The sequence below is a fragment of the Brevundimonas sp. UBA5866 genome (assembly GCF_002432125.1).
Taxonomy (GTDB): domain Bacteria; phylum Pseudomonadota; class Alphaproteobacteria; order Caulobacterales; family Caulobacteraceae; genus Brevundimonas.
On sequence record NZ_DJFS01000027.1, the window covers coordinates 1 to 57,189 of the forward strand.

A 57,189-nucleotide genomic window follows, 5' to 3' on the forward strand; every position below is an offset into this window, starting at 1 on the left:
GCCGGGGCGGCGTCCTGCGCCAGAGCCGGCGAACCTGCCATAAGGACGGCAGCGCCGGCCATGGCCAGGAGGATATTCGTCTTCTTGCTATCGAGCATGTTTCGCCAGTTCCTGCTTTGGTCTGACTCGTGGAACCCAAGAGACGCCCGCGTCAGTCGAACGCCTCTCAAATGAAATCTTAACCACCGCCGGATTTCTCCCCCGCCGGTTGGCGCCGACCCCGTACTCGTACCAGACGGTACCGAGACAGTGATGGTGCAAAGTGACAATAGCCCTCTACCCCAGCCCTGCAAGTACGGAATGCGGTTAAAGTCCCTTTGGCGAACCCCTAACGGAGCGTCAAGGCCGTAAAATAGCTTTTACCTGATTGTTGAGAGAGCCCAGATCGTAAACGCAAAGATTTTGCGTGGTTTTCTGGAAGTGCGCACGAGCATATACCCAAGCTTGGATTCAGCGCGCGAAACGTCCAGTTCTCAAATATGACGATTTCGTGGCTCGCACGAATATGCCCTGCGGCATTTTGAACCGAGGAAAAATGATTTGGCGCTGTGCGGGAATAAAAAGGGGAGATGGTGCCCGGAGGCGGATTCGAACCACCGACACGCGGATTTTCAATCCGCTGCTCTACCAACTGAGCTATCCGGGCATCTCTGCTTCGCTGCGGGCGTCTGCGCCGCGGCGAGGTGGTCTCTATAGGGGGAGTGTTTCGGGCTGTCTAGAGGCTAATTCACTCAATTCCGCGATCTTTTTCATCAATCTCTTCTTCGGGCCCCGGAATGGTATAGCTGCCGCTGAACCAGCGGTTCAGGTCCACATCCGCACAGTGGCGCGAGCAAAAGGGTTTGTATTGCGCAACCGTCTCGTTGCGTCGGCAAATGGGACATAGAGCCATAGGCTTCACCCTTCTCTTATAATGTACTGACCTGGCGCACCGTCTGGACGCAGACGGGCGCGTGGCCCCAATTGACCGACAAGCGGTGTCAGAAAGTCTGAATCGGCCGGTCCGCACACCAAATCGTAAAAAGGTGTAGCTGTGTCCGCCAGCAAGGCCCTTCTCAAAGCCCTCAAAGCCGACAAAGGCTTCGCCTCCCCCGCCGCAAGACGTTCGTCCAGCGGACGGTAACGCCAGGGCAGCGACAGCTGGACCAGACCGAACCGGCTGACAGGCCCAAATGAAACCTGATCGAATCCGGCAAAGGCCGATTTGGCAGTGCCAAGCACGGCATCGCCAGAAAATCCCACGCCAGCCAGGTCGATGACCACCGTGCCGGCCCAGTGGCGCAGCCTGAGCTGTCGCGCCACTTCGTTCAGGCCATAGCGGTTGACCTGTTCCCTGCCCTTTCGGCTGTCCTTGCCGGGCAAGGGCGCATAGTCGATATCAGCGGCGATCAACGCACGTGTCCGCTGTACGGATAGATCCAGCCCGACCTCAGGGTTCACCACATGGGTCTGGAGAACGTCATCCTCGGCCTGAAGCGACATTTCGATCGCCTCGTGCCCGGTGACGGGCAATTCCTTACCCGCCATATGCTGGATGATCTGTCGGACGGAAGGACCGGCTATGACCAGCCCGACGTCGCCATCGGAATCACCCAGAGCCTTAAGAACCGGACCTTTTGATTCCCGGGGCTCTGCCGTCACTTCGACCAGAAGTCTCGAACCTTCGGTCAAATGCTGATTCTTGGGCAGGGGCATGAAGCCGAATGGCTCACCGCACCCCAGATCGACAAAGGCCGCCCTGATTCCCGGTTCGATACGGGCAATACGCCCGACGACACGTGACCCGAGCCGATGTTCGGGCCGGTCGCTATCGCGCTCTATATATAGAGAGTGGATCTTGTCATCCCAGACGACGATGCCACGGGTTTCACCGGGCATCTCGTCCAGAAAGAATCGCATGCCGGACAAGGCGACTTAACTCGCCGGTCGCCAGCCAGCGCCATGCAGAAGATTGCTGGCCTCGTACAGCGGCAGGCCCATCACGGCAGGATGGCTGCCGACGATGCGCTGGATAAAGGCCGCTGCACGACCCTGAATGCCATAACCGCCAGCCTTGCCGCGCCACTCGCCAGAGGCGACATAGGCGTCGATTTCAGCGTCAGACAGGGTTTTGAACGTGACGCGCGTATCCACCACGCGCCAGGATGTGCGGCCTTCGGATACAACAGCAATGCCGGTGAAGACGCGGTGATTGCGCCCCGACAGCAGTTTCAGGAAGCGCCGTGCCTCCGCCTCGTCCGCGGGTTTCTCCAGCAGGCGACGGCCCACAGCAACGACCGTATCCGCCGCCAGCACCACATCATCAGGGTGACGCTGCGCCACGACATCGGCCTTGGACGTCGCCAGACGCTGGGCCAGACGGCTCGGCATTTCTGCCTTGAGCGGTGTCTCGTCGATATCGGCAGGATCGATTTGATCGGGCACGATCCCGATCTGCGCCAGGAGCTCTACCCGGCGCGGGCTCGAAGAGGCCAGAACCAATTTGCGAGCCGGGGCGTCAGGACGCGACAAGGCGCGTCCTTACTTGAAGCGATAGGTGATACGACCCTTGGTCAGGTCATACGGGGTCATTTCAACCAGGACCTTGTCGCCAGCCAGCACGCGGATGCGGTTCTTGCGCATCTTGCCTGCCGTGTGGGCAATGATCTCGTGGTCGTTTTCCAGCGTCACGCGGAACGTGGCGTTCGGCAGCAGTTCGCTGACCACGCCGGGGAACTCAAGCAGTTCTTCCTTAGCCATGCGGCCTCTCTCGCCCGATGAAACAGCAATGGGCCCGCGCCGGGCGTTGACGCGAGCCTATGATTGGAGGGCGCTCTAATGCACCAAAACTGTGGCTTAGTCGAGTTCAGCCGCGTCGATATAGGGCGCAAACCAGAGTGAACAGGCGACGCGAGGTCTCTTTGTCCATCTCGACCTTGCCCTCAAGACGGGTCTGGAGCAGTTCGGCACCTTCGTTATGAAGGCCGCGTCGTCCCATATCGACCGACTCGATCTGACTGGGAGAGGAGCCTTTCAGCGCCTCGTAATAGCTTTCGCAGATCAGGCCGTAATCACGGATCACAGCCTTCAGCGGCGTCAGAGAGAGCGCGTGGACGTGATTGTAGTTCGGCCCCGATATGTCGAACACCAGACGATTGTCCTGCGAGGACAGCTTAAGCGCATATGGCGCGCCCTGCCCGCCCGCAGGTTTGAACACATTGGCCTCGACAAGATCGAAGATAGCAACACGACGCTCGTGTTCGATCTCGGCCGTAGCCGCAGGCAGAGTGCCGCTATCGATATCGATCTTCGTCAGATCCGCATTCATATTCAAAAGCCTCAGGCTTCATCAGCAGGTTTGTCGTCGTCCGCCGGATGTTCGGGCGCAGTACGGGTCGGCCACCGATCAGAAAGGTCTGTCAGCACAGCGTCAAGGCATTCCACGTCAATACGCAGATCACCACCGCCCGCAAACATCATGATAACCCGGCCTGAAGGCGCATCGGTTTCGACGAAATCAATCGCCAGCAACTCCAGCGCGCTTTCGGGCGCACGCGGCAGGCGGCGGCTTTTCACCGCCTGAACGTCACCGAACTGCATGGCGGAGGCCACACGCGTGCCTCCGCATTCCCAGCAGAAACGAGACAGAACCAGCGTCAAACGACGCGCCTTGCGTTCCCAGCGGATATCCACGGGCCGCATGACGGCATCCTGGAGCGCCGCCGAAATGATCTGCAGATCGTCAGCATCTTCGGCCAACAGGCGCAGCGGCGGAATGTCCGTGCCGGACGAACCGTCACCGTGGCTGTGGACCTCTTGGATACTGTCGATCTGCTCTGTCATCAGTCAGTGCTCTTGGCCGTCGCCTTTTATGCGCCGGACGTCTGCACCGCAGGCCCCCAGCTTGTCTTCCATTCGCTCGAAGCCACGGTCGAGGTGATAGACGCGGCCAACCGTGGTTTCACCCTCGGCAACCAGACCGGCGATCACAAGCGACATCGAGGCCCGAAGGTCTGTCGCCATGACCGGAGCGCCGCGCAGTTGCTCGACACCCCGCACACGGGCTTCGCCTGCGGACACGGTAATATCGGCCCCGAGACGCATCAGTTCCGGTGCGTGCATGAAACGGTTCTCGAAAATCGTCTCGTGAATCACGCTTTCGCCCTCGGCGAGGGTCATCAGCGTCATGAACTGGGCCTGCAGATCGGTGGCAAAGCCCGGATAGATCTCCGTGGTCGCATTCACCGCCTTCAGACGGACCGACGGATCGCGACGCACTACATAGTCGCCATTGGCTTCCTCGGAAATCTCCACGCCCGACTGACGCATCAAATCCGTCAGGGCCGTGATCAGGTCGGCGCGCCCCTTGGTCAGTCGCACTTCGCCGCCCGCCATAGCCGCCGCCACAGCATAAGAGCCCATTTCGATGCGGTCCGGAATCACCGACCAGTCCGTGCCCTTCAGCGAGGTCACGCCGGTGATCACCAGTTCGTCGGTATCCAGACCCTCGATCTTGGCACCCATCGAGATAAGGCAGCGGGCCAGGTCGCCGATCTCCGGCTCCTTGGCCGCGCGTTTGAGCACGGTCGTGCCATTGGCCATGACAGCCGCCAGCAGGGCATGCTCGGTCGCGCCGACCGAAACAAACGGGAACTCGATCTCTGCGCCTTGCAGGCCGTTCGGCACCGAGGCGGTGACATAGCCCTCGTCCAGCTCGATCTTCGCGCCCATGGCTTCCAGCGCCATCAGGTGCAGATCGACCGGACGCGCACCGATGGTGCAGCCTCCCGGCAGCGAGACCTTGGCCGCGCCGGTGCGGGCCAGCAGCGGCCCCAGCACGTTGAACGAAGCCCGCATCTGGCGGACCAGATCATAGGGGGCGAACGTCGACTTGATCTCGCGGGCGTCAAAGACGGTCTGCTGACCATCCGCGCCATCGCTCTCGGTGACTTCGATGCCGAACTCGCGCAGCAGAGCGCCCAGAAAGCGGGTGTCTGCCAGACGCGGCATATTGGTCAGGCGGATCGGCTCCGATGTCAGAATCGAAGCGGCCATCAGCTTGATGGCGGAATTCTTGGCGCCACTAACGGGAATCGAGCCGTTCAGGCGATTGCCGCCGTGGATGACAATGCTGTCCATGGAAACCTTCAGAACCAGTACCACTGCGGTCCGGTGGATCGGCTATCTAGCAAGGCCTTGCGGTCGCATGGAAGCCTGTTTTCAACTCACCTTTGGTGACACCGCAACCTCTAGTGACGATCCTTGTGATCAGGTCTGCCCGCCGCCCCCGGCATTTTGCGACGACGAAGGTTGGTACGCAGCGCCGCCGCGAGGCGAGCAGCCCGTTCTGCCTTGGCGTCCAAGGGCTTGGCAGGCGCAGGCTTGGCCTTGGCGGGTGCCGTGGCTTTGGTATCCGGCTCGGACGAACCGTTGTTATCGTGATCGGAGTTATCCATGAGCGCAGCAGACATCGTGCAAAGATTTTGATCAAGCTTGCATTTTTACTCTTGCGCACTCCGAGAGTCGTTGGCTAAAAGCCGCCTCCTCAGCGACACGCCGCCGTAGCTCAGTGGTAGAGCGCATCCTTGGTAAGGCTGAGGTCGGCAGTTCAATCCTGCCCGGCGGCACCATCCGGCCCTCTGTTTAGCGACAGAGGGCCGGTCCATTTTGGTGTAGTGTCACTGTAGAAAATGTACGTTCGGAATCCGTTCGTCGTCGCCGCCGTAGCTCAGTGGTANNTCCTGCCCGGCGGCACCATCCCCTCCCCGCTTCTGTTTCAACACAGAAGCGGGAGAGCGGGGATCATCCCTTAAATCGCCGATTGTGACGTTCGCGCCTGTTAAGGTTGCGGCGAATTCACGCTTTGGCCGCTTCCCAAACCCCTGCGAACCTCGTTAGCCTTCATCCGAGGGTTTTTAGTTTACGAGGGGGCTTCCACAGATGAAGCGCATTTGGCTCACCACCGTGGCGGCACTGGCCGTCAGCATGCCTGCATGGGCGCAGGAGGCTCCTGCCGCTACATCGCCCGCAGCCGCAACCAGTGAAAAACCGGCCAAATGGGACGTCCAGAACCCGCCCGGACCGTCCAAGAGCGTCAACATCGACGTCACCTCGGGCACGTGGATGTCGGTCGACGTCAGCCCTGACGGTCAGGAGATCGTCTTTGACCTGCTCGGCGACATCTATGTGATGCCGATCACCGGCGGCGAAGCCCGCCCGATTCTGTCGGGCGTCGCATGGGAGATGCAGCCGAAATATTCGCCCGATGGTCGCTATATCGCCTTCACCTCGGACCGCGGTGGTGGCGACAACATCTGGGTCGTGAACCGCGACGGCTCCAATCCGCGTCAGGTCACCGACGAATCGTTCCGCTTGGTCACCCAGCCGGAATGGACGCCGGACAGCCAGTTCATCGTGGGCCGCAAACACTTCACCTCGGGCCGCTCGCTGGGCGCGGGCGAAATGTGGATGTGGCACCGCAACGGTGGCGGCGGCCTGCAATTGACCGAGCGTCGCACGCAGGAAAAGGACACGGGCGAACCCGCCTTCTCGCCCGATGGCCGCTATCTGTATTTCAGCGATGACGCCACGCCGGGCGGCACCTTCGAATATTCCAAGGATCCGAACGGCCAGATCTACGTCATCCGCCGCCTCGACCGCGAAACCGGCGAGATCATGCCCTTCGTCACGGGGCCGGGTGGCTCGATCCGCCCCACCCCGTCGCCGGACGGCAAGACCCTCGCCTTCGTGCGCCGCGACCGATACCAGTCGGTCCTGTACCTGAAGGACCTCGAATCGGGCCGCGAGACGCCGCTGTACAACGCGCTCGACCGCGACATGCAGGAAACCTGGGCGATCCACGGCGTCTATCCGACCTTCAGCTGGACGCCGGACAACAGGCACCTGATCGTCTGGGCGGGCGGCAAGATCCAGAAGATCGACGCCAAGTCGGGTCAGGCCACCGAAATCCCGTTCCGCGTGCGTGACACCCGCACCGTTCAGGATGCCGTCCGCTTCAACGTCGAGGTCGCGCCTGACCATTTCGACGTGAAGATGATCCGCAACGCCGAAACCTCGCCCGATGGCAGCAAGGTGGTGTTCGAGGCTCTGGGCCACATCTATGTCCGCGACATCCGCCCTGACGGCAGCGTCAGCCAGCCGCGCCGCCTGACCCGCCAGAGCGACCATTTCGAACTGTTCCCGTCGTGGTCGCGCGATGGCCGCTCGATCGTCTATGCGACGTGGAACGACCAGTCGCTGGGCTCGGTGCGTGTAATTCCCGCCTCGGGCGGTGAAGGCCGTACCGTCACCAAGAATCCCGGCCACTATTTCGATCCGGTGTTCAGCCCCGATGGCCAGACCGTCATCTACCGCGCGGGTCAGGGCGGCTATCTGACCACTCCGCTGTGGAGCATGAACCCGGGCATCTACAGCGTCTCCGCACGCGGCGGCGAACCGACCCTGATCACCGAACGCGGCAGCAACCCGCACTTCGGTGCCGATGGCAACCGCCTGTTCCTGACCACCCGCAAGGACGGCAAGAACGCCCTGATTTCGGTCGATCTCAGCGGCAATGACGAACGCACGCACCTGCTGTCGGAAAACGCCGCCGAGTTTTCGGTCGCTCCTAACGGCCAATGGGTCGCGTGGACCGAGCGTTTCCACGCCTATGTCGCGCCCTTCGCGCATACGGGCCGTCCGATCACCCTGTCGGCAGACGGCAAGGCCATTCCTCAGACCCGCGTGACCCGCGATGCGGGCCAATGGCTTCATTGGTCGGCTGATTCTTCGGCCCTGAAATGGTCGAACGGGCCCGAACTGTTCAGCCGCAAGCTGACAGACAGCTTCACCTTTGTGGACGGTGCCGCCGAGACGGTCGCCCCTGTGCCCGAACGCGGTATCGAGCTTGGCTTCACCGCGCCCTATGCCCGCCCGAACGGCCTGAAGGTTCTGACGGGTGCGCGCATCATCACCGCCAAGGGCGACGAGGTGATCGAGGACGGCGTCATCGTCATCGACGGCAACCGCATCCAAGCCGTCGGCCCGCGTGGCTCGGTCGCCATCCCCGCTGGTGCACAGGTTACCGACATGAGCGGCAAGACCATCATGCCGGGCATCGTCGATACCCACTGGCACGGCTCGTTCGGCGCGGATGACATCATCCCGCAACAGAGCTGGATCAACTACGCCTCGCTGGCCTTCGGCGTGACTACCGTGCACGACCCGTCAAACAGCAACAGCGAGGTCTTTGCCCACAGCGAGCTGGCCAAGGCCGGTATGGTCACCGCCCCGCGCATCTTCTCGACCGGCATCATCCTGTACGGGGCCAGCACCCCGTTCACCGCCACGGTGAACAACCTCGATGACGCCAAGTCGGCCCTGCGTCGCCAGCAGGCGGTCGGTGCCTTCTCGGTCAAGAGCTACAACCAGCCCCGCCGCGAACAGCGCCAGCAGATCATCGAGGCCGCCCGCGAACTGGGCATGATGGTGGTGCCGGAAGGCGGCAGCCTCTATCAGCACAACATGTCGATGATCGCCGACGGCCACACCACGGTCGAGCACGCGATCCCCGTCGCCAAGATGTATGACGACGTGCTGCAGTTCTGGTCGCAGTCCTCGACAGCCTACAACCCGACGCTGGTCGTGGCCTATGGCGGTTCGTGGGGCGAGAACCACTTCTACGACACCACCAATGTCTGGGCCGACCCGATCCTCAGCCAATATGTGCCGCGCCGCATGTTGGACGCCGTTTCGCGCCGTCCCAAGCGCATCCTCGAGGAAGAGCTGAACCACATCAGCGTCGCCCGCGAGGCCACGCGCCTGAACGATCAGGGCGTCACGGTCCAGATCGGCGCCCACGGCCAGCGCGAGGGCCTCGGCTCGCACTGGGAAATGTGGATGCTGAATCAGGGCGGTATGGAGCCGGTGAAGGTCATTCAGGCCGCCACCATCAACGGTGCCCGCGCACTGGGTCTGGACCGCGATGTCGGCTCGCTGGAAGCTGGCAAGCTGGCCGATCTGGTGGTGCTAAACGCCAACCCGCTGGAGAACATCCGCAACACCCACGCGATCGAGGCGACGATGGTCAATGGCCGCCTGTTCGACAACCGCATGAACGAGGTCGGCGGCCCTGCCCGCAAGCCCTTCTGGTTCGAGGGTGATGCGGCCACCAATCCGGCCTTCTCGGCCACGGTGACCGAGGCGGCTCTGGAGAGCTATACCGAGACGACAGGTCACGGCCACGGTCACAACTAAGGTCCGGCCATGACGCCATAGTAAAAGCCCCGATCCGTAAGGATCGGGGCTTTTTTATCTGTCCGCCTTGAGATCAGTCGCCGGTAACGGCACCCCGCAGCAGCCGGTTTCGCTTGGCCGCGCGGGCCTTCAGCAACCGCTGGATAACCAACACGGCAACAACCAGCGCCACAGCCGCGGAAATCACGACCGTCTTACCGTGCCCCTCGGCCAGATGGTTCAACCCCTTGCCGACCAGCCAGCCCGGAATCACCATCGCCAGCACCCAAAGGAAGGCAGAGGTCACGTTGGCCATCTGGAATGTGCGGCGGCGCATGCCCAGCACGCCAACCATCGTCGGAACAAAGGCTCTCAGCGGCCCGAAAAAACGGCCGATGAAGATGGAGGCCACGCCATAGCGGGCGCAGTAAAGACGGGTCCAGGCGACCTTGCGGCGATGCGGGCGCAGCCATTTGTGACGCAGTACCTTCGTGCCCAGTCTCCGCCCGATGGCAAAGGACACCGCATCCCCCAGAACCGCACCGATCACACAGCCCAGTATGACATTCCACGGATCAAGGATGCCTGCGGCGATCATGGTCCCCGCCACCACCAACAATCCTGTCGCGGGGACGAACGCACCGATGACAACCAGTGACTCTACAAAGGTTACCGCCCCAAGGATCACTCCCGCCCACATCGCATTACGCGATATGAAGTCGGCAACCGAACTCAACAAACTGTCCATTTTGATCCTAAAAGGGTCGAGACGCCGGACATACTGGCCAAACCCGTAACGAAGAATGCGGCTTAGCGCCGCCGCTGCATTTCGTCACAGATTAATTCGACATGTTTTAGACGAACGCTCAGTCCCCGGTGGTCTGGCTGTTTCGTCGGGGAATAAGGGTACCTTCATCGACTGGGCTGAGGCTTCGTCCCGAAGGGGTCATCCACAGCCCGCGGCCAACGCCCGCACGCGCCCAGTCTCCATAGGGATCACGCGGGTCCCAAAACAGGCCATCCCGCCCCAACGGACGGTAATACGGCGCGTTTTTCGTCTCGCTATAACCAAGGCTGAGTGTGCCGTTCTCGCCCAAAGGCACGTCCACACGGGCGGAATAATCACGGTAGTCGCGGCTACCGATCCCAAGGCTGACCTCACCCGTGACCCGACGCGGCTCTTCGTCACGCCAGACCGGCGCTTCGCGCACGGGCTCGCGCTGCGACAGCCAGCGGTCGATCTGTTCGGCTGTAGTCAGGTTCTGGGTGGCGCTGGATACAGTCGATGACGGGGTCGCCGTTTCAATCTCGCCCTTGAGGGCACTGACCGATCCGGCGTCCGGACGCGCTGTGGTGACAACTCCGTTCGGATCCTGATCGCCAAGCGCAGCGGCCAGTCCGAGGGCTGCGAAGACCGGAACCAGAATGGACATGTCACTCACCTCTTATAACGCCAAAGGAGTTTACCCCGTCAAAGACGGCCTTAATCAGGCAATGCCGTCGCCGCGTTTCAACGGATCAGGCAGCGGCTCGCCCTCCGGCGTGAAACTCAGTGCAACAGAGTTTATGCAATAACGCAAACCCGTGGGCGGCGGCCCGTCGGGAAAGACATGGCCCTGATGGCTGTCACAGCGACCACAGCGCGATTCAACCCGAACCATACCGTAGGAGGTATCGCGCACCCCGACTATGTGATCGGGATCAACCGGCTCCCAGAAGGATGGCCAACCTGTGCCGCTCTCGAACTTGGTCACCGACTTGAACAACGGCAGACCGCACTGGCGACAGCAGAAAGTCCCCTGCCGTTTCTCACCCAACAGCGTACCGCAGAACGGAGCCTCCGTGCCGTGGGCCAGGAGCACACGCTTTTCCTCGGCCGACAGATCGGCTTCCAGAGCGACCCGCTCGGCCTCGGTCGGCGGGGTCAGATCATATCCGGCATGGGAACGACGGACGTCGGCGGCGTTTGGGGTATCTGTCATGCCCAAGATATAGGTTCTCGTTCACGTGACCGGTAGAGGTCGCAACATATGCGTAATTCAACGCTTTAGCTTAATCAGTACGGACAGTAGTTTGATGTCCGATTCACATGACCCTCACTGAATGACCTTTTTGACCGAGTTGTTCTTCCATTCCACGCGCCGCACGGGCCGACTACCGTTCGCATTCGGAATCACGGTGCTGGTGGGCGCATGGTGGGGTGTAGAGCGCGCCGTCGAACTGGGTCTGTCTGGATGGTTCGCCGCGCCGGTCAAAGCCCTGATCGCCTACAGCAGCCTGTGCGTGCTGTCCTTGCGCCTGCACGACTGCGGTCGCTCGGGCTGGTGGGCATGGCTGATCACAGGCACACTGGTGACAGCCACCCTCATACAGCCGCCCTACTCCAGCTTCATGTTGGCCGCGGGTTTTTTGGTCCTGCTATTGCTGGGACTGTTTCCGGGTCAAAGAGGGCTGAACCGTCACGGCCCGCCCTCAAGCCAGCGCCTTTCTCAGGCCAGAGGCTGACCTTCGACCAACGGGTGGCCCGGAACGACCGGGCCGAAATGGGTCTGGAACGATGAGCGAAGCGCATCGTCCGCGTCCTCCATCGACGCCACCACACCGAGGTCCAACAGGCTGGTGACGCCGTGTTCGCTGATGCCGCACGGTACGATGCCGCCAAAATGGTCCAGATCCGACTCCACGTTCAGACTGATGCCGTGGAAGCTGACCCATTTGCGGACCTTCACGCCGATGGCGGCGATCTTGTCCTCACGCGCCCAGCCTGCGCCCTTGCGCTCGACCCAGACACCGACGCGCCCCTCGCGCATGCCCGCCTCAACGCCGAAACGTCCGAGAGCGCCGATGATCCAGTTTTCCATACCGTGCACAAAGCCGCGCACATCACGCCCGCGCTGGGTCAGGTCCAGCATCACATAGGCGACGCGCTGTCCGGGACCGTGATAGGTGAACTGCCCGCCCCGCCCCGTCTTGTAGACCGGAAAACGGTCCGGCATCAGAAGGTCCTCGGCCTTGGCCGACACACCCGCCGTATAGAGCGGCGGATGCTCCAACAGCCAAACAACCTCATTGGCTTCGCCCGCGGCAATCGCGGCCACGCGGGCCTCCATAGCAGCCTCGGCCTGTTCGTAATCGACATAGCCGGACGAAACGGCCCATTCGACCGGACGACCATCGGCGCGCATCAGGGGGGATTCGGACATGTTTAACGGCTCAGCAAGCATAATGGGTTCAATGTGCTTCCAAGAACGGCAGCGCAAGGCCGTCTTTTAGTGGTGGGTGTCGTCGTTGAGCCAAATCGAAGCTGTTGATGTCGAAATCTCCGTGGTTCTGGGCCGTTCGGTCCTGCCGATGCAGCAATTGCTGCGCATGGGCCGCGGCGCTGTGATTCCGCTGGACGCCTCGGCCAAGGACGAGGTGTGGATTCTGGCCAACAACCATCCTGTGGCCCGTGGCGAGATCGAGATTCGCGATGACCGGATCGCCATCACCGTCACCCGTACCGCCGATGTCTATGACTATATGGCCGGCCAGACCTGATAGCCGCGTTTTATTTCAAACGCCAAAGCCCGCTACGGCGGGCTTTTTGCTGGGTTTTGAGGGGGTTGGGGCCAACTTATCGAATTTTTCCCTCATTTCGGGCTTTCCTTTTTCAAAAGCCTCGCCTATTCAGCGGCCTCCGATGCGAGCGGTCGTGGCGGAATTGGTAGACGCGCAGCGTTGAGGTCGCTGTGGGGCAACCCGTGGAAGTTCGAGTCTTCTCGACCGCACCATTGAATAGACAGGGCGAATCCCGCCTACTACCAAAACGGGATTCAATCTTCAGGGAGGCTTAAACGTGAACAACACGGATCCAGCCGACCTGAAGCCAGGTCTATCATCGGGCCCCCAGCCCGAAGCTCCTGACATCATCGACCTGCACACCGACGACGAAGAGCACGTCGCCCTTGGCGACGACTATGCCCTGACCGCCGGATTTGTCGAAAAGGTCGTGGATGCCGCCGATGACGGCGACGGCATGCGCCTGCGCGGCCTTCTGGAAGACCTGCACCCCGCCGACGTCGCCGACCTGATGGGCTTCCTGACCGCCGAACACCGCGGCGTGGTCGTGCAGTGGCTGCCGCCGGAACTGCTGGCGGAAACCCTGCCGGAAATGGACGACGGTATCCGCGAGGAGGTGCTGGAACGCGTCCCCTCGGGCGTGCTGGCCGAGGCCCTGCAGGAACTGGATTCGGACGACGCCGCCGCCGTTGTCGAAGACCTCGAGGACGACCAGCGCGAGGAAGTTCTGGCCGCCATGCCGGAAACCGACCGTGCGGCGATCGAATCCTCGCTGGGCTACGACGAAGACACCGCCGGTCGCCTCATGCAGCGCGAGGTTATGGCCGCGCCGCAGTTCTGGACCGTAGGCGACACCATCGACCACGTCCGCAGCGACGGCGAAGACCTGCCCGAACTGTTCTTCGACATCTATGTGGTCGACCCGTTCAACCACCCGATCGGCAGCGTCGCCATCAGCCGCCTGCTGCGCAGCAAGCGCGAGACGCCGCTCAGTGATCTGATGGAGCCGGTGAATGAAATCGCCGTCGACGTCGATCAGGAAGAAGTCGCCTATATCTTCGAAAAATACCACCTGATCTCGGCACCTGTTGTCGATGCGGCGGGCCGTCTGGTCGGCCAGCTGACCGTCGATGACGTGGTGAACATCATTCAGGAAGAAAACCGCGAGGACTTCATGCGCCTCGCCGGTGTGGCCGACGAAGACCGTTCGTCGTCGGTTGGCGAAATCGTGCGCTCGCGTGTGCCGTGGCTGGGCATCAACCTGTTCACCGCCATTCTGGGCGCTGCCGTCATCGCTGTGTTCGAAGGCACGATCGCCGAGATCGTTGCCCTCGCCGTCCTCATGCCGATCGTGTCGGCTATCGGTGGCAATGCCGGCACGCAGGCCCTGACGGTCACCGTGCGCGCACTGGCCACGCGTGAGCTGAACTCCTCCAACGCCCTGCGCACCTTCTGGCGCGAGCTGACGGTGGGTCTGCTGAACGGTCTGATCCTGTCGCCGCTGGTCGGCATCGCGGCCGGTCTCTGGTTCCAGGACTGGCGCCTGGGTGCGGTCATTTCAGCGGCCATGATCCTGAACATGCTGGTGGCCGCCATCGTGGGCGTCGTAACGCCGCTGACACTCAGCAAGCTGAAGTTCGACCCGGCTGTGTCGTCATCGGTTTTCGTGACCGCCACCACCGACTTCTTCGGCTTCCTGATTTTCCTGGGTCTGGCGACCCTGATCCTTCTGTAAGCACTCCCGAAACGAAGCTTAACAGTGGAACGCGCCTTGCTGTTCCCATGACGAAGCCCGAACACGAGTTTCGTTTTGGATCATTTCGTGCCGAAACAAGCGCCCATTCCACGTCGCAGACTGTCCCGCGAGGGACTGTTGCTGATCAAAAGCTTCGAGGGTTTCCGCCCTCGTGCTGTGGCGCGCCGTGATGGCACACTGACCATAGGCTATGGCCACACGCTTTCGGCCCGCGAAGGAATCGACATCAGCGAGCAGGAAGCCGAGCTTCTGCTGCTGCACGACCTGATCCCTGTGGTGGATTTCCTGAACCAGAACGTGCGACGCAACCTCGGCCAGAACCAGTTCGACGCCCTGGTCAGCTTCGTTCACAGCATCGGCATAGAACGTTTCCAGCGCACCGACATACTGGGCCTGATCCGTAAGGGGCGCATGCAGGACGCGGCCGAACTGCTGGCCGCCATTCCGGAGAGGCAGCAGCCCCCTATCGATACCCCCTATCGTCGCCGCTGTGCCGAACGGGCCTTGTTCGAAATGGATCGGGCAGAGAAGCCCTCTGTGATCCGGCTTCTCCTCTCACCCATCAGCCGTCCCGGTACCCGCCTGCCTCCGCCCTTGGAGGCTCCGCTGGGCACGACAGGCGTGGTTCGCCACGAAGGGCTGATAACGACGCCGCGCTGGTCCACCCCGTCTCGCAAACCGCGCGAAAATGACGGCGATGCCGCCACCATCATCCTGCTGGCCGCCGTAGGGGTCATGTTGGGGGTCGCAGGCTATATGGCCTATCAGCACGGGGCGAATGTGCCCGTGATCCAGACCCACGGATTACTGCTGGGCGGCCTGCTCGCCTTCCTTGGGGCCTCCATACTGGGCGGCGCGGTCTGGATCTATGCGATCAGCTGCAAGCCCGTCCGCAAAACGGCCTGAACGGGGGTCTGCGACAATAGGGTCGCGTTTTTGCCCTATACCGATGTGATCAATACTTCGCGTCCGCAACCGGACGCGCTATGGCTGGTTATAGCCATCTATGGCTATCACTGACCTATCGTCGCCCCGGACCTTAATGCCCGCCCCCTACACGTCTAAGCACGCTGACGAACACAGGACATTTTCAAACGTCCTTGAGGGGTTGGGATACGGGGACGATCCGCAACTCACCATACGCGAAATGGTCGATGCGTTTGGCGAGCGCGGCTTTGGTGCCATGCTGCTGCTGCTGGCACTGATGGCCCTTTTCCCGTGGCCGCCGGGTGGCAAGGCCATTTTCTCGGTGCCGATCATTCTGATCTCTGTCGAGATGGCGTTCCAGAAAAGCCGGCTTTGGCTGCCGCCCTCGATCATGCGCAGCAGCGTCCAGCGGGCCACTTACCGCCGGCTGTTGAATACGCCTTTGGCCATGCCCCGCTGGGCCCGCAAACGCTTCATGGCCAAGGGAAACGGCGGCTCGGCGCGTTGGTTCAGACGCCGTGTCGGCGTGACGCCACGCACCCAGACACCACTGTCCCTGCTTCGCACCGCCGAACGGCTGACACGCCCGCGCTGGCCGTTGATGACAGGTGATCTGGCAGACACATTCATCGGTGCCGCCTGTATTTTTCTGGCGGTCATGATGGCGCTGCCGGTGCCGTTCGGCGACATGCTGCCGGGGCTGGCCATTGCCGTGCTGGCGCTGGGGATCGTGCAGCGCGACGGCGTTTTCATCCTGATCGGCGCAATCGGCACAGCCGCCAGCGCGATCTATCTGGTTCTGGTCTGGAAGACTGTGGCCGCCATCGCGACCGGACTGTTCGGATGGTTCGGCAACCTGTTCTAGGCCCGAACCGCTCCTTCAGTTTGACGGTTGGACATCCGCTTCAGGACGCCTGACCGCTCAGCCCCTGCATGATCATACGGTTGATGTCGATCAGGGTCGCAAAGTCATCCTCGCCGCGCGCCACCAGAGAGGTGTGCTTGCCGACAAAGATGCTCAGCGAAATGATATGCGCCCGCACCTCTTGCGGCAGGGCGTTGTTCGGGTCCGAGCAGGCCGTAGCCAGCGTGGACCAAAGACGGCGGTTCCAGTCCAGCGCATCCATACGCTCGGCGAACTGGGTCTTGTCCAGAGTCGAGGCGTGCATCAGGGCACGTGTGACCTGACCGAACAGCCGATATTCCGTCTCGCGCGGGGCTTCAGCCCGCGTCGACGCCGTCTTGTACGCCTGAAGGGACATTGGCGAGCCTTTGCTCTTCGTATTCAACAATCTTACGAGCGCCCATCAGGGCTTTGTAATACTGACGGTTCATCACATGACGCGAGATGTTGACGCACTCGTTCAGGATGGCCGGGTTCTGGATGACACCCATGAACTCGGACAGTCGCAAAGCGAACTCGTCGTAGTATTTGGCCGCATCGTTCTCTTCCAGATACATCATCATGATCGGGAAATAGATGCGCTTGGCCGGGGTGTTCACCTCGGCGGGCTGCATGATGTCTTTCTCGCGCAGCACGCTGGCCTTGTTCTGGAGTACCAGAACGCCACGACGGTCACCGTTTTGGACAACAGCGCCGTTCAGCACGAATTTCTCGCCGGGCTTCAGCGACAGTTTCAGAGCCAAGAGTAAAAGTCTCCGTAGGAACGCCTACCGTGAAGGTTGGCGACTGATGAAAAGTAACCCAACGTGGTTAACCATCTATTCTGATTTGCGCCCCACGGCCAAGTTTCCACAGTACGATCTTGGTCGCGCGCGCGTAAGTCCGTTGCGATCGTGATGCGCCGATATGTCCATTCTGCATCGGAACGGTGCCGCCCCTCCCCCCGTTAATCATCTGTCCACTGTGCAGGGAGGCCGAAAATGGCGGACGCACAAATCGATACCGACGGCGGCTTTGATCCCCAGGATACAGCCGAAGTGTTCGACGAGACCCATCTGGATGACGATGGGGACGGTGACATCCTGTTGGGTGAGATGGACGTCTTTGACGCCACTCGCCCGCACGATGAACGACAGAACCGCCCCGTTCCGGAAGAGGATTTTTCCGAAGAAGACGAACCGTCTGCTTTGGAGATCGAGGCCAATAGCCTTTTGGCCGCATCGCCCGTCCCGGACAGTGACGAGATCGAGCTGGTTTACACGGGCCTTATGCGGAACCAGCGCGGCGCACAGGGCAGCGCGGCCCATTGGGAGGCCAAGAGGCTGTCCGACGAGGATGTCGGCGCGCTGGGATACAAAGACACAAACGAGGAAACACCATGAGCGAAGACCCTAAAAAGACTGAAAAAGATCATGACGTCGATGGCCCCGCGACACGTCGCGTCCCGCCGGAAAACGGAAAAACCGACCAACTGAAGGACAAGCTCCAAGACTCCGAGGACCGGCAGGAGGCCCTGCTGGACGAGGCGGTCGAGGAATCGATGGACGCCAGCGACCCGCCTTCGCCCAAACACATCACCTGAACACTGTTCAGCATCGTTTCTTTAAGCTACCTGCTAGGGGTACCCCTATCAGGAGCAGGTTTCGTATGAGCACCCGTTTTGAAGGCACGCAGGACTATATCGCCACCGACGATCTGAAGATCGCGGTCAATGCGGCTGTGGCGCTGGAGCGGCCTCTGCTGATCAAGGGCGAACCCGGCACCGGCAAGACGGTTCTGGCCTATGAGCTGGCCAAGGCCCTGAACGCGCCGCTCATCACCTGGCACATCAAGTCCACCACCAAGGCCCACAACGGCCTTTACGAATACGACGCCGTCAGCCGCCTGCGCGACAGCCAACTGGGCGATGAGCGCGTCAAGGACGTCCGCAACTACCTGAAGAAGGGTAAGCTGTGGGAGGCGTTTACCTCCGACGTGCGCCCTGTCCTGCTGATCGACGAGATCGACAAGGCCGATATCGAGTTCCCGAACGACCTGCTTCAGGAACTGGACCGGATGGAGTTCTACGTTCAGGAAACGAACGAGACGATCAAGGCCGAGGTCCGCCCTGTCGTGGTCATCACCTCGAACAACGAGAAGGAACTGCCGGACGCCTTCCTGCGCCGCTGCTTCTTCCACTACATTCGCTTCCCCGACGCCGAGACGATGAAGGACATCGTCGAGGTCCACTTCCCCGGCATCAAGCCGCGTCTGGTGTCCGAGGCCCTGCGGACCTTCTACGAGATCCGCGAAACGCCGGGTCTGAAGAAGAAGCCCTCCACCAGCGAACTGCTGGACTGGCTGAAACTGCTGCTGGTGGACGAGATCGATCCCGAGACCCTGCGCGAAAAGTCTCCGAACAAGCTGATCCCGCCGCTGCACGGTGCCCTGCTGAAGAACGAGCAGGACATCCACCTGTTCGAACGGCTGGCCTTCCTCGCCCGCCGCGAGGGCGTAAGGCCCGGTAGCTAAATCCCCGAGATTACGGCTACGTCATCGCATTACTGCGAATTCACTGGTCTTGCCGGCGCTTGATGCTCAACTGGCACGTCTAGGAGTTGGATATGTACAAGCTGATACTGCCACTTGCCGCTCTGCTTGCCTTGGGCGCATGCGACTCTAACGAGGGTGTGCGCGTAGGCCGTAGTGTCGAAATCCATTCCGATTCCGACAGCGGCACTTCCTCCAAGGGCCTCAAGGTCATCAGCACGCTTCAGTGCCCGTCCGATCAAGGTGTATTGACCCGCATCGGCTCGGCCAGCGTTGACGGCAAAACCTGCACCTATACCGGTCCGCGCGGGTCTGAAGTCAAACTGCATCTGGTGGCATTGGATGGCCAATCTTCAGAGCACATTCTGAAAGACTTCCAGACCCAGTTGGTCCCTTCGGTTGACGGTGCCCATGTGACCGCCACTGCGAAAACCGGCGAGGGCGCAGGCGAGGAAACCGCCGATGTGCGCCTGCCGGGCCTCAGCGTCAAAGCCGAAGGCGACCGCGCCAACATCAGCCTGCCCGGTATGCGTATCGAAGCGGATGGCAACAAAGCCAACATCCGTATCGGCGGACTGGTCATCAAGGCCGACGATGAAGGCAGCTCGATCATCAGCAACGGTGCCACCATTACGGCCGATGGAAACGGCGCGACGGTTAAATCCAACAGCCGTCAGGCGATCCGCGCCACCATGATCCACGCTATGTCCAAGCCCGATGCAGAGGGCTGGCGTGTGGTGGGCTATGAGGCTCGCGGCCCCGGCGGCGGCCCTATGGTGGTTGCGACCTTCCGCACCCGCGACCGCGATGAAGGGACTATCGTCGACTCCGTTCGCGAGCTGGTACTGCTCAACGTCGGCGATTAATCCCAAGGTTTTACCTCCGTCGCCCTTGAAAGCGCCGCCTTGGTGGTTCACCTGACCAGCCCATGAGCAGGACGATCCCCTTGGCACTCCGCGACGAAGACGAACTGGCACCGCTTCCGAAAAAGCCCCGCACCCCCAAGCCCCCACGGGCGTGGCAGCGCATGCTGTCCGGTCGCCGACTGGATCTGCTGGACCCCTCGCCCTTCGATATCGAGATCGAGGACATCGCCCACGGCCTGGCCCGCGTGGCACGCTGGAACGGCCAGACCATTGGCGAGCATGCTTTTTCGGTCGCCCAGCACTCGCTGATCGTCGAGGAGTTGTGCCGTGTGATCCGTCCGGGGCTGGAGCCCAAATGGCAGATGGCAGCCTTGCTGCATGACGCCTCGGAATATGTGATCGGGGATATGATCTCGCCGTTCAAATCGGCGCTCGGCTCGTCCTACAAGGATTTCGAGGCCCGACTCGAGGCGGCCATTCACGTCCGCTTCCAGCTGCCACCCAAGACACCGCAGACCATCAAGGCGCTGATCAAAAAAGCCGACAAGGCCTGCGCCTTCTTTGAAGCCACCCAATTGGCAGGCTTCAACAAGCGCGAGTCGGTGCAGATTTTCGGCGCCCCGCCTGCCGGATATTCGATTACGCTTGAGCCCATGCCTGCGTTCGAAGCGCAAAAAGCGTATGTAGACCGCTACAGGGAACTGGCCGAAGCTACAGGACTCATCACCAAGGCCTGATCCGACCGCCACGAGGACATGGATGACCGACGGCGACGCCCACATCCCCCCGCACAGCGAGACGCACATCGGCGTCCGTATCGGGCTGTCTGCCGTCATCATATCCCTGCACCAGCGCGAAGCTGTGGTTCTGACGACCCATGCGCCCGATGGTGCACCGGCCCTTCCCTTCGGTCCCTTCGACCCGGTCAAGGACAGAACATTCGAGCTGGCGCTGCGTGACTTCGTGACCCAGCAAACGGGCTTCCAGCTGGGTTTCGTCGAGCAGCTCTATACCTTCGGGGACATTGGCCGCGCCTCGCCGCGGGCGTCCAGCGGCCCCCAAGGTGCCCGCGAAGTCTCCGTCGGATACCTGACCCTGACGCCCGACAGCTCACCTTCGTTTACGGGCCAGTCCGGTCAGGATGCGTCCTGGACCCCGCTTTTCCAGATATTTCCCTGGGAAGACTGGCGCAAAGGCCCGCCGGCATCCCTGCCCGCCCTGACCGATGGATTGCGTCTGTGGGCCGGAAACGATTCCCGCCGCCTGTCCCGCATCAACACCCTATTCGCACTGTCAGAAGATACGCGCTGGAACGAAGAGCGCGTCCTGGAGCGATACGAGCTTCTTTATGAAGCCGGACTGGTCGAGGAATCACACCGCGACAATCCCCGCGAATCGGGGCCGGCCATGCTGTCCGACCTGCCGATGGCATCCGACCACCGGCGCATTGCCGCCACGGGTCTTGGCCGTCTGCGCAGCAAGCTGAAATATCGCCCCGTGCTGTTCGACCTGATGGAAGACGAATTCACCCTGTCGAATCTGCAGTCAGCGGCAGAGGCGGTTTCGGGCCTGTCACTGCACAAACAGAACTTCCGGCGCGGCGTCGAACGTACGGGTCTGGTGACCGCAACGGGCCGATTTGCGACAGATACGGGCGGTCGTCCGGCCGAGCTTTTCCGCTATGTCGGTCCCGATATCGGCGGCGCGTCTGCATCCGGCCTCACCTTGCCGGGGCAGCGTTGAAATAGAACAGAATTTTTCTGAAAAAACAGCTTGCAAGGCAAAGGCCCGTTAGCTACATAGCGCTCCTCAACCGGCCCCTACGGGGACCTGACGATCTCGCGGAGAGGTGGCAGAGTGGTTGAATGTACCGCACTCGAAATGCGGCGTACGTGAAAGCGTACCGGGGGTTCGAATCCCCCCCTCTCCGCCACGATCACCTTCCCTGAAAATAGATATCAGCCCTACGGGCACCCCTTCGGGTTATCGACGTGTGCCGTCCACATAGGCCGCGTGGAGCAAGGGTGCGCCCAGCCAATAGCTCAGCTCTGCCGGACGCTGGATATCCCAGACGGCCAGATCGGCGCGTTTGCCCGCTTCAATCGTTCCCACTTCGTCCTGCATGCCCAGAGCCCGCGCGGCATTACGCGTGGCTCCCGTCAGTGCCTCCTCTGGCGTCAGGCGGAACTGGACGCAGGCCAGATTGAGCGTCGCCGTCATCGACGCCACAGGCGAGGTGCCGGGGTTGCAGTCTGTAGCCAACGCCATCGGCACGCCATAGCGGCGCATAAGGTCAACTGGCGGTACTTTCGTCTCGCGCAGCATCAGGAAGGCGCCGGGCAGCAGAACCCCGACCGATCCGGCCGTAGCCATCGCCGCGATACCCTCTTCGTTCGAATATTCGATATGGTCCGCCGACAGCGCGTTAAATCGCGCCGCCAGTGCCGCGCCGTCACTGTCAGACAACTGGTCCGCATGTAGCTTTACCGGAAGGCCCAGCGATTTCGCCCTGTCGAACAGACGGCTGACCTCATCGACCGAAAAGGCAATCGGCTCGCAATAGGCATCCACCGCATCGACCAAACCCTCGGCATGGGCGGCGGGCAGGATGTCATCCACAGCCTTATCCACATAGGCGGCGCGGTCGGTCTTATGCTCGGGCGGCAAGGCGTGCAGGCCCAGATAGGAGGTGCGAACCCGCACCCCGCCTTCGCGCCCGATGCGGCGGGCGACGCGCAGCATCTTCAGCTCGCTGTCGCGGTCCAAGCCATAGCCGGACTTGATCTCCACCGTGGTGACGCCCGTGTCCTTCAGCCCCTGCAACCGCTTCATGGCCGAGGCGAAAAGCTCATCCTCGCTCTCTTCACGGGTGGCACGGACGGATGAGACGATACCGCCACCAGAGCGGGCGATCTCCTCATAGCTGACGCCTTGCAGACGTTGCTCGAACTCGCCCGAGCGGTCGCCGCCGAACACCAGATGGGTGTGGCAGTCGATCAGGCCGGGCGTGACCCAGCGACCTTCCAGCCTGTCCGTGCGGACGGCGGTATGTTCGGGCAGGTCTTGCCTCGCCCCGATCCAGACGATCACCCCGTCGCGGATCAGGATCGCGCCATCATCGACGGCTCCATAGGGCGCGCCACCCTCCGTCATGGTAGCCAGCCTGCATTCGGTAATGAGAAGGTCCGCTTCGATCATCGCGACGACACTCCGCTCAGGATCTCGCAGAACCACCGCCCCGCCGTCAGCGAGCCCAGATCACCGACCTCAAGGGATGGATCGTATTCCGTCAGGTCCACCACGCGCACCTTGGGATGCGCGCCGACCACGCGGGCTGCGTCGAAAAACTCATGCACCGACACGCCCCCCGGCCTTGCCCCCGGAGAGGCGGGCCACTGGCTGCGGTCGATCACGTCGATGTCGAAATCGACATAGATGACCTCGCAAAGGGCCGACAGGCGCTCCAGCTCCTCGGCCACCACAGCGGCCAATCCCCGCTCGCGGCACTCGCGGGCAGTCCGCACGCTGATGCCCGCCGCCTTGGCCTTTTCATGGGCGCGGCGGGTGTTGGCAAAGGGGGCCAAGCCCACCTGACTGATGCGGTGCCCGTCCATACCGTCATCCAGCAGGGCCTGAATGGGGTTGCCGTTAGTCAGGCCCTGATCGGTATCGCGCAGGTCGAAATGGGCATCCAGCGTGAGAACGCCCACGCGGTCCAGTCCCAGTGCATGCACACCCGCACGCGTGATGGCATTATTGCCGCCGACAAGGATGGTCAGGTCGCGATGTGCGTGTTCCTTCACCGCATCGCGCACCGGCTCGAATGCATCGGCTGGAGAGACGGCCTTCAACGGCACATCGCCCGCATCATGCACGCGGATGTCCAGCTCCAGACCCGTCTCGACATCATAGGTCGAAAGGCGCGGCAAAACGCCCCTCAGCGCCTTTGGTCCCAGATCGCACCGCCCCGGCGTCAGCGACCGCTCGTTTAGCGGTGCCCCCACCAAGGCCACCCGCGCATAGGGATAATCCCCGACCAAATCCCCGACGGAACGCCAACCCAAGGCTTCGGAGTGTTCACTCATGGCGGTCATCCTTTCGTGGGGGAAAAGCGCGCGACCAGATCATAGGCCGTGCCGGGGAAAATCTGGGTGGCGCGGGTCACGCCTTGGCCGTCGCGCCAAGTCCGGCGCTCCAGCCGCAGACAGGTCGTGCCGTCGGCAAGGCCCAGATGGCTGGCCGTCTCGCTGTCGGCGGCGACGGCGGAAATGCGGTGCTCGGCCTCGGTCCACGGCATATTGGCAAGCAGCCATCCGCCGGGGGGCTGGGCCGCGAAGTCCGCCGCTTCCGCATCGGGCGCGGCATCCAGAGAAATCAGACGCCGCTCGAACACGAAGGGCAGCCCGTCGGACAGGTGCAGGGTCGCCAGTTCGATCACGCGGCTGCCCATATCCTCGCCCGCCGTCGCAGGCCGCACGATCCGCGCCAGCAGGGTGTGGCTGTATTCCAGCCCCCTTCCCTCGACCTCGGACTGGATGTCGGGAATGGCGACCAGTGCCGAGGAATGCACCGGAGGATGGGCGACCACCGTGCCCGCCCTGCGACGGCGCACGACCAGCGAACGCGCCGCCAGATCGGTAATTGCCCGCGACACCGTCATCCGCGCACAGCCGTATTCGGCCATCAGCTCGGCCTCGGTCGGAATGCGGAACCCCGGCTCCCACTCGCCCGAGGCGATCCGGCGCTCGATGTCACCGGCGATACGTCTGTGCAGCGGCTCAATATCCATGAGCCGACCCTGCATCGATCAAATAATAATGTCTAGACATAATGAAAAACCCGTGCAGAACTCTGCTCGTCAAACAGCGATGTTGCATGGAGCGTTATCGATGACCACCGCCAATAGCCGCGTCATTCGCAGCCCTCGCGGGCCGGAGAAAACCGCCAAGACATGGGCCGCAGAGGCCGCCATGCGCATGCTGATGAACAACCTCGACCCCGAGGTGGCTGAGCGCCCCGAGGACCTCGTCGTCTACGGCGGAATCGGCAAGGCGGCCCGCAACTGGCAGGCCTTTGACACCATCGTCGAGCAGCTCCAGCGCCTCGAAGCAGACGAAACCCTGCTGGTCCAGTCGGGCAAGCCGGTCGGCGTGTTCCGCACCCATGCGGATGCCCCGCGCGTGCTGATCGCCAACTCCAACCTCGTGCCCAAATGGGCGACGTGGGACCACTTTAACGAACTGGATAAGAAGGGTCTGGCCATGTACGGCCAGATGACCGCCGGATCGTGGATCTATATCGGCACCCAGGGCATCGTTCAGGGGACCTATGAGACCTTCATGGAAGCGGGTCGCCAGCACTATGGCGGGGACTGGTCGGGCAAGTGGATCCTGACCGCCGGCCTAGGCGGCATGGGCGGCGCCCAGCCACTGGCCGCGACCATGGCGGGCGCGTCCTGTATCGCCGTGGAGTGCCAGCGCAGCCGCATCGAATTCCGCATCCGCACCCGCTATCTGGACGTCATGGCCGAAACGCTGGACGAAGCGATGGCCCTGCTGGAACAGTCGCTGAAAGACGGAAAGCCGACCTCCATCGGCCTGCTGGGCAATGCCGCCGACATCCTGCCGGAAATGGTCAAACGCGGCATCCGCCCCGATCTGGTGACCGACCAGACCAGCGCCCATGATCCGGTCAACGGCTATCTGCCTTCGGGCTGGACCTTGGCCGAGTGGGAAGAAAAGCGCGTCACCGCCCCCGCTGAGGTCGAGGCGGCATCGCGCCCCTCCATGGCCAAACACGTTCAGGCCATGCTCGACTTCCAGAAGATGGGCATCCCCGTCACCGACTATGGCAACAACATCCGTCAGGTCGCCTTTGACGAGGGCGTGAAGAACGCCTTCGACTTCCCCGGCTTTGTGCCCGCCTATATCCGCCCGCTGTTCTGTCGCGGCATCGGCCCGTTCCGCTGGGCCGCCCTGTCGGGTGATCCGGAGGACATCCGCAAGACGGACGAGGCGATGAAAAAGCTGTTCCCCGACAATGCGGGCCTGCACCGCTGGCTGGATATGGCGGGCGAGCGCATCGCCTTCCAGGGGCTTCCGGCCCGCATCTGCTGGATCGGTCTGGGCGACCGCCACCGCGCGGGGCTGATGTTCAATGAGATGGTGAAATCGGGCGAACTGTCCGCGCCCATCGTCATCGGCCGCGACCATCTGGATTCCGGCTCCGTCGCCAGCCCCAACCGCGAGACAGAGGCCATGATGGACGGCTCGGACGCCGTATCCGACTGGCCGCTGCTGAACGCGCTTTTGAATACGGCGTCGGGTGCCTCATGGGTTTCGCTGCACCACGGCGGCGGGGTCGGCATGGGCTATTCCCAGCACTCGGGCGTGGTCATCGTGGCCGACGGTACCGACGAGGCCGCCAAGCGCCTTGAGCGCGTGCTGTGGAACGACCCCGCCACGGGCGTCATGCGCCACGCCGACGCCGGATACGACATCGCCAAGGACGCCGCGCGCGCCAACGGCCTGAACCTGCCTTCGCTGGACCTCTAAGACCATGACCACCGCAATCGAAATCGGAGCCGCGCCCCTCACCCTGTCGCAACTGCGCGCCGCTATGGCCGGTCCGGTCCGCGTGTCCCTGACGGATGCCGCATGGGCCAATGTCGAGAAAGGTGCCGCGACGGTCGAGGCCATCCTGAAGGAAGGCCGCACGGTTTACGGCATCAATACGGGGTTCGGCCTGCTGGCCAACACCTCCATCGCCGCCGACGACCTTGAGACCCTGCAACAGAACCTCGTCCTCAGCCATGCCTGCGGCGTGGGCGAAGCGCTGAGCGAAGACATCACCCGTCTGTTGATGGTGCTGAAAATCGCAAGCCTGTCCAAGGGCGCATCGGGCATCCGCCGACGGACGCTGGAAACCCTGATCGGCATGGTCAACGCGGGTGTACTGCCGCTGATCCCGTCCAAGGGCTCGGTCGGTGCCTCGGGTGATCTGGCTCCGTTGGCGCACATGTCCAGCGTCCTGATAGGCGTTGGCGAGGCCCGCTATCAGGGACAGGTGATGCATGCCGTCAGCGCCCTGTCGAAAGCGGGACTTGAGCCGATCGTGCTTGGCCCCAAGGAAGGCTTGGCCCTTCTGAACGGCACCCAATGCTCGACGGCGCTGGCCCTCGCGGGTCTGTTCGCGACCGAGGATGTGTTCGCTGCCGCCATCGCTGCGGGCGGGCTGTCGGTCGATGCGCTCAAAGGCTCCGACGCGCCGTTTGATCACCGCATCCATTCCTTACGCGGTCAGCCGGGCCAGATCGACGTGGCCAAGCGCCTGCGCGAAATCCTGTCGGGCAGCGCCATCCGCGAAAGCCACCGCCACGACTGTTCCAAGGTGCAGGACCCCTATTCCTTGCGCTGCCAGCCGCAGGTGATGGGCGCGACACTGGACGTGCTGCGTAACGCCGCCGCCATGCTGGAACGCGAGGCCAATGCCGTCACCGACAACCCCTTGGTGTTCATCGAGGACGGCGATGTGATCTCCGGCGGGAATTTCCACGCCGAGCCGGTGGCCTATGCCGCCGACCAGATCGCCATGGTCCTGTGCGAGATCGGCAATATCAGCGAGCGCCGCACCTCCATCCTCGTCGATCCGAAGATGAGCGACTTGCCCGCCTTCCTCGTGAAGGAAAGCGGCCTGAACTCCGGCTTCATGATCGCACAGGTGACGGCGGCGGCTCTGGTGGCGGAAAACCGCATGATGGCCCATCCCTGCGTCATCGACACCGTGCCGACCAGCGCCAATCAGGAGGACCATGTCTCCATGGCCACCCACGGCGCGCGCCGCCTGCTGGACATGGCCGAGAACACCGCCAACGTCGTCGGCATCGAGCTGCTGGCCGCCGCCCAAGGCATCGACTTCCACCGCCCGCTGACCAGTTCACCCGAACTGGAACAGGCCTACGCCATCGTGCGCGAAGCCGCCGCCCCCTACACCAGCGACCACTACTTCGCCCCCGACATCGCCCGCGCCACCAAGGGCGTGCGCGAAGGCCGCTACCGTCCGTTCGCAGGCGATCTGCTGCCCTCGGCTTAAAGCAGACCATGAAGCGTTGGGGCGACTTTGACGACAGCTGCCCCAACCCTTTCATCCACGTGCCGCCGATACGAAAGTGAACGGCGTTCGATTCACCTACAGACGCGACCTGAATTCTTGCCCATGCACCGGTTCGCCGTGTGCAAGCGTAGCGGCACAATCCGCTAGCGACACAACTCTGTAATATAGCTAAGTATAATGTCAGATAGTAAAATAATGTTATCGTTAGTATGTTAAGTTATCAGCGAGAACACAGAAAATTCGTGTTTAATTGATCACATTTCTGACTATTTTCTGACAAATATTAATCATTATAAATGCTCAGCTTGCAACGACATATCGTTGTTACACTGTTAGCCGTCTTTAACGCCCGACGGTAGAAACAATGCTCAACAATAGTATTTTTAAGCTTATCGTTAAAAAGAAAAGCAGCGCTTTAAGACGTTTGGCCCTCGCAACCACTGTCTCGATTGCAGCCATTGGGGCCTTTGGGTCCGAAGCTTTGGCCAGCCAATGGCATTTCAACGGCAATACCCTCTATTACACAGGCGACGTTACCGGCAGGGATCCGGCCGTACTTCGCCAGATTCTAACCGCGGCAAGAGCCAACGGCATTCAGGTTGACCGCGTTGTATTCCGGAATTCTCCCGGTGGCGCAGCATCGGGTGGCGTCGGAATGGGCCGGGTCATTCGCGAGTTCGGCCTGGACACCGTGCTGGATGGCGGATGCTTCTCGGCTTGCGCCGATGCGTTCGTCGGCGGCGTAAACCGTTACTATACCGATTACGACATCCCTTCGTTCGGCCTCTGGGACGGGACAGTCCTCGGCATTCACGGTACCGCCTTTGGCGGACGTCCGCTGCCCTACCCCCAGCAGGAAATCTACATCGACTACTACCGCGAAATGCTGGGCCCCGTCGCATTCGAGCGCGCTAAAGACCGTATCATCCAAGCACACTACGAACTGACCCAGCAGTCAGGCTTCCTGCGCTATTTCGATCCTAAAAAGGCAGCGATCCCGACCCGATTCTGCCCGACGTCAAACCAGACCGAAACCGGTGGGTGCACCTCCTATCCGGACGTCACGATGAAATCGGACGCCATGGCGTCTTCCGATCAGTACGTGACCATCAACGACCGCCTTGTCATCACCGGCGAGCACAACGGGAACGTCGCCAACAACTGGGACAAGGGCGTAAGATACGACGAAGACACCCAATCCCTTGGAAATCACCATGCCTTCGGCTTCGATTTCAATGACCGCTACAGCCAGGTTTTCGTCACGCCCGGTGGCAGGTGGAACCTCGATACGACCGCTGCTGCGCAGTACGTTGTGGTCGATGGTGGTGAACTGAACCTCGGAACCAATGGACGCATCAATCTTGCTGATCTGATCGCAGCCAGAAACGGCGGCATCATCCGCATGAACGGCGCGAGCATCGGCAGCCAGACGCTGGTCAGCGATGGCGGTGTGCTGGGTGGACGGGGCACCCTGGGTGCGACCACCGTCATTCAGAATGGCGGCACCCTTTTGGCCGAAGATATCGTGATGCGCCCCTATGATCTGGCCCCCATCGCGCCGCAGGGCTTCTATGCGAATACCCGCAACGAGGATGTCAGGATCGGCAAGGGACGCATCCTGACGATCGAGGAAGGTGGGGCGCTGGCGTTCAGAGTATCGAACACCACGACCACATCCCCCCTCCGGCTGGAGCAGGCCCGTTACTTCCTCCTTGAAGAGGATCGGTTGGCGGGTGACTACAATCTGGTCGCCAACCACAACAAGGCGCAGTTGAACGTATCTCAGGGTGCGGCTTTGGCGCTGGACATCCAGAGCGGCTTCTACGCGGGCGGCCACGTCGTCCCGCTGGTGAGCGGCATTATCGACGCCTCCGCTATCAAGCGCCCTGTCGCCCCCTGCGCACGCGAGGGCGGCCAATATGTCGGCCTCTGGTGCAACACCGTCACTGAACGGGGACTGACCGCCGCCGCGCCTGTATCGCCGTTCGTGAATGGCAAGTTCACCACCGCCGTACGTCCGGGCGATCCGGGCTATACCGTCGACCTGACGAAGGCGGATGCTGTCTTCCACCCACGCAACAACTCGCTGCTGACCTTCAACGTCCGCCAAACGGGTGAAGCCATCTGGCTGGAGGCCAATCCGGCCTTCGAGGACGTCGATCTTTTCGGCAACTCGCGCTCGGGAAACGAACTGGGTGTAGCCCTGCGCACGGCCTCGTATGATGCCAACACCAAGCTTGGCCCGCTTCTGGGTCACCTTCAGTTTGCCGACCGCGATATTGCCCGCCGTGAAGCCGGTGTGGTGCGCGGTGACGGTCACTCGTCGCTGCGTCTCGTTGGCCGCAGCTTCATTGACAGCTTCTCGGACGCCCTCTTCAGCGCAACCCGTGATCCGGGCCATGCTACGGGCCTCGGTCATGCGGCAATCGCCAGCACGGCCTCCGATCTGCTCAACAATGAAGGGCGCATCGGCATAGGCGGCGCCGTCATCGGCGGCACTACGGCGCAGGAAGCGGTCAAGGCCGAACGAAGCCCCTATGACATGTCGCGTCCGACCACCCTATGGGCCACAGCCTTTGGCCGTACCGGCAAGCTGAAGGCCTATGAGTCCATCGATGCGCTGGAGTATAACGGATACGGGGCCCTTATGGGCGCGTCGCGCCAGCTGTCGGACAATACCCGCCTTGGCCTGGCTGTCGGCTACGGCCAGTTGAATGCAAACACCCGTCCGATCAACAGCTTCAATGGCAAGATCGAAGCTCTGACTGCGGCACTTTACGGTGATAGCGAGTACAGCCGTGGCTATGTCTCGGGTCAGTTGGGGTACACCCAGCTCAAGAGCGATACCCGTCGCACGATCAGCGACATCGAAGGTCTGGAAGGTCTCAATCAGGCTGAATACGACAGCGACGCCCTGTTCGCGCGTTTCGAGCACGGCTTTGATCTGAACACCAAGAACAATGCCACCCTGACCCTGCTGGCTCCGGTTGTTGATTACATCAACATCTCGGGCACCAGCTTCAAGGACAAGGGCAACTCGCCTGCAGCTCTGGCTGGTGAACTGGACGATGTCGAAAGCCTGCGTGCGGGCCTTGGCCTGCAGGTGAAGAAGGAAATCGTTCAGGGTGACTGGCGCGTAACCCCTTACGCCCGTGTCGTCTGGCAGCGTGATTTCCTCGAACGCGAGGCCATCTCGGTCAACAACTTCGTACTGGCACCGGAACTGCCGTTCGACGCCGCCTCGCGCCGTCTGGGCCGCCATGCCCTGGACTGGAACATCGGCCTGCGCAGCTCCACCAGGTCGGAGAATGTAAACCTGTCGGTCGAGTATCAAGGCCAGACGATCCGCGGCGAAACCGCCCACGGTCTGCAAGCCGGGATCCAATACCGCTTCTAAGGTTCTGTCTGACAGATCCCATCAAGGGGGCACGATCCGAAAGGGCCGTGCCCCTATTTTTTTGGCCGTATCCAAATCCGCAGGCGTACAGTGCCCTTCCAGACAATCCAGAGAGCCGACCGCGACCTGCCGTTCTTCTTGGGCGCTGGGTAAAGCACCTTACCCGCCGGAACTTGACCTGCCCCTGCCCCCAAGGGCACCCTTGAGGCCAGTTTTTGGCGGGGGAGTCGCCGGACCCGATGATCAATCTGACGTGGCGATCCGGTCGCAATATGTGGACGCGCATCGTCGAGCGCCCCGGCCTCACCCTATCGGCGGATCAGAGGCGCGCCTTTGTCAACGACATGCGCGCCATCGCCAGCCTGACCCTGAAGGGCGAGGATCTGGAATACGGTGTGCTGGGTGGCGATGCCGAGCGGTTGAACAACTGCGTCATCACTGTCGTCTATCAGTCTGAAAATTCTAAAGGTCCGCGCCGTCCGGTGGCCTTCAACGTGCTGTCGCTTCTGGATGTGGAACTGGCCAACCGCCCGACGCAGGTGATGCACCTTGGCCTTGTCATGGTGGACCCGACGGCACGCGGGCGCGGCCTGTCGGCCACCCTCTATGGCCTGACCTGCGTGCTGATGTTCCTGACGGGTCAGGGCCGCCCGATGTGGATTTCCAACGTTACACAGGTACCGGCTGTCGCGGGCATGGTGGCGGAGACATTCTCCGACGTTTTTCCCTCGCCCCGCCCCGATGCGCGCCGCAGCTTCGACCACCTGTCACTGGGCCGCCAGATCATGGCCCGCCACCGCGCGGCCTTTGGCGTCGGTAAAGAGGCCGGTTTCGACGAGGCCCGCTTCGTCATCACCAATGCCTATACCGGTGGCAGCGACGCGCTGAAGAAAACCTTTGAACAAGCAACGCCGCATAGAAAACAGAAATACAACGATTTTTGCCAGCAACAGCTGGACTATGACCGGGGCGACGACCTGATCCAGATCGGTCGCATCGACATGGCGGCAGCCGGCCAATATCTGCGAAAGGTCGCCCCTCCGACCACCGCCATGGGGCTGACGGGCCTCGTCCTTCTGATGGGGGCGCGCATGGCGGTCCTGCCCCTGATCCACTGGCTGTCGCCCGACCGCGCATGGGGCGTGCTGCGCCCCGCAAAGATGAGCAAATGACCGATTTCTATTCCGAGATGACCACCCGCAACATCGGCTTCATCACCGAGGCCGAGCAACAGCGCCTGAAAGACGGCGGGGTCTTTGTCGCAGGCGTGGGCGGCATGGGCGGTGCGGCGGTCCAGATGCTGGTGCGGGCGGGCGTAGGCAAGATCGCCATCGCCGATCTCGATAGCTTCGAGATTTCAAACCTTAACCGCCAACTCTTCGCGTTCACTGACACCGTGGATCGCCCCAAGGCCGAGGTGACGGCAGAGGGGCTGAAACGCATCAATCCCGATCTGGAACTGACGGTTCTGGGGGCGGAATGGACCGAAAAGCTGGACGAACTGTGCGCGGAATACAGCGTCATCATCAACGGCTGTGACGACATTCCCGCCACCGCCCAACTGTACCGCAAGGCCAAGCAGCATGGCGCGACGGTGATCGACGCCTATGCCTCGCCCCTGCCCTCGGCCATTGTGGTGCGCCCTTCCGATCCCCGCCCCGAGGAACGCCTCGGCTATCCGATCAAGGGCACGGACTGGAAGGCCATCACCGAGGAACAGGCCGCCGCCTGTTTCATGAAGGAGCTGGAATGGGTGATGACCCACTCGTCCAGCCATTCCCATGTGGACCTGACTGCCGCCGCCGAAATGGCCGCCGGAAAGCGCAAGCGCATGAGCTTCGCCCCCATGGTCACCACCGCCGGATGCCTGATGGCGGGCGAGGCACTGGCCCTTTTGATGGGGCGCAGGACAAAGACCGACTGCCGTGGCTGGTTCATGAACACCCGTGACGCGAAATGCGAGCGCCCCCTGCCCGCCCCCATTGGCGCTTTGAAGGCCGTCATCGTGCGCCGCTTCATGCAAAGGCTTCTGGCCGGATGATGGATCTGTCGCTGGCAGAAACCACGCGCATGCTCGTGGACGGGTTCGGGGCGATCGGCGCATTGGCCGTGGCGCTCGTCCTGTGGCGACGTCGCCGCCGCTCGACCGTCCAGAACGTGCTGCTGCTCGTGTTCGGACTGTCGGGCCTGTTCTATCTCTGCCGCGCGCTCAGCATGGCCACGGGCATCGATGCCTTCGCGGCCCTAACGCTGGTGCTGGCCTGCGCCCTGCCAACGGCGGCGCTGATCCTCGCGGAAATCCTGCTGCGGCGGCATTCACCGCTCTGGATGAAGATCGTCATCGGCGGCGGGACCATCCTCGGCATCCTCGCCGCCCTTCTGGCCGGAAGCGGGATAGAGCGGGCGTTCAATCTGGCGATCTATGTGCCGTGCGCCCTGCTGCTGGTTCTGGGCCTGATCGTATTCCGCCGCCGTGACAGCCTGTCGCCGATGGAGAACTCTACCCTCAACGCCTATGCCCGCGCCCTTTTGGCGACGGGCCTGCTGGCGCTGACGGATTTCCGTATCGGCCTGCCCGTCGGCCTGTCCGCACTGGGTCTGCTGGGCCTGGCCTATGCCGCCGCTGCCGGAGCCAATGCGCCCAAGGGGTGGCTGGACACGATCAAGGAGCTGTCGCTCACCTTCGCGACGGCCATCCTGCTGGCGGGCGCGCTGATGCTGCTCAACCGCCCGCAAAGCTGCCTGGAGGCAGGCTCGGTGCTGGCGGTGACCGTGGCCGCCCTGCTGGCCCTGTCGGTGCTGCTGCGCCTGCGCTCGGGCGGCAATGACCAACAGCGCCGCCTGTTCGACCATACGCTGGCCAACGCGGACACCGCATCTCTGAGCGCCTTTATCGCCGATGTGTCCCGCGTCGCGCCGCTGGAAGGGCTGATCCTCGCCCAGGGCAACGACCTGACCGATTACGACCCCGCCCTGCTGCCCGCCGCGTTCGAGGGCCGCCCCGTGGTCCACCTGTCCAGCCTTTGGGCCGAGCATCCGCTGGCCGATGCCCGCGAACAGCTGCGTGACCTGCTGCTGCGGCACAACTCGACGCACGCCATCCTGATCTCTCACCAGCCGCTGCGGATCGGGCTTGTCGCACTGGGCGGATCGGCCCTGTTGGACGAGGACGAGCGGGCCATGGCCCTGTTCCAGAAGACAGCCACCCTTTTGGCCGCACGCAGTACCGGAGAGGCCGCATGACCCTTGAGCTGGTAAAGGGTGATTTCAACGCCTTCTTCCGCGTCCCGTTCGAGGTCTATCCGTCCGACAGCCCCTATGTCTCGCCCATGCGGTCGGACCTGAAAAAGTATCTCGACCCCAAGCAGAACCCGATGCTGAAGTCCGGCGGCGCGCTGGAGTTCTATGTCGTCAAACGCGACGGCAGGCCCGTGGCCCGCGCGACCGCCCACCGCCACCTGCAGTCGAATGAACGCCACGGCTGGGCGCGGACCTGCTTCGGCTATTTCGACGCGGCGGACGATGCGGAGGCCATCGACCTGCTGTTCGCGGCCATCACCGACTTTGCCCGACGCCACGGCGATAGCGAGATCGTCGGCCCCTTCAACCTGACGGCCATGCAGATGGTCGGCATGGTGACCGAAGGGTTTGAACACGCCCCCACCACCGACATGATGTGGCACCCGCCGCACCTGTCCGCCCATCTGCAGCGACTGGGTTTTGCAGCCCGATTTCCCATGTCGACGTGGGAGTTCACGCCTGACACCGTCGATCCCGACACACTGTTGAACAGCGGGGCGCGGGAAATCCTGTCGTCGCCGGACTGGACCTTTGCCCCCATCACCCGCAAGGATTTCAAGATCCGCATGGAGGAAGGCCGCCTGTGCCTGAACGGCGGGTTTGACCGGAACCCGATGTTCGTCCCCCTGACCACCGAGGAGTTCCGGTTCCAGGCCGGCGAAATGATGTGGGTCATGGACCCGTCATTGGCCGCCATCATTCATCATAAAGATGAACCAGCGGGCGTAGTCATCTGTATTCCCGACCTTAATCCTTTCGTGAAGCATGCCGGCGCGCGGTATGGCATCCGTATGCTCTGGTCGTGGCTGCGCGGTCTGTTCACGGCCAAACGCGCCGTCATCATCCTTTATTCGGTCATGCCCGAACATCAGGGCAAGGGCGTCAACGCCGCCATGCTGCACCGTGTTGCTTCGGCCCTGAGGAAGGGTGGATACCGGACGTGCGGGGTCACCTGGATAGCCGATGTGAACAAGGCCTCGCTGCGCCAGATGGAGCGGTTGGGCGCACGTCGCCTGCATCGCACCCACCTGTTCCACAAGGGCATCGCATGACGCCCGAACTGTTCCGCGAACTGGTGGCCGAGGCGGTGCTGTCACCCAATGTGCACAACATCCAGCCGACGCTGTGGCGTCTGGTGGATGCGCAGACCATCGCGCTGGTGCAGTCCCCCGTGCGCAGCCTGCCCGTCGGTGACCCGACCCGGCGCGATGCACAGGCCAGCCACGGTGCCGCTGCCGAGGGTATGGTCATTGCGGCCAGTGCCCGTGGTATCGCCCTATCCGTTGCGACGGCCGCGCCCGGAGAGGTCGCCCGCATGACGGTTACCGGGGCCTGCGCACCTGATCCTCTGGTGCCGTTCCTGACCCGTCGCCGCACATATCGTGGCGCGTTCGACAAAGCGCTTGAAGCCTCGGCCCTCAAGGCGTTGGAGACATGGTCACACCCCGATACCCGCCTGATCACCGACGACGCCCATATCAGGCAGATCGCCCTACTGACGGATCAGGCAACCCTGCGGGCCTTCCGTAACCGCCCCTACCGACAGGAGCTTGCTTCCTGGATGCGACTGACCAAGGCAGACCGCAACTGGAGCCGTGACGGACTGAATGCGCAGGCAATGGGAATGTCGGCACCGCTGGCTGTCGCGGCGGGTGTCGTGCTTTCCCATCCGGTGTTCGAGATATTCGACCGGCTGCAACTGGCGGGCATGCTCACGGCAGAGGCGGGCGTAACCCGCTCGGCCAGCGCACTTGTGGCCTTTGTCCAGGACCGTGATGCCGATCCCTTCCAGACTGGTCGCGACTGGCACCGCCTTTGGCTGGAACTGACCGCAAGGGGTCTGTCCGCCGCCCCCCTGACCATTTTGGGGGACGACGCGCAGGCAGCGGCAGAAATGGGCCACCGTTTGAACCTAGCGCCACACCAGCGTCTGGTCACAGTCCTGCGGGCAGGCATGGTGGACGCGGTCAAACTGCCCTCTCCCGCCCGCCTTCCGGTCGACGAACTGATCCTGCCCTAGAGCCGTTTGAGGTACTCCAGAAGGTCGCGACGTTCCTCGATACTCAGACCGTCGAACATACGTGTATGGCCGCCATTACCCATGCCGCGCTGGCGGGTATCGACCTGCGACGGGCGGCTGTAGGGTTGATATCCCGCAGGGTAATCCACCCCGACCTTGTCCAGATTCATGGCATGGCCGCCCGTCTGGAAGATCGCCGGGCGTTCTTCCAGCCCCAGCAAAGCCGCCAGCGACGGCACCGAGCCATTGTGCAGATAGGGCGCGCTTTGCCAGATGCCCGTCAGCGGCGGCGGCGCATACCGGCCCGTGGCCTCGGCATGGATATGGCGAGCGATGGGTCTACGGTTCACGCTGTCCACAAGCTGCTGATCCATAGCCTCGGCGCGGGCGCTGTCCGTGCCGACTGTCTTGAGCACATTGGGAAAACGGCTCAGGCGCGGGCCCTGTGGCGTTTCCTGATAGGTCCCGTGGCAGGATGAGCATTTGGCTGAAAACAATGCGCCCCCGCGACCTGCACGCTCCATGTCGATTTGACCCGGGAAGGGCTGGGGCCTGACCGTAGCGACAAAGGCAAACGCTTCGCGTACGGTCGGGATCGCCCGCACGGCTGCACGGTCGCTCATGCCCATCGTCGGCACGGTGAAATAGGCCGTGATCCCCGCCAGATCACCGAGATGGCCATCGGTAATGTCGGCTGTTGTCAGCGCCCGCTCGCGATCGTCGTGGCCGGTCGGCGCATAGGCCCCGTCCCACAGCAACATGGAGCGGAAGCCTCGGTCAGCCAGATGGGGCACGGAGGTAAAGCCCCGCTCACGCGCATAGACATCGCTCTGATCCGCCAGAAGACCATGCTGCAGCTTCAGTGCCGCCACGCCATTGGTCACGCCCGCATGGCCATTGCTGAACGGCAGAGGCCCCGTCCCGGCACTGCCAATTTCGGCCAGACGTTCCCTGACCCGAGGCAGCACGAAGTCACGCAGGGTCTTTTCTTCCCCAGCCGTCATTTCAGGATACAGGCGCCGCGTGGACGCCATCAAGGCATCGCTGTCCCGTGTCGCCGCAACCAGGGCGCGATAAATATCCTGGGTGTAGGTTTCCAGATCGAGCGACGGATTGGGGGCCCCCAGCCACAAACGCCCGGTCTGCGGCCTGCCCTGCGCGTCATAGGTCGGTGCGGCATGACAGGCGGCACATCCCGTGCTGGCGATCTGTATCTCGATCTGCGGGATCGAGCGGGTGCCTGTGCCCAAAACCAGACCCATAGCCGCTTCCGGCACCGGCGCGGGCCCGGCACCCTCGGGCCAGTTGGCTATGGTCTGCGGATAGAAAAAGCCATAGCCCTGCATGATCCGCTGAAGAGCATCGAGCGATTGATCATCCGGCGACAGATGCATCACCAAGGCCGCCGACGTCAGCTTCCACGGCAGGGCCACCGTGTTCATCGCATCGGAGTTCAGTCCGCCGAAATCGCCGAATGCAAACTGCATCGCCCCGCGTGCGACGGCGTCATCAGATGGCTGCCAGTTTTCCAGAACTGTTGAGCGCGCAGAGATATGGCCGCGAAGGAAATCCCAGGCGTTATTTCCCGACGCTCCGCATCCCGACAGCGCGAGTAAAGCCGCACCTGCAATCCAACAGCGTTTCATACCCGACGCTCCCAGCGACCCTATGGCCACAGTGTTAGTGCGCTTTGCGCAGACACGCCAACCATCACAAACAGTTCAGGTTCTGACACAGGCGACATCCGCATGATTCAGCGAGCAAAAATGTCAGAAACAGCAATTTGCGAATAACTCGCAGAAAACACAGAGGAACCCGTTTTCCAGCGCTGGGTTTTTAAAGCACTCGATGGGCGTTTGCAGACTGCTGCGCCGGTCTAAAGCGGATGGAGATAGCGATAATGAAATCCTCCAAGACTTCCCCCAGTCTGGACAATAGCCTGAACCATCACTCGCCTGGCACAGGCAAGGGCGAGTTCAAGACCGATACCGGCAACGCTGGCGAGACCCAGCAGCACATCAAGAATGATGGCGACCACAAGGATGGCGTGGCGCATTTGACCGACAATTTCGGTCACCGCATCTCCGACAACCAGAACAGCCTTCGCGCAGGTGCCCGCGGCCCGACGCTGCTTGAGGACTTTGTCCTGCGCGAGAAAATTTTCCACTTCGACCACGAACGCATCCCCGAGCGCATCGTCCACGCGCGCGGCTCGGGCGCGCATGGCGTGTTCAAGGTGACCAAGGCCATTCCGGAACTGACCAAAGCCGGTCTGTTTCAAAAGGAAGGCAATGAATGCCCCGTCTTCGTGCGCTTCTCGACCGTCGCGGGCGGCGCGGGATCCATCGACACGCCGCGCGACGTGCGCGGCTTTGCGGTGAAGCTCTACACCGACGAAGGCAACTGGGACCTCGTGGGCAACAACATCCCCGTCTTCTTCATCCAGGACGCGATGAAGTTCCCCGACCTCGTCCATTCGGTGAAGATGGAGGCCGACCGCGGCTATCCGCAGGCCGCCTCGGCGCATGACACCTTCTGGGATTTCGTCTCCCTGATGCCCGAGACCATGCACATGATCATGTGGGCCATGTCGGACCGTGGCATACCGCGCACCCTGCGCCACATCGAGGGTTTCGGCGTCCACACCTTCCGCTTCGTCAATGAAAAGGGCGAAGGCAAGTTCGTGAAATTCCACTGGAAGCCGGTGCTGGGCATTGAAAGCACCACCTGGGACGAAGCGGTCAAGATCGCCGGTGCCGATCCCGACTTCCACCGCCGCGACCTGTTCGAAGCCATCGATGCGGGTGACTTCCCCGAATGGGATTTCGGCATTCAGGTGTTTGACGAGGCATGGGCCGCCAAACAGCCCTATGACGTCCTCGACGCCACCAAGCTGATCCCCGAGGAAGAGATTCCGGTCCAGATCATCGGCCGCATGACGCTGAACCGGAACGTCGACAACTTCTTCGCCGAGACCGAACAGGCTGCCTTCCTGCCCTCCAACATCCTTCCTGGCATCGACTTCACCAACGACCCGCTGCTGCAGGGCCGCCTGTTCTCCTATCTGGACACGCAGAAGTCGCGCCTCGGCACGACCAACTTCCACAAGATCCCGATCAATGCGCCGAAATGCCCGTTCCACAACTTCCAGCGTGACGGGCTGATGCAGACGCTGATCCCCACGGGCCGCGCCAACTATGAGCCGAACAGCCTGAACGAAGCGGGCGAGGACGCAGGTCCCCGCGCCTGCCCCGAAACCGGCTTCACCTCGTTCCGCGAGAACGGCGAGCGCAACGACGGCAGCGAACTGCTGCGCGTGCGTGCGGAAACCTTTGCGGACCACTATTCGCAGGCCCGCCTCTTCTATCGTTCGCAGACCGAGAACGAACAGGCCCACATCCGTGACGCCATTGTCTTCGAGCTGTCGAAGGTAAACCTCGAACACGTCCGCGAGCGTGTGCTGTCGCGCCTGCGTAACATCGACGAAGACATGGCCAAGCGCATCGCTGACGGTCTGGCCATGGACCTGCCCGCCAAGGCCAAGGTCGCCAAGGAGCCGGTGGATATGAAGCCGTCGGACGCCCTGTCGATCCAGAAGCAGGCCAAGAAGACCTTCAAGGGCCGCACCGTTGGCATCCTGTTCGCCGAAGGCTCGGACAAGGCCGGCATCGAGAAGCTGAAGGGCGACATCGAAAAGGCGGGCGGCACCGTCAAACTGGTCGCGCCCAAGGTCGGCGGCATTCCGGTCAAGGGCGGCACGCTGAAAGCCGATGAAAAGCTGGAAGGCGCGCCGTCGGTCGTGTTCGACGCCATCGCCTCGATCATCATGCCGGACGCCGCCGAAAAGCTGACGAAGAACGCCGCCGCCATCCAGTGGTTCGCCGACGCCTATGCCCACTGCAAGACCATCGGCCACTGCAAGGGCACGCAGATCCTGCTCGACAAGGCCAATGTCGAAAAAGACCAAGGCGTGGTGCCGTGGGAGGAAATGGTCGGCGTAGGACCCGTCCGTCACTGGGCGCGCGAGCCCAAAGTCCGCGACCTGCCGTAAGGAGACGCAAACATGGCAACCCAAACCCCAGCGGCAGCCAAGACCAAGGCTGACCAACCGACCAAGAAGGATCCGAAGAAGGCCAAGGCCTCCGCTATTGCAGAGGCCAAATCCTTCGCGCCCGAACTGGCCGTGCGCATCGGCTCGACGCCCAAGACCAAGTTCCGAGGCAATCCCGATGTGTTCGGCCGTCTGGTCGAGGACCACGACAAGCACCGTGCCCTGATCGCCATGATCGAGGAAACCACCAGCAGCAATCCCGAACAGCGCAAGATGCTGTTCGAGGAGTTCGTCAAAGAGGTCCAGTCCCACGCCAATGCCGAGGATCAGGCCCTGTGGTCTACGGTCCTGCGTGATCCGTCCACCACGGACGATGCCCGCCACGCCGTGGCCGAGCACAAGGAGCTGGACAAGCTGATGGCGGACCTTGCCGCGCGCGACTATGCCAACCCGGGCTGGCTCCGCCGCTTTGCCGCGCTGAAGGAGGAATATCTCCACCACGTCGGCGAAGAGGAACAGGAGCAGTTCGTCGCCGCCGAGAAAATCCTCTCGGACAGCGACCTCAAATACATGCGCAAGGTCTTCGAGCGCCGCAAGAAAGCCGAGAAAGCCGCGGCCAAGATCGAAAAGAAGATCAAGCTCAAGTCCTAGCGCCGCCTCTTGCGCAAACCTGTGGCCCCGCCCCTGTGGCGGGGTCTTTTTTTGGCCGCGTACACCGGCCAGCCCGCAATCCTGATTGACACACCCTGCGGGCATGGGGACTGTCCGACCATGAGCGCCACCCTGCCTGATACGACCGCCGACAAGTCACGCTATCTGCCCGCCAACTCTGCGGGCCGCGCCCTGAATGTACTGGGTGATCGCTGGGTGCTGATGATCCTCGGTCAGGCGATTACGGGTGTCTCCCGTTTCGAGGAATTCCAGTCCCGTATCGGTATTGCCCGCAGCCTGCTGACCGAACGGCTGCGCCGGCTGGAAACGGCTGGGGTACTGGCCCGCCACCGCTACAACGCCCGCCCCCCGCGCGATGAGTATCGCCTGACCGAAATGGGACAGGACCTTTTCCGCGCGGCCATGATGATCATCCGCTGGGAACGGAACTGGTATCCCGATGCCAAGGTCAGGGTGTTGAACCTGACCCATACCGACGGCCATGTGCTGGTGCCCCAGTGCCGCTGTGCGCACTGTGACGAGGAAGTCATCGCACGCGAGACCCATTCCATCCCCGGTCCGGGCGCGGGGCTGGAACCGCCACTGAAAGCCCGCGCCCAGCGCCGCTCGGTGGTGGACAATCCCAATACCGCGCACACCATGATCGAGCGCACGATCGATGTGTTGGGTGACCGCTGGATCGCCCATACCATCGCCGCCTCTTTTCTGGGCTGTCGCCGGTTTGGCGAGTTCCAGCAACGGCTGGGCATAGCCACCAATATCCTGTCCGAACGTCTGGCCCGTCTGGTGACGCTGGGCATTCTTGAACAGCGCCCCTATCAGACCCAACCCGTACGCATGGAATACCGGTTGACGCCCAAGGGGCTGGACCTGTTCCCGCTGGTGGTCGAACTGGTCAACTGGGGTGCCCGCTGGCTTTCCGGCCCTGAGGGTCCGCCCGAGATTCTGATGCATAAATGCGGGCAGAAACTGGTGACACGCATTGTCTGCGGCAACTGCAATCAAGACATCGAACGTGGCAGCCTGACCGGCCTCTGACCTTACTTGCATAAACAGACTAACAGTGTTAGCTGATGACCACACCAATGGGGAATGGTCATGAAAGTCACGCGTCTCGAACCCGTTAAAACCACGCTTCAACCCACGAACCACCCGTATATGACGGGCCCGTGGACGCCGCAGTGGGAAGAGGTTACCGCCCTTGATCTGGATGTGATCGAAGGGGCAATCCCCACCGATATCGACGGGGTCTATCTGCGTAATACCGAGAATCCCGTCCACCAGCCGCTGGGCCGCTATCACCCGTTCGACGGTGACGGCATGCTGCACCAGATCAGCATCCAGAACGGCAAGGCCGACTATCGCAACCGCTTTGTCCGCACTCGCGGCTTTGTGGCCGAACAGATCGCCGAGGGTTCGCTGTGGGGCGGCATCCAGGATGGTCCGGGCACGTCCAAGCGCCCCGGCTTCGGCGCGCACGAAAGCCTGAAGGATTCCTCGTCCACCGACGTGGTGATCCACAATGGCAAGGCCATCTCGACCTTCTACCAGTGCGGCGAAGCCTACATGCTGGACCCCGAGACCATGGAACAGCTGGGCACCGCTCCGTGGGTGCCGCTGGACGGCGTATCGGCCCACCCCAAGACCGATGAACGCACCGGCGAGATGCTGTTCTTCAACTATTCAAAGCACGCGCCCTACATGCACTATGGCGTGATCGACAAGGACGGGAAGCAGGTCCACTACACCCCGATCCCCCTGCCCGGTCCGCGCCTGCCGCACGACATGATCTTCTCGGAGAACTATTCGATCCTGAACGACTTCCCGTTGTTCTGGGACGAAGGCCTGCTGGAGAAGGGCTATCACGCGGCCCGCATGCACGACCTGCCGTCGCGCTTTGCCGTCATCCCGCGCTATGGCACCGAAAAGGACATCCGCTGGTTCGAGGCGGACCCGACCTATGTGCTGCACTTCCTCAATGCCTATGAGGAAGGCGACGAGATCGTCATGGACGGCTACTTCCAGGAAGTGCCCATGCCCGAGCCGCTGGAAGGCGCGCCCAAGGGGATGGACCGGATGATGGCCTATCTGGACGAGCACAGCTTCAAGTCCAAACTGCACCGGTGGCGCTTCAACCTGAAGACCGGCGAAACGACCGAGGGCCACCTCGATGACCGCGTGCTGGAGTTCGGCGTCATCAACAACCGCTATGCCGGTCGCAAGAACCGCTATTGCTATTCGACGACGACCAAGCCGGGCTGGTTCCTGTTCAACGGCTTCGTCAAACACGATCTGGAAACCGGCGAAAGCTGGCAGATCACCCTGCCGGACGGTCGCTATGCAAGCGAAAGCCCATTTGTCCCGCGCATAAACGCCAAGGATGAGGATGATGGCTATCTGATCAGCTTCATCATCGACGAGAATGCCGGTACGTCCGAATGCATCCTCGTGGACTGCAAGAAGTTCGAGGAAGGCCCCGTGTGCCGCATTGCCCTGCCGCACAAGATCTCCAGCGGCACCCACGCCTGCTGGGCCGATCGGGCCTATATCCGCGATGGTGTGGTCTCGGCCTGACGGGCTGAACCACACAGGGGCGAACGGGGGCGGCCTTGGAGAAGGCCGCCCCCTTTTCGTATCAGGCTTTCACCTTCTTGGGCGGCAGCGGCACAAAGCCGGATGTGCACGCGATATAGTCGGCATACTCCGGCTTGGTCTTACGCATACGGTATTCCATCGTCGGTGCGCCCGACCACTTCATCAGGGTCCACGTCAGGAAGGCCGGACCAACAATGGCGAACAGGCCTGTCGTGGTTTCCGCCGCGATCAGGAACAGCCCCCACCAGACAAGGCTCTCGCCGAAATAGTTGGGGTGACGGCTATAGCGCCACAGGCCCGACTGCATGACCTTGCCCTTGTTCTCGGGCTTCAGCTTAAACTTGGCCAGCTGCCCATCGGCGATGATCTCGAAGATCAGGCCAAAGACCGCGATGGCAACGCCGATCCAGCCAATTACACCCACATCCGGTGTGCGGTCGATCTGGCCCAGTTGGACCGGAAGCGACATCAGGAACTGTAGCGGTGCCTGCGTCACGCAGATGGACACCAGGGTGAAGAAGCCAAAGCTCCAACCCTTGGTTTCCTTCACCTTTTCATACAGTCGCTCATAGCGGCGGTCGGCACCATGCACCCGCCAGCGCCAGATCATATAGCCGAACAGGCGCACGCCCCATGCCGCGCATATCCCCGTCAGCAGGGCATTGCGCAACAGCGGCCCATCCGACTGGATAAAGGTGGAAATCGCCAGCACCACCGTGCCCAGTCCCCAATAGGCGTCAACAATGGTCGGGTCTTTCAACTTCAACGAAACGGCCCAGACCAGCGCGAAACCCGCCGCCGCTACGCCGACATTGATCAGAAGTATCCTCAGAACTTCAGGCAGCATCACTCCCCCTTGGCCGTGTCACGGCCAGACATGTTTGACAGTTTTCGGATAAGGCCTTCAGGCCTCCAGAATATAGACGCCCTCGTCCGGTTGCTCGGCGAACAGGCGCTCGACCAGATCGGGACGGTTATCCATCACGGCGCGGCGGTTGACCGTGCCCTTGTCCGACAGCTCGTGCGCGTTCGGATTGGGTGGCGCGGACGGGAACAGCACGCGCCGGATACGGTTGCCCGCCGACTGGGTCGCGTTGAACTGTTTCAGCCGTTCGACAATCTCGGCCTCGGCGTTCGGGGCCTTGGTCCAGATCATCGCCGTCAGATAGGGCCGGTTCTCGTCACACAGCACCAGATCCAGCGCCAGCGGGTCGAGTATGCGGATGATCTGCTCGCGCATGTGACCGCCATAGACCCACGCCCCGCTCAACAGCTTGAACTCCTCGGCGGCGCGGCCCGCAAAGGCCAGCCCAAGGTCCGGCCTTTCCGGATCATGGAAGACGCAAAGATCGCCAGAGCGGTAATAGCCTTCCTCGTCAAAGGCTTCGGCGGTTTTTTGGGGCTCGTCCAGATAGCCGAGCGCGAGGCTCTTGCCCTTTGCGCGCAGCTCATAGCGGTCGCCCTGTGGCACCAGCTTGATCGTCACCCCCGGCACCGGCAGGCCCAAGCCCACCTTGTCCGTCTCATAGTGGGTGACGGTGATGGCCGATCCCGTTTCGGTGGACCCATAGCCACTGGTCAGCATGACACGGTGGCCGCAAGCCTCAACCGCACAGGCCTGAAGGCGATCGAACACAGCCTGGGACAGCCCCGCACCGCCGAACAGCATCATCTTCATGCGCGAGAAGAAGTTCCTCCGCATCTCCGGATGGGTTTCCAGTGCATCGGCCAGCATGACGTAACCCAGCGGCACATTGTTGTAATAGCCGACGCTGATCTCGGTCAGGTTGCGGATCGAGGTATCGAACAGGCCGGGCATGGGTTTGCCGTCATCGATGTAGAAGGTCCCGCCCTCCATCAGGGTGGTCCGCATCACATAGGCCCCCGCCGCGTGGTGCCACGGCAGCCAGTCCAGCATGACCTCGTTCCAGCCCGCCACCTTGCCGACCGTCTGCTTGCACTCGGCGGTATTGGCCGCCAGCGCACCCAGCGTCAGCACCGTCAGCTTGGGCAATCCGGTCGAGCCGGAGGTCAGCATATAGGCCGCCACCCCGTCTTCCTTCAGCCCTTCAATGGAAGCCTCGACGGCAGGCGTAGGTTCAGTAGCCACCACATCGGCCAGCAACAGCGCGCCCTCGAACGGCTCTCCGCAGATCAGCACCGCATCACCGATATCCACCGAGGCAATTGCCGCGGCGATGCCTGCGGTTTCTGCTACGATGACGGACGGTTTGGCCTTGCCGATCACATGGCGCAGGCGGCCCAGATCGCCGCCCAGCGCCACCATCATCGGGCTGGCCGGACAGACCGCCCGCCCCGACGCCCACCCGCCGTAGGTCACGGTCGAGAACAACGGCGAGTTGGACGACACCAGAAACACCGTGCCATCGCCGCCCTGATCCAACAGCCACTGGGTAAAGCCGTCGCAGTCGCGCTTCAGCTGTCGATAGCTTGTCGCCTGCCAGTCGCCGCCCCCCGCCGCGCGGCGCATCAGGGCCGGTTTGTCGCCCTGCTGTTCAGCCATGCGGGCGAACAGGCGCGGCATGTTGAAGTCATAGGGCGCAACCGGAATGCGCGACTTCAGATAGATGGTGCCATCGGCTTCCTTGCGGACATCCAGATCGACCGGCAGCAGCGCGGCATCACGCAGCGGTGCCTTGGCGATGTCTTCGGCGGTCAGCCCCAGAGGAGAAACGACGCCCATCACGCGCCCTCCCCGTTTGTCTCAAAGCCCGCGACGACCCTTGAAATCGTTCTCATTCTTTCCTCCCCGCCCTGCACCACTTCGTTAAGCGAGCGATGTCAGGTTCACTTTTGAAACGCCCCTTCTGTGGGACTTCAGGTTCCGACGACGAAGCTGACCGTGGTGGTGGTAGAGCCGCCGATGTTCAGGGTCTGGACGTTCTTCGCACCCTCGACCTGATAGTCTCCGGCAGTGCCCGCCACCTGTTTGGCGGCATCCAGAACCATACGCACGCCCGTCGCCCCGACCGGATGGCCAAGGCCGATCAATCCCCCCGAAGGGTTGAACGGCAGTGCCCCGTCAAAGGCGACCGTGCCGTCTTCAATCGCCTTCCATGCCTCGCCCGCCTTGGTCAGACCAAGATGCTCGATGGCCATGTATTCGGTGGTGGTGAAGCAGTCGTGGGTTTCGACCGCGTCGATGTCCCACACATCGTTCAGGCCTGCGCGGCGACGGGCATCCTCGCCCGCCTTCTTAACGTGCGGGAAGATCCAGCCCTCTTCATCCTGAACTTCCAGCTTGGAGCGAAGGCTCATCGGCGCGCCCGTATGGCCCCAGCCCTTGATGCGCGGCAGGTCTTCAAGGCGCAGCCCGTGCTTGCGGGCATATTCGGCGGCCTTGCGCTCCGAGGCGAGGAAGACCACAGCTGCGCCGTCCGTCACCTGACCGCAGTCCTGACGGCGGATATTGCCCTCGATGACAGGATTGGCTTCATCGTCATCGGTGAAGCTGGCATCCGTAAAGGCCCAGCCGCGCGTCTGGGCGTTGGGGTTGCGCTTGGCATTGCCGAAATTGATGCGCGCTATCTCGGCCAGATGCTCGCGTTTGATGCCGAACCGTTCCTGATAGACGTCGCCTATGTCGGAGAAGGCACGCGGCCACAGATAGATGGCATCCTGAAACTCGTGCCCGTGCCAAGCCGCCGCGCCCAGATTATCCGCTGCGACCTTGCCCGGGACATTGCGCATCACCTCCAGCCCCAGCACACAGGCGCTCTCGTAGCGGCCCGCTTCGATGTCGGCCATCGCCGCCATGATCGCCAGCGAACCCGAAGCGCAGGCCGCCTCGTGCCGGGCGGTCGGCATACCGTCGAACCGCCTGTCGGACTGGGCGAAAAAGCCGCCCAACATTCCCTGTCCGCAGAACAGTTCGCCGACGAAATTGCCGACGTGGCCGACCTCTATTTCGGTCGGATCCAGCTTGGTGGCGTCCAGTCCGTGGTTCAGTGCCTCGGCAAAGCCGTCGGCGATCTCAAGCCCTTCGCGGGCCCAGTTGCGCGAGAAGTCACTCTGCCAACCACCGAGAATATAGACCACGTCACACCTCCCTGACCGGATCGGGAAGAGACTGCGATAGTCAGTCTTATAACGCAAGCTAGTATTTTGAACTTGTCTCCATGAAAAAAGGGGCCGCTTTCGCGACCCCTTTTGTTTGATGTGGGTACCGTTGCGCCGTTAGCGGTTGGCGCTGGCCGGACCGTACAGCAGACCGTTGAAGAACAGGCGGAAGGTGCCGTGCGGCTGGGCGCGCTGGATGACCTCCGCGCCATAGGCGAACAGCTTGCCCTCGCCCAGATCGGCTTCGACCACGGCGCTGGTGTCCTTCAGGATTTCCTGATTGTGGGCCCAGCCGCTACGCAGCGGTGCATCGCTGTCGAAGCGGACCACCGTGCGCGCGCCCTCGCCCGTCACGCGGAAGGTCTGGCCGTTGTTGAAGAAGACATCGGCCCGTTCCGGCATGCCATAGGCCAGAGGGCTGACAGCCTCGACCTTGGCCGACAGGATCGACCCCGGCAGGAAGAACTCGGTGTTCGGCAGCGGACGCACGCGCTCGCCCTCGGTCTTGACCAGAGCCGGCTCGATCGGCGCGCCCAGCAGGTGTGCCAGACGGTTGGAGTTGCCGATGGTCACCACCGTACCACCCTTGCGGGCGAACTCGGCGATACGCGGTACGGTCGTTTCCGCCGTCACCTCGCCCAGCCAGCCGCGCATTTCGGCGGGGATGGTCTCGGGCTTGGGCTGCGGCCAGGCCGTGGTCTGGCGATAGGCCGGATGGTCCAGCGCCGGCGCGACGGTGTCAGTGAAGACCAGCACGTCGTATTTGGCGTTCAGGTCCTCGGTATCCAGCGCCTGCGGATAGACGACCTCGAACGGGAACTCGTAGCGTTCCAGCAGGAAGCGGGTCCAACCCGACGACATCACACCGCCGTAACGGTCCACCAGACCGACACGGACAGGCTTCAGCGCCATGCCCTCACCGGCCGGACGGCGCGACACGGCATGGGCGTCGATGCCCAGCGGGCCGACCGCCTCGCGGATGATAGCCGCGGCCTGCTCCGATGCAGGAACCCAGATCGCGCCTGCGCCCAGCGTCTCGCCATTGGCACGGACCGACTGTTCGATCCATTCCGGCTGGATGCCCGCCGCCAGCAGGCGGTTGGTCAGGATGAAGCTGTTGTTCTCTTCATGGCCGATCACAAAGCCTGCACGGCCATTGCCGATCACACGGCCCGGTGGCGGGGCCAGAACGTCCTCGGCCTTGACGGTCGGCGCTTCAAAGCCATCCTGGATGCGGTCGAAGTTCACACCCATCTGGAAGGCCAGCGTATAGCCCGCCACGTCATACGGCAGCTTGGGCGGCCCGCCCGGATATTCGGTGTTGTGGGGGTGATCCTGCGGCTCGAACATGTCCAGTACGTGCGGACGATAGGCCTGCGCCGTCTTCACCACATAGCTGCCCGCCGGATAGCGGGTGCCGTTCACGGTGAACGGACGCTCGGCCACCTCCACGTCCACGCCGTTCTTGATCAACGTGTTCAGGAAGGCCACCGTCGTCGGCAGGTCGCGCTGGGTCTGCGGGTTGATGATATAGCCGCGCGGCATACGGTTTTCCGCCGTGCGGACCACCGTATCCATCAGCGAGGGATCGACCGCGCGGGCATTGTTGCCCGCCGCCTTCAGGGCCTCGACCAGCGTCGGCGTCATCTGCCACGTATCGGTCGAGCCGCGCTCGATGGCGTTCTGGCCCATGCGCCAGATGTTGAACAGCAGGCGTTCCTTGTTGCGCGACGCATAGTCGATGATCGCGCGGTTCATGCTCCACTGGTAGTCGATGCTGTCACGCAGGTGCCAGCGGCGCGGCACCATCGGCAGCGGAATATCGTTGCGCGCCAGTTGCACGTCGGGGATCAGGGCGATGTCTTCCGGCGTCGGCCCGCCGATCAGCTCGGTCAGGATGCCGATGGCGTTGTGATAATAGGGCGTGGAGCGGACCATACCGTTGTGCCACGTCGAATAGGCCCCGACCGAGTTCGAGCCGGAACCGCCCTTGCCCTCGGCCACCAGACGGCTGTGCATGGTGGTGCCCAGCTCGCTGGTCATGTTCATGACCAGACCGTCGAGGTTGTAGTTGTACGGATCGCGGAAGGGCGGGATGTACACCACCATGCCGCGCGGGCCGGTCTGGTGCTGGTTGTAGACGATCTGCGGGAACCACTCGCGGTAATGGACGCGGGCGATGTTCGCCGTCTCGGCCTGCGAGACCATGTAGGAATCGCGGTTGTTATCGTGGCCGGTGTACTTCTGGTACAGCACCGGAATGTCGCGGAACGAGCGTTCCTGCGGGTCCTCCTTGCGCATGTACCAGTCGGCCACCAGTTGCAGGCCATCAGGGTTGGCATGGCCGAACAGCAGGATGGTGTCGTCCAGCGTCCGCAGCGTCTCGGCATCCTGTCCCGTCAGCAGGCGGTAAAGGACGTGGATCTGGCCTTGGGTGGTCACCGTCTCGGTGGCGTGCAGACCGGCGTCGATCCAAACCACGGCCTTGCCGTCGGCGGCCAGCTGGCGGGCCTCTTCCTCGCTCACACCCTCGGCCTTGGCCAGACGGCGGGCGATATCCTTGTAGCGGTCCAGATTGGCGAGGTTTTCCGGCGTGGAGACAATGGCCATCCACTGGGTCCGCCCCTCCTCCGTCGTGCCGAAGCTTTCCAGCTTCATCCGGTCGGACTGCTGCGCCAGCAGCTTCAGATAGGCTTCGTACTGGTCGTGGTTGGCCAGATAAAAGTCCGTGCCCGGCTCCTGCGGGAAAAACTGGACCGGCGCGGTCACGCCTGCCACAGCGGGGCTAAGCGGACCGGCTACAGGCGATGACGCTTCCGCAGCCACCTCTGCCACGGCCACCTGAGGCACAAAGAGGGGTGCCGTCAGGCAGGTCCCGGCGAGAAGCAGGGCCGTCAGGCCCGCAGATGGTTTGATGCGCTTCATTTTCCCCTCACACGCTTCACTGAGCCAACCCTTGGTATTCAATAGCGACGGTGAAGAGAACCCTTTTTTATCCCGCGATTTTAGAGGGAAAAGCGCATGTTGTATTTATTTGAATACGTGCTAGCACTACCCTACCAAGGTTGGTCGAGGTAGGTTCTGCGAACGCCAAGCTTAGTGGGGGAGCAATGAGCAACAGATTCGGGCGGGCAAGCGCCAGATTTCCGGACAAGGGCATCTGACCCGGTGGCCCTTCGCAAACTTTTTGCCGGAATGCGCGATTTTGCGTTCGTACTGGCTGCTACAGTCACCGTTCTGTTCTTCCTGCTTCGCCTGACCGGCGACCCCGCTGTCGTACTGGCGGGTGAAGGCGCCACCGCCGACCAGATCGAAGCCATTCGCGTCGATAACGGCTTTGATAAGCCCTTGCCCATCCAATATCTGGGCACGGTCGCACGTCTGGCCCAGGGGGATTTCGGCAAGTCGCTGCTGGACGGCACCCCCGCAATGGAAAAAGTACTGGCCGCCCTGCCCGCTACCCTGATGCTGGCGGCAATGGCCATTACGCTGAACCTGATCGTGTCACTGCCTCTGGGGGCATGGCTGGGCCAAAGCCAGACATCGAAATCACGCAAGGCTGTGCGCGCCTTCCTGTCGGTGCTTCAGGGCTTTCCGGGCTTTGTTATCGCCCTGCTGCTGATCAATCTGTTTGCCGCCAGTCTCGAATGGTTGCCGTCTATCGGCTTTTCGGGGCCGGCAACGTGGATTCTGCCCGTCGTGTCGGTGGTCTGCTTCCTTGCGCCCAAACTGATCCGCGTGGTCGAGGCCAATACCTGGGCCGCTCTGAACGCCAATTTCGTTCGCACCGCCCGCTCGATCGGCGCATCCGATAGCGTGATCCTGTGGCGTCATGTCCTGCCCAACTCGCTGCTCGGGGCTGTGGCCCTGATCGGTGCCGAGATCGCCTTCATGCTGACCGGCCTGGTGGTCATCGAGACGATTTTCGCCTGGCCCGGTATCGGCTGGTTGCTGGTGCAATCCACGCTGAACCTCGACTTCCCTGTGGTTCAGGCCGTGGTGATCGTGATGGTGGTGTCGGTCTTCCTCAGCAATGCCCTAACCGAAGCGGTGCAGGTGATGCTGGACCCCCGCATCCGTGTCGGCGCGAGGGCAGACAAATGAGCCCCGCAAAGATCATCCGCTCGCCGCTGCTGCCGCTTGGTATTGTCGGCCTTGTCTGCGCGCTCAGCATACTGCTCGGCGATATGCTTTCAGGGCACGACCATCGGGCCATCGACCTGACTGCCCGCCTGTTGCCGCCTCTGTCGCCCGGCCATCTTCTGGGCACCGACGAACTGGGACGTGACCAGTTGGCCCGTCTGCTGACCGGCCTGCGCTGGTCTGTCGGGGCGGCATTCTGCGCCACGGTCATCGCCTTCTGCATCGGTTCGACCTTCGGGATCCTGGCCGCGCACAAGGGCGGTCTGCTGGGATCGGCCCTGCGCCTGCTGACCACCTTCACCCAGTCCTTCCCCTCCTTCGTCATGGCCGTGACCGTCATCGCAATCCTGGGCGACAGCGGCTTTGTGGCCCTGACCCTAACCTTGGGTCTTGTGACGTGGCCGGTCTTCTCGCGCGTCGTCTATGCCGAGGCCCGCAGCCTGTTCCAGCGCGAATATGTCCAGGCCGCGGAAATGACCGGCATGTCCAAGATGCGCCTGTATCTGCATCATGTTCTGCCCGCGCTCATTCCCACTCTGTCGGTGCTGGTGGTCTTCCACTTTGCCGAAATGATCGTGGCCGAAGGCGCGCTGTCCTTCCTCGGCATCGGTGCGCCGCTGGGTGCTGCGACATGGGGGGCCATGCTCAGCGAAGGCCGTGGCTACATGCTCGAAGCGCCGTGGCTGACCCTCGCTCCCGCTCTGGCAATGGTCATCATCATCGTATCCGCCCACCGTCTGGGCCAGTATCTGCGGAACATCACCCGATGAGCGCCGTCACCCATTCCGATATCGCGCTCGACGTCAAAGGCCTGCGGCTGGAAGCCGTCGACGGTGGCCGCGTTCTGGTGCCTTCTCTGGATCTGCAGATCCGCCGTGGCGAGATACTGGGCCTTGTGGGCGAGTCCGGCTCGGGCAAGACCCTGACCTGTTTCGGTATCGCAGGACTGCTGCCGTCCGGCGTGCGCATGACATCAGGCGAGATCGTCCTCGACGGCCAGCGCATCGACAACCGCTCCGAAAAGGAATGGCGCTCCATCCGTGGCGGCCAGATCGGCATGATCTTCCAGGACCCGCTGTCGTCGTTCAATCCGGTCAAGACCATCGGCGCGATCCTGATTGAATCGGCCCGTCGCCATCAGAACCTGTCAAAAGCCGATGCCCGCGCCCTTGCTATTGATATTCTGAAGTCGATGCACCTGCCGGGCAGCAATGCCTGTGTGGATGCCTATCCGCACCAGCTTTCCGGTGGCCAGCGACAGCGCGCAATGATCGGTCTGGCAATGATCAACAACCCTGCCCTGCTGCTGGCGGACGAGCCGACCACGGCGCTGGATCCGACCGTTCAACTGCAGATCCTCGCCCTGATGCGCCGCAAGGTGTCGAACAGCGCAGGTCTGATGGTCACCCACGACATTGCCGCCGCCGCCGCCATCTGCGACCGGCTGGCCGTGATGCTGGAAGGCCGGATCATCGAGGAAGGCCCGACGCGCGCCATACTGTCGGCCCCGCAGCACGACTTTACCCGCCAGCTTCTGGCCGCCGCCCCTATCGGCACAGTGAAACGCGGAGACGACCGATGAGCCTGCTCCAAATCCGTGACATCAGCGTTTCCTACGGCGACGGCCCGTCAAGAAAGACGGTGCTGGCCGATGCCTCTTTGACACTCGAAGCCGGACAGGTTGCCGCCATCGTGGGCGAGTCCGGTTCTGGCAAGTCCAGTCTGGTGCGTGCAGTTGCCGGTCTGGTCGATCCGGCGGCGGGTGAAATCCTGCTGAACGGGCAAAAGCTGCTGCCGCTGCGCAAACGCGACAAGGCGACCCTGCACGCCATCCAGATGGTGTTTCAGGACCCGGGTGCCAGTTTGAACCCGCGCCACACCGCGGGACAGATTCTGGACGAGGCCCTGCTGGTCAAGGGCGGTCGAACCGCCGCCCAGCGAAAGAGCCGCACGGCAGAACTTCTGGCACTGGTGCATCTGGACGAACGCCTTGCCGGTCTTCGGCCCGCCGCCCTTTCGGGTGGACAGAAGCAGCGCCTCGCCATTGCCCGCGCCCTGGCGATGGAGCCGCAGATCCTGATCGCCGACGAGGCGCTGTCGGCGCTCGACTTTGCCAATCAGGACAAGATTTCCACCCTGCTGCAATCGCTGACGCAGGAACTGGGTCTGGCCATGCTGTTCGTATCGCACGACATGCGCAGCGTGCGCCGCATGGCCGATCAGGTGTGTGTCATCCAGAACGGCCGGATCATCGAACAGGGGCCGGTCGCACAGGTGCTGTACCATCCGAGCACGGCCTATACCCAGTTGTTGCTGGCTGCGGCACTCAACCCCACGGCCGCCTTGGCCGATCCACGCCTGTCCGCCCTGCTGGAAGACGGCGCGGCGATCGATGACGGCGTTCTGGCCGGGGTGATGGAGATTATCCGCAGCGATGCCCGAATGCCCCCTTCAGGTGAGGGGATGGCCTGAGATGAAGATGACTTCGTTCAAATCCCTGTTGGCCGGTATGGCCTGTGCGACTGCGCTGGGTGTCGCCGCCTGCGGCCCCACGGCCCCGCAGAATGACCAGGTGTTGCGCGTGGCAGCGGGCTCCCTGCCCTCCAGTCTCGGCAACCCTTTCCGTGGCAACAGCCGCCCCGGTTCGCTGATCTGGCTGGCCATCTATGACGGGCTGACAGCCATCGACGACGACGGCCAACTGAAACCCGGCCTCGCGACGGAATGGACACTGGTCGAGCCGACCGTCTGGCGTTTCAGAATCCGCGAGGGTGTCCGCTATTCCAACGGCCGCGTCTTCGATGCTGCGGCGGCCAAGGGCGTGTTTGACTATCTGGCCTCCGAGGAGGGCAAGCGCACCCTGATCGGTGCCGAGAACCGCGGCATTGCCTCGACCCGTGTGGTCGGCCCGCTGGAACTGGAAATCGTCACAGCCCGGCCCGATCCGGTGCTGCCGCGTCGTCTGGCCGCTGTGATGATGGTCGATGCCGAGGCGGTCAGGTCGATGGGCATGGATGCCTTTGCCCGCCAGCCTGTCGGCACCGGCGCTTTCACCATGACAGGCTGGGATCAACGCTCTCGCCAGCTGACGCTGGTTCGAAACGACAGGTCCTGGCGTCGGTCCAATATCGAGGGCGTGGTGTTCTACGAACTGCCCAGCGCGGCAGGACGCACCCAGTCGTTGCTGTCGGGTGATATCGACTTCTCACTGGTCGATCTGGAAGAGTTGGAACGCCTGCACCGCAAGGGCTACCACGTCCTGTCGTCACCCTCCGCACAGGTCAAAGCCTACAGCTTCCGCAATGTGGGCGGTGCCGAGGACAGCCCGCTCAAAGATGTCCGTGTCCGTCAGGCCCTGAACTATGCCGTAGACAAGGACGCGATCGTCGCCCTGATGCCGGAAGGTGCCAAGGCTTCGGGCCAGCCCGCCGCCGAAGGCGTGTTCGGCTATGATCCGACCATCAGCCCCTATCCCTACGATCCGGCCAAGGCGAAACGGCTGTTGGCCGAGGCAGGCTATCCGGACGGGTTCGACCTGACGATGGAAGTCATGGTGGACGCCGCGCCGGGCGATGACTTGATCTCGCAGGCGGTCGCCGAATATTGGCGCAGCGTGGGCGTGAACACCAAGCTGAAGGTCATGACCATGCCCGACTTTTTGGCCAAATATCAGGCCAATAGCTGGGCGGGCGAGGCACTGGCCCTGTCTTGGAACAGCTTCCAGTACTACGACACGACCCGCGCGATGGAGGACTTCTCCTGCGGGCGCCGTGTGCCCTTCTTCTGTGATGAAGCCATCACCGCCGAACTGGATAAGGCCCGCCAGATCATGGACACCGACCAACGGCTGGTCGCCTATCAAAAGCTGGGCCGGATGTACCATGAGGCTGCGCCCTCGGTGTTCCTGCTCGAGCACCGCGACCTGTTCGCCTACAGCCCGCGCGTCGGCAATGTGAAAATCCGCCACCGCGTCCCCGTCTATGAAGAGATGACGCTGGCCCGCTAAGGCCCATCATTCCGCATTCCTTCGTGTACCGCCGAGCCGCCTGATGACCGATACGACCGCTTCCTCCGACGTTTGGGACCTGATCATTATCGGAGGCGGCACGGCGGGCCTGTCCACCGCCATCTTTGCCAGCGCACGTGCCCCCAGGGTCCTGTTGCTGGACACGGCAGAGGCTCTGGGCGGCACTCTTTGGGTCGCCAACGGCCAGCTCAGCGCCGCAGGCACCCGCCTGCAAAAAGAACGCGGCATCGAGGACAGCCCGCAGGACCATTTCGACGACATCATGCGCCTCAGCCGTGGCACGGTGAACGAGGAGTTGGTGCGTCTGGCCGTGTGGAATGCCGCCGATACCTTCGACTGGCTGATGGATCAGGGCTTTGACGTCGATCCGGCCTGTCCGGTGGATGGCGTGGGACACGAACCCTATAGCCGCGCCCGCTATTATTGGGGCCTGCAAGGCGGCGCATCGGTGCGAAAGGTGCTGGTCGGTGCCGTGGAAAAAGCGGTGTCGGAAGGTCGCCTGCAAGTGCGTCTACAGCATCGCGCGACGCGTCTGCTCACCGATGACACGGGCGCAGTCATCGGTGTCGAGGCGACCGATGCCCGGGGCACTATCCACTGCTTCAGGTCGCTCAACACCGTGCTGGCGTGCGGCGGCTATACCGCCAATCCCGAGATGTACGCGGCCCTGAACGGCCGCCCCCTCTATACCAACCTGCCCTACCGCCATTCACAGGGCGACGGCTATACGCTGGGCCAATCGGTCGGCGGCGTGTTGCGTGGACAGGAGAACTTCTTCTGCAATTTCGGCTTCCTGCTGGACGGCGAACAGCCCAAGCCGGGCATGGTCGGGCGGCTGAACACCTATCCGCAAAAGCGGTTGCCGTGGGAAATCTATGTGAATGTCCACGGAAACCGCTTCGTCCGCGAGGATATGGAATCGGTCGATGCCCGCGAAAACGCCCTGCTGGAACAGCCGGACCAGAGATATTGGGCCATCTTCGACCAGACCATTCTGGAAACGGCACCGCCGCTGGTCGCGGGTTTCGACAATGAA

Annotated in this window: 52 protein-coding genes and 4 tRNA genes (1 of these 56 only partly in view); 33 read left to right on the plus strand and 23 right to left on the minus strand. The window is 62.5% G+C overall.

Annotated features, from left to right (window positions below; all coding sequences use genetic code 11):
- Positions 1-570: 570 nt before the first annotated feature.
- The 9 genes from B3H86_RS02925 to B3H86_RS02965 all read right to left on the minus strand — a co-directional run bounded on the left by B3H86_RS02925 (position 571) and on the right by B3H86_RS02965 (position 5,450).
- Positions 571-646: transfer RNA gene (locus tag B3H86_RS02925), tRNA-Phe, on the minus strand.
- An 81-nt stretch (positions 647-727) separates the two neighbouring features.
- Entirely contained in the window at positions 728-892 is a 165-nt protein-coding gene (gene yacG, locus B3H86_RS02930) for a DNA gyrase inhibitor YacG (RefSeq protein WP_292051075.1), read from the minus strand.
- Positions 893-897: 5 nt separating this feature from the next.
- Positions 898-1,899, minus strand: coding sequence for a ribonuclease E/G (locus tag B3H86_RS02935; RefSeq protein ID WP_292051076.1), 1,002 nt, complete (start codon positions 1,897-1,899; stop codon positions 898-900).
- Positions 1,900-1,914: 15 nt separating this feature from the next.
- Positions 1,915-2,511 carry a Maf family protein gene (locus B3H86_RS02940; RefSeq protein WP_292051077.1) on the minus strand — a complete coding sequence of 199 codons (597 nt, stop codon included), beginning with the start codon at positions 2,509-2,511 and terminating at the stop codon, positions 1,915-1,917.
- Positions 2,512-2,520: 9 nt separating this feature from the next.
- On the minus strand, positions 2,521-2,739 hold the full coding sequence (infA, locus tag B3H86_RS02945; protein ID WP_003164348.1) for a translation initiation factor IF-1: 219 nt from the start codon (positions 2,737-2,739) through the stop codon (positions 2,521-2,523).
- Positions 2,740-2,845: 106 nt separating this feature from the next.
- On the minus strand, positions 2,846-3,307 hold the full coding sequence (locus tag B3H86_RS02950; RefSeq protein ID WP_292051078.1) for a UPF0262 family protein: 462 nt from the start codon (positions 3,305-3,307) through the stop codon (positions 2,846-2,848).
- 11 nt (positions 3,308-3,318) lie between these two features.
- Positions 3,319-3,822: a DUF2948 family protein gene (locus tag B3H86_RS02955; RefSeq protein ID WP_292051079.1), complete on the minus strand. Its 504-nt coding sequence runs from the start codon at positions 3,820-3,822 to the stop codon at positions 3,319-3,321.
- A gap of 3 nt (positions 3,823-3,825) precedes the next feature.
- The gene (murA, locus tag B3H86_RS02960) at positions 3,826-5,118 is read right to left on the minus strand and encodes a UDP-N-acetylglucosamine 1-carboxyvinyltransferase (protein WP_292051080.1); all 1,293 of its coding nucleotides are present in this window, start codon (positions 5,116-5,118) and stop codon (positions 3,826-3,828) included.
- A gap of 110 nt (positions 5,119-5,228) precedes the next feature.
- Positions 5,229-5,450, minus strand: coding sequence for a hypothetical protein (locus B3H86_RS02965; RefSeq protein ID WP_292051081.1), 222 nt, complete (start codon positions 5,448-5,450; stop codon positions 5,229-5,231).
- An 84-nt stretch (positions 5,451-5,534) separates the two neighbouring features.
- On the opposite strand from B3H86_RS02965, the gene B3H86_RS02970 reads away from it, so the two are divergent.
- Positions 5,535-5,609 (plus strand) — tRNA-Thr (locus B3H86_RS02970).
- A gap of 310 nt (positions 5,610-5,919) precedes the next feature.
- A complete protein-coding gene (locus tag B3H86_RS02975) occupies positions 5,920-9,234 on the plus strand; it encodes an amidohydrolase family protein (protein WP_292051082.1) in 3,315 nt (1,104 codons plus the stop codon).
- 73 nt (positions 9,235-9,307) lie between these two features.
- Here the strand turns inward: B3H86_RS02975 and B3H86_RS02980 are convergent, their stop codons facing one another.
- The 3 genes from B3H86_RS02980 to msrB all read right to left on the minus strand — a co-directional run bounded on the left by B3H86_RS02980 (position 9,308) and on the right by msrB (position 11,195).
- Complete coding sequence (locus tag B3H86_RS02980; protein ID WP_292051084.1) at positions 9,308-9,961, minus strand: DedA family protein; 654 nt, start codon at positions 9,959-9,961, stop codon at positions 9,308-9,310.
- A gap of 118 nt (positions 9,962-10,079) precedes the next feature.
- A complete protein-coding gene (locus tag B3H86_RS02985; protein WP_292051086.1) occupies positions 10,080-10,646 on the minus strand; it encodes a hypothetical protein in 567 nt (188 codons plus the stop codon).
- 54 nt (positions 10,647-10,700) lie between these two features.
- On the minus strand, positions 10,701-11,195 hold the full coding sequence (msrB, locus tag B3H86_RS02990) for a peptide-methionine (R)-S-oxide reductase MsrB (RefSeq protein ID WP_292051088.1): 495 nt from the start codon (positions 11,193-11,195) through the stop codon (positions 10,701-10,703).
- 121 nt (positions 11,196-11,316) lie between these two features.
- On the opposite strand from msrB, the gene B3H86_RS02995 reads away from it, so the two are divergent.
- Entirely contained in the window at positions 11,317-11,718 is a 402-nt protein-coding gene (locus tag B3H86_RS02995; RefSeq protein WP_292051089.1) for a DUF805 domain-containing protein, read from the plus strand.
- Here the strand turns inward: B3H86_RS02995 and lipB are convergent.
- A complete protein-coding gene (gene lipB, locus B3H86_RS03000; protein WP_292051091.1) occupies positions 11,703-12,437 on the minus strand; it encodes a lipoyl(octanoyl) transferase LipB in 735 nt (244 codons plus the stop codon). The genes B3H86_RS02995 and lipB overlap by 16 nt on opposite strands.
- A 64-nt stretch (positions 12,438-12,501) precedes the next feature.
- On the opposite strand from lipB, the gene B3H86_RS03005 reads away from it, so the two are divergent.
- The 5 genes from B3H86_RS03005 (at position 12,502) to B3H86_RS03025 (ending at position 16,322) form a co-directional block, all read left to right on the plus strand.
- Positions 12,502-12,753, plus strand: coding sequence for a FliM/FliN family flagellar motor switch protein (locus tag B3H86_RS03005; RefSeq protein ID WP_292051092.1), 252 nt, complete (start codon positions 12,502-12,504; stop codon positions 12,751-12,753).
- A 148-nt stretch (positions 12,754-12,901) separates the two neighbouring features.
- Positions 12,902-12,986 (plus strand) — tRNA-Leu (locus B3H86_RS03010).
- Positions 12,987-13,051: 65 nt separating this feature from the next.
- Positions 13,052-14,509: a magnesium transporter gene (mgtE, locus tag B3H86_RS03015; protein WP_409450220.1), complete on the plus strand. Its 1,458-nt coding sequence runs from the start codon at positions 13,052-13,054 to the stop codon at positions 14,507-14,509.
- Positions 14,510-14,596: 87 nt separating this feature from the next.
- Positions 14,597-15,436: a lysozyme gene (locus tag B3H86_RS03020; RefSeq protein ID WP_292051093.1), complete on the plus strand. Its 840-nt coding sequence runs from the start codon at positions 14,597-14,599 to the stop codon at positions 15,434-15,436.
- Positions 15,437-15,572: 136 nt separating this feature from the next.
- Positions 15,573-16,322 carry an exopolysaccharide biosynthesis protein gene (locus B3H86_RS03025; RefSeq protein WP_292051094.1) on the plus strand — a complete coding sequence of 250 codons (750 nt, stop codon included), beginning with the start codon at positions 15,573-15,575 and terminating at the stop codon, positions 16,320-16,322.
- Between the two features lie 40 nt (positions 16,323-16,362).
- Here B3H86_RS03025 and flaF read toward each other — a convergent pair whose 3' ends face one another.
- Both flaF and flbT read right to left on the minus strand, forming a co-directional pair.
- The gene (gene flaF, locus B3H86_RS03030; RefSeq protein WP_292051095.1) at positions 16,363-16,719 is read right to left on the minus strand and encodes a flagellar biosynthesis regulator FlaF; all 357 of its coding nucleotides are present in this window, start codon (positions 16,717-16,719) and stop codon (positions 16,363-16,365) included.
- Positions 16,679-17,104 (minus strand): flagellar biosynthesis repressor FlbT, encoded by a 426-nt coding sequence (flbT, locus tag B3H86_RS03035; protein ID WP_292051096.1) that lies wholly within the window; start codon positions 17,102-17,104, stop codon positions 16,679-16,681. Before flbT ends, flaF begins: the two co-directional genes overlap by 41 nt.
- A 237-nt stretch (positions 17,105-17,341) precedes the next feature.
- Here flbT and B3H86_RS03040 point away from each other — a divergent pair, with 237 nt between their 5' ends.
- From B3H86_RS03040 to B3H86_RS03070, 7 genes are all read left to right on the plus strand, one after another.
- Positions 17,342-17,743, plus strand: coding sequence for a hypothetical protein (locus tag B3H86_RS03040; protein WP_292051097.1), 402 nt, complete (start codon positions 17,342-17,344; stop codon positions 17,741-17,743).
- Complete coding sequence (locus tag B3H86_RS03045) at positions 17,740-17,943, plus strand: hypothetical protein (protein WP_292051098.1); 204 nt, start codon at positions 17,740-17,742, stop codon at positions 17,941-17,943. Before B3H86_RS03040 ends, B3H86_RS03045 begins: the two co-directional genes overlap by 4 nt.
- 65 nt (positions 17,944-18,008) lie before the next feature.
- Positions 18,009-18,872 carry an AAA family ATPase gene (locus B3H86_RS03050; RefSeq protein WP_292051099.1) on the plus strand — a complete coding sequence of 288 codons (864 nt, stop codon included), beginning with the start codon at positions 18,009-18,011 and terminating at the stop codon, positions 18,870-18,872.
- A gap of 92 nt (positions 18,873-18,964) precedes the next feature.
- Positions 18,965-19,756 (plus strand): methyltransferase type 11, encoded by a 792-nt coding sequence (locus tag B3H86_RS03055; RefSeq protein ID WP_292051100.1) that lies wholly within the window; start codon positions 18,965-18,967, stop codon positions 19,754-19,756.
- Between the two features lie 161 nt (positions 19,757-19,917).
- Positions 19,918-20,493, plus strand: a complete 576-nt coding sequence (locus tag B3H86_RS03060) for an HD family hydrolase (protein ID WP_292051180.1) — start codon at positions 19,918-19,920, stop codon at positions 20,491-20,493.
- A 22-nt stretch (positions 20,494-20,515) separates the two neighbouring features.
- Positions 20,516-21,499, plus strand: a complete 984-nt coding sequence (locus B3H86_RS03065) for an NUDIX hydrolase (RefSeq protein WP_292051101.1) — start codon at positions 20,516-20,518, stop codon at positions 21,497-21,499.
- A 100-nt stretch (positions 21,500-21,599) separates the two neighbouring features.
- Positions 21,600-21,689 (plus strand) — tRNA-Ser (locus tag B3H86_RS03070).
- A 50-nt stretch (positions 21,690-21,739) separates the two neighbouring features.
- On the opposite strand, the gene hutI is transcribed toward B3H86_RS03070, so the two are convergent.
- The 3 genes from hutI to B3H86_RS03085 are packed head-to-tail and all read right to left on the minus strand — an operon-like array spanning position 21,740 to position 24,545.
- Complete coding sequence (gene hutI / locus B3H86_RS03075) at positions 21,740-22,951, minus strand: imidazolonepropionase (protein ID WP_409450222.1); 1,212 nt, start codon at positions 22,949-22,951, stop codon at positions 21,740-21,742.
- A complete protein-coding gene (locus B3H86_RS03080; protein WP_292051104.1) occupies positions 22,951-23,841 on the minus strand; it encodes an agmatinase family protein in 891 nt (296 codons plus the stop codon). The genes hutI and B3H86_RS03080 overlap by 1 nt, the downstream gene beginning before the upstream one ends.
- Positions 23,842-23,846: 5 nt before the next feature.
- Positions 23,847-24,545 (minus strand): UTRA domain-containing protein, encoded by a 699-nt coding sequence (locus B3H86_RS03085; protein ID WP_292051105.1) that lies wholly within the window; start codon positions 24,543-24,545, stop codon positions 23,847-23,849.
- Positions 24,546-24,645: 100 nt separating this feature from the next.
- Between B3H86_RS03085 and hutU the strand changes: the two genes are divergently transcribed.
- From hutU to B3H86_RS03125, 8 genes are all read left to right on the plus strand, one after another.
- On the plus strand, positions 24,646-26,310 hold the full coding sequence (gene hutU, locus B3H86_RS03090) for a urocanate hydratase (protein WP_292051106.1): 1,665 nt from the start codon (positions 24,646-24,648) through the stop codon (positions 26,308-26,310).
- 4 nt (positions 26,311-26,314) lie between these two features.
- Positions 26,315-27,847 carry a histidine ammonia-lyase gene (gene hutH / locus B3H86_RS03095; protein ID WP_292051107.1) on the plus strand — a complete coding sequence of 511 codons (1,533 nt, stop codon included), beginning with the start codon at positions 26,315-26,317 and terminating at the stop codon, positions 27,845-27,847.
- Positions 27,848-28,292: 445 nt separating this feature from the next.
- Complete coding sequence (locus B3H86_RS03100; RefSeq protein WP_292051108.1) at positions 28,293-31,265, plus strand: autotransporter domain-containing protein; 2,973 nt, start codon at positions 28,293-28,295, stop codon at positions 31,263-31,265.
- 239 nt (positions 31,266-31,504) lie between these two features.
- Positions 31,505-32,437 (plus strand): hypothetical protein, encoded by a 933-nt coding sequence (locus tag B3H86_RS03105; RefSeq protein WP_292051110.1) that lies wholly within the window; start codon positions 31,505-31,507, stop codon positions 32,435-32,437.
- On the plus strand, positions 32,434-33,306 hold the full coding sequence (locus B3H86_RS03110) for a HesA/MoeB/ThiF family protein (RefSeq protein ID WP_292051112.1): 873 nt from the start codon (positions 32,434-32,436) through the stop codon (positions 33,304-33,306). Before B3H86_RS03105 ends, B3H86_RS03110 begins: the two co-directional genes overlap by 4 nt.
- Positions 33,303-34,508 (plus strand): hypothetical protein, encoded by a 1,206-nt coding sequence (locus B3H86_RS03115; RefSeq protein ID WP_292051114.1) that lies wholly within the window; start codon positions 33,303-33,305, stop codon positions 34,506-34,508. Before B3H86_RS03110 ends, B3H86_RS03115 begins: the two co-directional genes overlap by 4 nt.
- A complete protein-coding gene (locus B3H86_RS03120; RefSeq protein ID WP_292051115.1) occupies positions 34,505-35,617 on the plus strand; it encodes a GNAT family N-acetyltransferase in 1,113 nt (370 codons plus the stop codon). Before B3H86_RS03115 ends, B3H86_RS03120 begins: the two co-directional genes overlap by 4 nt.
- Entirely contained in the window at positions 35,614-36,585 is a 972-nt protein-coding gene (locus B3H86_RS03125) for a hypothetical protein (RefSeq protein WP_292051116.1), read from the plus strand. Before B3H86_RS03120 ends, B3H86_RS03125 begins: the two co-directional genes overlap by 4 nt.
- On the opposite strand, the gene B3H86_RS03130 is transcribed toward B3H86_RS03125, so the two are convergent.
- Positions 36,582-38,072, minus strand: a complete 1,491-nt coding sequence (locus B3H86_RS03130; protein WP_292051118.1) for a hypothetical protein — start codon at positions 38,070-38,072, stop codon at positions 36,582-36,584. The two genes, B3H86_RS03125 and B3H86_RS03130, sit on opposite strands and share 4 nt — an antisense overlap.
- A gap of 413 nt (positions 38,073-38,485) precedes the next feature.
- On the opposite strand from B3H86_RS03130, the gene B3H86_RS03135 reads away from it, so the two are divergent.
- The 4 genes from B3H86_RS03135 to B3H86_RS03150 all read left to right on the plus strand — a co-directional run bounded on the left by B3H86_RS03135 (position 38,486) and on the right by B3H86_RS03150 (position 43,882).
- Positions 38,486-40,636 carry a catalase gene (locus tag B3H86_RS03135; RefSeq protein WP_292051119.1) on the plus strand — a complete coding sequence of 717 codons (2,151 nt, stop codon included), beginning with the start codon at positions 38,486-38,488 and terminating at the stop codon, positions 40,634-40,636.
- Positions 40,637-40,648: 12 nt separating this feature from the next.
- Entirely contained in the window at positions 40,649-41,287 is a 639-nt protein-coding gene (locus B3H86_RS03140; RefSeq protein ID WP_292051120.1) for a hemerythrin domain-containing protein, read from the plus strand.
- Between the two features lie 120 nt (positions 41,288-41,407).
- Positions 41,408-42,346: a winged helix-turn-helix transcriptional regulator gene (locus tag B3H86_RS03145; RefSeq protein WP_292051121.1), complete on the plus strand. Its 939-nt coding sequence runs from the start codon at positions 41,408-41,410 to the stop codon at positions 42,344-42,346.
- A gap of 60 nt (positions 42,347-42,406) precedes the next feature.
- The gene (locus B3H86_RS03150) at positions 42,407-43,882 is read left to right on the plus strand and encodes a carotenoid oxygenase family protein (protein ID WP_292051122.1); all 1,476 of its coding nucleotides are present in this window, start codon (positions 42,407-42,409) and stop codon (positions 43,880-43,882) included.
- 61 nt (positions 43,883-43,943) lie between these two features.
- Here the strand turns inward: B3H86_RS03150 and B3H86_RS03155 are convergent, their stop codons facing one another.
- The 4 genes from B3H86_RS03155 to B3H86_RS03170 form a co-directional block, all read right to left on the minus strand.
- On the minus strand, positions 43,944-44,750 hold the full coding sequence (locus B3H86_RS03155) for a DUF1295 domain-containing protein (protein ID WP_292051123.1): 807 nt from the start codon (positions 44,748-44,750) through the stop codon (positions 43,944-43,946).
- Positions 44,751-44,807: 57 nt separating this feature from the next.
- Positions 44,808-46,607: an AMP-binding protein gene (locus B3H86_RS03160; RefSeq protein WP_292051125.1), complete on the minus strand. Its 1,800-nt coding sequence runs from the start codon at positions 46,605-46,607 to the stop codon at positions 44,808-44,810.
- 134 nt (positions 46,608-46,741) lie between these two features.
- Positions 46,742-47,962, minus strand: a complete 1,221-nt coding sequence (locus tag B3H86_RS03165) for an acetyl-CoA acetyltransferase (protein ID WP_292051126.1) — start codon at positions 47,960-47,962, stop codon at positions 46,742-46,744.
- Positions 47,963-48,100: 138 nt separating this feature from the next.
- Positions 48,101-50,908: a M14 family metallopeptidase gene (locus B3H86_RS03170; RefSeq protein ID WP_292051127.1), complete on the minus strand. Its 2,808-nt coding sequence runs from the start codon at positions 50,906-50,908 to the stop codon at positions 48,101-48,103.
- A 270-nt stretch (positions 50,909-51,178) separates the two neighbouring features.
- Here B3H86_RS03170 and B3H86_RS03175 point away from each other — a divergent pair, with 270 nt between their 5' ends.
- The 6 genes in view from B3H86_RS03175 to B3H86_RS03200 are tightly spaced (at most 43 nt apart) and all read left to right on the plus strand, a layout consistent with a single transcriptional unit that may run on beyond the window.
- Complete coding sequence (locus B3H86_RS03175; protein WP_292051128.1) at positions 51,179-52,087, plus strand: ABC transporter permease; 909 nt, start codon at positions 51,179-51,181, stop codon at positions 52,085-52,087.
- Positions 52,084-52,896, plus strand: coding sequence for an ABC transporter permease (locus tag B3H86_RS03180; RefSeq protein WP_292051129.1), 813 nt, complete (start codon positions 52,084-52,086; stop codon positions 52,894-52,896). Before B3H86_RS03175 ends, B3H86_RS03180 begins: the two co-directional genes overlap by 4 nt.
- Entirely contained in the window at positions 52,893-53,708 is an 816-nt protein-coding gene (locus tag B3H86_RS03185; protein ID WP_292051130.1) for an ABC transporter ATP-binding protein, read from the plus strand. Before B3H86_RS03180 ends, B3H86_RS03185 begins: the two co-directional genes overlap by 4 nt.
- The gene (locus B3H86_RS03190; protein ID WP_292051131.1) at positions 53,705-54,598 is read left to right on the plus strand and encodes an ABC transporter ATP-binding protein; all 894 of its coding nucleotides are present in this window, start codon (positions 53,705-53,707) and stop codon (positions 54,596-54,598) included. The genes B3H86_RS03185 and B3H86_RS03190 overlap by 4 nt, the downstream gene beginning before the upstream one ends.
- A 1-nt stretch (position 54,599) precedes the next feature.
- A complete protein-coding gene (locus tag B3H86_RS03195) occupies positions 54,600-56,132 on the plus strand; it encodes an ABC transporter substrate-binding protein (protein WP_292051132.1) in 1,533 nt (510 codons plus the stop codon).
- Positions 56,133-56,175: 43 nt separating this feature from the next.
- Positions 56,176-57,189, plus strand: the 5' portion of a protein-coding gene (locus tag B3H86_RS03200) for an FAD-dependent oxidoreductase (RefSeq protein ID WP_292051133.1). 435 nt of this gene lie beyond the right edge of the window; the window shows 1,014 of its 1,449 coding nt (coding positions 1-1,014); its start codon is at positions 56,176-56,178; its stop codon lies beyond the right edge, outside the window.

Bases quoted from the DNA above. Each gene is read 5' to 3' on its own strand.
- B3H86_RS03155 (WP_292051123.1), bottom strand. From the start codon at position 44,750: ATGCTGCCTGAAGTTCTGAGGATACTTCTGATCAATGTCGGCGTAGCG.
- B3H86_RS03140 (WP_292051120.1), top strand. From the start codon at position 40,649: ATGGCAACCCAAACCCCAGCGGCAGCCAAGACCAAGGCTGACCAACCG.
- B3H86_RS03105 (WP_292051110.1), top strand. From the start codon at position 31,505: ATGATCAATCTGACGTGGCGATCCGGTCGCAATATGTGGACGCGCATC.
- msrB (WP_292051088.1), bottom strand. From the start codon at position 11,195: ATGACAGATACCCCAAACGCCGCCGACGTCCGTCGTTCCCATGCCGGA.
- B3H86_RS03115 (WP_292051114.1), top strand. From the start codon at position 33,303: ATGATGGATCTGTCGCTGGCAGAAACCACGCGCATGCTCGTGGACGGG.
- infA (WP_003164348.1), bottom strand. From the start codon at position 2,739: ATGGCTAAGGAAGAACTGCTTGAGTTCCCCGGCGTGGTCAGCGAACTG.
- B3H86_RS02955 (WP_292051079.1), bottom strand. From the start codon at position 3,822: ATGACAGAGCAGATCGACAGTATCCAAGAGGTCCACAGCCACGGTGAC.
- murA (WP_292051080.1), bottom strand. From the start codon at position 5,118: ATGGACAGCATTGTCATCCACGGCGGCAATCGCCTGAACGGCTCGATT.
- B3H86_RS03185 (WP_292051130.1), top strand. From the start codon at position 52,893: ATGAGCGCCGTCACCCATTCCGATATCGCGCTCGACGTCAAAGGCCTG.
- B3H86_RS02950 (WP_292051078.1), bottom strand. From the start codon at position 3,307: ATGAATGCGGATCTGACGAAGATCGATATCGATAGCGGCACTCTGCCT.
- lipB (WP_292051091.1), bottom strand. From the start codon at position 12,437: ATGCTTGCTGAGCCGTTAAACATGTCCGAATCCCCCCTGATGCGCGCC.
- B3H86_RS03195 (WP_292051132.1), top strand. From the start codon at position 54,600: ATGAAGATGACTTCGTTCAAATCCCTGTTGGCCGGTATGGCCTGTGCG.
- B3H86_RS03065 (WP_292051101.1), top strand. From the start codon at position 20,516: ATGACCGACGGCGACGCCCACATCCCCCCGCACAGCGAGACGCACATC.
- B3H86_RS03080 (WP_292051104.1), bottom strand. From the start codon at position 23,841: ATGAGTGAACACTCCGAAGCCTTGGGTTGGCGTTCCGTCGGGGATTTG.
- B3H86_RS03125 (WP_292051116.1), top strand. From the start codon at position 35,614: ATGACGCCCGAACTGTTCCGCGAACTGGTGGCCGAGGCGGTGCTGTCA.
- B3H86_RS02985 (WP_292051086.1), bottom strand. From the start codon at position 10,646: ATGTCCATTCTGGTTCCGGTCTTCGCAGCCCTCGGACTGGCCGCTGCG.
- B3H86_RS03025 (WP_292051094.1), top strand. From the start codon at position 15,573: ATGCCCGCCCCCTACACGTCTAAGCACGCTGACGAACACAGGACATTT.
- hutU (WP_292051106.1), top strand. From the start codon at position 24,646: ATGACCACCGCCAATAGCCGCGTCATTCGCAGCCCTCGCGGGCCGGAG.
- B3H86_RS03130 (WP_292051118.1), bottom strand. From the start codon at position 38,072: ATGCAGTTTGCATTCGGCGATTTCGGCGGACTGAACTCCGATGCGATG.
- B3H86_RS03120 (WP_292051115.1), top strand. From the start codon at position 34,505: ATGACCCTTGAGCTGGTAAAGGGTGATTTCAACGCCTTCTTCCGCGTC.
- B3H86_RS03190 (WP_292051131.1), top strand. From the start codon at position 53,705: ATGAGCCTGCTCCAAATCCGTGACATCAGCGTTTCCTACGGCGACGGC.
- B3H86_RS03085 (WP_292051105.1), bottom strand. From the start codon at position 24,545: ATGGATATTGAGCCGCTGCACAGACGTATCGCCGGTGACATCGAGCGC.
- B3H86_RS02995 (WP_292051089.1), top strand. From the start codon at position 11,317: ATGACCTTTTTGACCGAGTTGTTCTTCCATTCCACGCGCCGCACGGGC.
- B3H86_RS03135 (WP_292051119.1), top strand. From the start codon at position 38,486: ATGAAATCCTCCAAGACTTCCCCCAGTCTGGACAATAGCCTGAACCAT.
- yacG (WP_292051075.1), bottom strand. From the start codon at position 892: ATGGCTCTATGTCCCATTTGCCGACGCAACGAGACGGTTGCGCAATAC.
- B3H86_RS03145 (WP_292051121.1), top strand. From the start codon at position 41,408: ATGAGCGCCACCCTGCCTGATACGACCGCCGACAAGTCACGCTATCTG.
- B3H86_RS03040 (WP_292051097.1), top strand. From the start codon at position 17,342: ATGGCGGACGCACAAATCGATACCGACGGCGGCTTTGATCCCCAGGAT.
- B3H86_RS03170 (WP_292051127.1), bottom strand. From the start codon at position 50,908: ATGAAGCGCATCAAACCATCTGCGGGCCTGACGGCCCTGCTTCTCGCC.
- B3H86_RS03180 (WP_292051129.1), top strand. From the start codon at position 52,084: ATGAGCCCCGCAAAGATCATCCGCTCGCCGCTGCTGCCGCTTGGTATT.
- B3H86_RS02935 (WP_292051076.1), bottom strand. From the start codon at position 1,899: ATGCGATTCTTTCTGGACGAGATGCCCGGTGAAACCCGTGGCATCGTC.
- B3H86_RS03175 (WP_292051128.1), top strand. From the start codon at position 51,179: ATGCGCGATTTTGCGTTCGTACTGGCTGCTACAGTCACCGTTCTGTTC.
- B3H86_RS02965 (WP_292051081.1), bottom strand. From the start codon at position 5,450: ATGTCTGCTGCGCTCATGGATAACTCCGATCACGATAACAACGGTTCG.
- flaF (WP_292051095.1), bottom strand. From the start codon at position 16,719: ATGTCCCTTCAGGCGTACAAGACGGCGTCGACGCGGGCTGAAGCCCCG.
- B3H86_RS03110 (WP_292051112.1), top strand. From the start codon at position 32,434: ATGACCGATTTCTATTCCGAGATGACCACCCGCAACATCGGCTTCATC.
- B3H86_RS03150 (WP_292051122.1), top strand. From the start codon at position 42,407: ATGAAAGTCACGCGTCTCGAACCCGTTAAAACCACGCTTCAACCCACG.
- hutH (WP_292051107.1), top strand. From the start codon at position 26,315: ATGACCACCGCAATCGAAATCGGAGCCGCGCCCCTCACCCTGTCGCAA.
- B3H86_RS03045 (WP_292051098.1), top strand. From the start codon at position 17,740: ATGAGCGAAGACCCTAAAAAGACTGAAAAAGATCATGACGTCGATGGC.
- B3H86_RS03160 (WP_292051125.1), bottom strand. From the start codon at position 46,607: ATGGGCGTCGTTTCTCCTCTGGGGCTGACCGCCGAAGACATCGCCAAG.
- B3H86_RS02975 (WP_292051082.1), top strand. From the start codon at position 5,920: ATGAAGCGCATTTGGCTCACCACCGTGGCGGCACTGGCCGTCAGCATG.
- B3H86_RS02980 (WP_292051084.1), bottom strand. From the start codon at position 9,961: ATGGACAGTTTGTTGAGTTCGGTTGCCGACTTCATATCGCGTAATGCG.
- B3H86_RS03060 (WP_292051180.1), top strand. From the start codon at position 19,918: ATGCTGTCCGGTCGCCGACTGGATCTGCTGGACCCCTCGCCCTTCGAT.
- B3H86_RS03050 (WP_292051099.1), top strand. From the start codon at position 18,009: ATGAGCACCCGTTTTGAAGGCACGCAGGACTATATCGCCACCGACGAT.
- B3H86_RS03055 (WP_292051100.1), top strand. From the start codon at position 18,965: ATGTACAAGCTGATACTGCCACTTGCCGCTCTGCTTGCCTTGGGCGCA.